This is a genomic window from Palleronia salina, from assembly GCF_900141995.1.
GTDB lineage: Bacteria > Pseudomonadota > Alphaproteobacteria > Rhodobacterales > Rhodobacteraceae > Palleronia > Palleronia salina.
Window position 1 is genome coordinate 1 of sequence record NZ_FQZA01000016.1, and the last position, 57,671, is coordinate 57,671.

Consider the following 57,671-nt stretch of genomic DNA (forward strand, 5'->3'; position numbering starts at 1 on the left):
GGCTTCTCTCGCTTCCCAGCCATTCTCTGGTCCTCTCCATGACGGGATCATTCTATCCCAGTGGGCGGACCACTTCAGAGGGGGCATTTCAGAGAGGCATCGAGCCGCTATCGAAAAGGCGGTCCGTGACTACGGACCCCGAGCCCGCGTCGAAAACCCGATGACACCTGAGAGGGCAAGGATGTCGATCGAGTTCTCGCGGCGCGACGCATTGGATTGGATATTTTTTCGGCGATGGAGAATGGAGGATGGTTGGCTCTCAAAAGAGCAAGCCGGACGAGCGCTCGAAGTGTTTCACGATCGCCTCGCCATCTCTATGCGCAAAATTGTGATCTCAAAACTCTATCCAACGCAGGGAGTCTTTTCAGAATGACCGGTTCGCCGAAAAAAAAACGACATTGGCGCGTGCCGCAGCGAAGGTCAGCAATCCGCCCTTCGTGACCGAGATCAAAGGCCTCGCGGCCTACTGACCCGATGGTCCGTTTCCAATTCACCGGAGAAGATACGATTGCCTTCGGACAGGTGCTGATGATCTCGCCATCCCCAATCATCTCGCCACGATCGGTCGGCTCACGGCCGCGGCCGTGCTGCTGGCGTGTATTTCGCGAGCGTATTGCCGAGGCGAGTAGCCAGTTTCGCGGCGGAATGCAGCGGAGAAAGCGGCCTGAGAGGCGTAGCCAACCTCCGCGGCGATTTGGCCAAGCGCGGCGTTGGACCCGGTAAGGCGGTCCATGGCGAGCGCCATGCGCCACCGGGTTAGATAGCCCAGAGGCGTCTGGTCGGTCACCTTCCGAAAGCGCTCGGCAAAGGTCGTGCGGGACAGACCGGCCTCGGCGGCCAGCCCAGCCAGGGTCCAGCGGCGCGCTGGGTTGGCGTGGATTGCCGCCACCGCACGGGCGACGGAAGCATCCGTCAAAGCGGCGAACCAGCCGCCCAGGCCGGTCTGCTCTTGCAAGAGACAGGCGCGAAGAGCCTGCATCAGAACGAGATGGGACAGATGTGCGATGGCCAATGAACTACCGGGCTGCGGAGTGCGCAACTCTCGAGCGATCCGCTCGACCGACCAACGCAGGACCTCACCCTCCGCGCCGGCCCTGACGATCAAGAAAGGCGGCAACGATGGCAACAGCATCTCCGTGGCGGGCCCGGACAGCAGAAACCGACTGCCAGCCATGAAGAAATCTCCACCGCCGCCATAGGTTGCCGTCCCGCCATGGGGCAAGGGGCTGTAGATCTCGGCGGCATCAACGCCGAACCGTCCAGGTCGCGCCGACAGGACGAACGGCAAGCCGTGAGGTAGTATCGCGCAATCCCCCGCGTCCAGTCGCACCGGCTTGCCCCCGTCCACCGACAGCCAGCATCCCCCTTTGACCAAGGCATTGCACTTGAGGCCCGCGTGACGCTCGAACTGGATCGACCAATCGCCCGCCGCGTCAAACCCGGCAGCGACACACTCGTGCGGCTTGAGGAGTGCAACGATATCAGAAAGCGGGTCCATGCGGGCTTCCGGACGATGGCAACAAGAATCCGAACTCTGCAACATAGATCGTCCGCATTGGGTGGCTAGATGACCCTGCGAAAGCGACAAAGGAAAATCTGCCATGATCCTCATCACCACCCCCGCCGGCGATATCGGCACCCGCGTCCTGTCCCATGTTCTTGAGGCGGGCGAGGCCGTCCGCGTGATCCTGCGCGACGCCTCGAAACTTGACAGGAACACACGCGCCAGCGTCGACGTCATCGAAGGCTCGCACGCCGACGCAGTGACGATTTCCGCCGCCCTCGATGATGTCTCGGCGGTATTCTGGCTCCCGCCTGGGCCGCCGACAGCGGAAAGCCCCGAGGCGGCCTATGTCGCGTTTTCCCGCGCATTCTGCGACGCTCTACCCGGATCGACGGTGAGCCATGTTGTCGGCGTCTCGGCCCTCGGGCGGGGCTGGCCATCCCCGGCTGGCCACGCCGCTGCGAGCGTCGCTATGGACGATAGGATCGGGGCGACCGGCGTCGCCTATCGGTCGCTCGCTTGTGCCTCGCTCATGGACAACCTCGCGCGCCAGGCCGAACCGATCCGGGAGCAAGGCGTCTTCTATCAGCCGACCCCAAGCGACATGAAGCTGCCCCATGTCGCAAAGTCCGATGTCGCACGCGTCGCCGCCGGGCTGCTGTCCAAGCGCGACTGGGACGGTGTCGCGGATCTGCCTCTCTGCGGCCCGGAGAATCTGAGCTTTGAGGAGATGGCTTTGGTCATGTCGGAGGTGCTCGGGCGCGAGATCGCTGTGCACGAGATAACACCGGAGGATTTCGGAGGTATGATGCGCAGAATGGGCGCAACCGAAAAAATGGCGCAGGGCTATGTTGAGATGATGACCGCCAAGAACGAGGGTATGGATACCGCGGCCTGCCCGACCGATCGCTCCGCCACGCCGACGACCTTCCGCACCTGGTGCAAGACAGAGCTGCGTCCGCTCGTGCAGGGGTAACTCGACCGGCTCTCGGGGTCGTCCGGTCCGTCTTGTGCCCTCGACGTGAGGTGTTCGACAGCCACCGCGGGCGTGATGCGCCCCAGCGCTCGGCAGATCTGACAGAGTTTGAAGTCCCGGGCGAGGATGTTGACGCGCGACTTCTGCCAGCGCGATACGTAGCCGCGCCGGGAGTCTTACCTCCGCTGTCCTCCGAGCCCGCCTGTCTGTCTTTCTCATGCGGGGAAATAGGGCCCTCAGTCGGCTGATGCGCGGTGGCAGAGCCATTGGTTTCTTCAGAGGCGGAGCCTGTCCTCAGGCTTCAGGGCTTATGACGGATGCTCACCATTGTCCTCGCACCAGTGGCCGACACATCGTTGATCTGTCTCAAAGGTGGCGTCGCCGTGAAGGCAGTTCGCGGCCGATTGATCGGCGACCTCGTGACCGGTGATCACGGAACGCTCGGGGAGCGGTCCATCTGCCAGTTCAATACCGCAAGCCGGCACTGATTTGCGCTGGAACACAGATAGCGTCACGAACAGCGCTTCTCCAAATTTTCAGTTGACACCATATCCTTCTATTTCTTATAAAATATATACAAATCAATATCTTAGCAAAGAATCCTACCACCCCAGCCATTTCCCTGAATTCACGGTCCTCTGGTCTGCCATAGACCCGCGGTTCACGATCCGCAGTGTCAGAGGCGGTCCCCCGGCTGTGGCGGTGAACCGGCGTCGCGCGGGACGCCGCGGCGACGCTCCGTCCTGCGCTGTTGGCCGCCGCCGTGCAGACGCGGACGACACGCGCCCGACGCGTCACTCCGGATGGCCCACCGCGCCTGTGCGGGCCGGGTCAGGCGTTGCCAATGTCCTCGATACGGTCGCAAAGCACCTGCGCCGCGGTGACGGACCGCCCGGTCGCCAGCGCCATCTGCGGCATCAGCGCCCATTCCAGCATCCACGCCGCGCCCGAGCGTTCCTGCTCGTGGATCAGCGCGTTCTGCACGCCCGCCAGGTGACCCGCGTTGAGCCGCGCCAGCGTCACCAAAAGCTCGGCCAGCACCGGATTCGACTTGTGCGGCATCGCCGAGGACCCGCCGCCACCGGCGATGCGGATTTCGTCCAACCCCTGCTGCGCCATCAGCGCGATGTCCTGGCCCATCTTGCCCAGCGTGCCCGAGAGGCCCGACAGGCAGGCCGCATAATGGGCGACGCCGCCCCGGTCGCTGTGCCAGGCGTGATCGGGGCTGGCGAGACCCAGGCGCTCCGCCATCGCATCGGCAATGACCTGCCCGTCGGCGCCGAACCCGTGGCGCGTGCCAACGGCGCCACCCAGTTGCAAACGCTCCACATCGGCGCGCGCGGCGTCGAGACGCCCGGCCTGCGCGGCGAGCGGCGCGCGCCAGTCACGCAGCCGGTCGGCCACCGTGATCGGCAGCGCCGCCTGCATCCGTGTCCGCCCCATGAGCGGGCGATCCCCGAAGCGGTCCATAAGATCGCCCAGCGCCCTGTCCAGCGCGCCCAGCCGCCGCAGGAGCAGGTCCGACACCGCCCGCAACGTCAGCGCCAACGCGGTATCCATGACGTCCTGCGACGTGGCCCCGGTGTGGATCGCGTCGGCGTGGTCGGTATCGGCCGCGCGCCAGCGGCGCACCAGCGCCGGGATCGGCAGGCCGTCGCGGGCCACGTCCCCGGCCAATGAAACGGGGTCGATCGCGTGGGCGGCCAGCGACGCGGCCGCACCGGCGCCATGGCCCGGCGGAACCCGGCCCGCCGTCTCGAGCGCGTGGGCCAGCGCCACCTTGAAGGCCGTGTAATGCGCGAGCTGCGTCTCGGCGGACCAGAGTTCCGCCATCTCGGGATCGCCGAAAAGCCCGCCGAGCCAGGGGTGAGAGAACACGTCGCTCAAGACAGCCGCCCGCGCATGCCGGCCACCAGTTCGGCCACCCGGTCGGGCAATTCGAGACAGGGCAGATGCCCGACCCCCTCAAGCTCGACCATCGCCGCGCCCGGGATCCGTTCGGCCAGGTCGGCGACGACACGGGGCGGGGTGGTGACATCTTCGGACCCGGCGATGCACAGCACGGGGCAAGACAGGCGCGGCAGAACGGCCGACAGGTCCGCGTCGTGGATCGCCGCGAAGGCGGCGCGATAGCCGGGCTGCGGTGTCCGCGCCAGCATCATGCGCCAGCCCTCGGTCGCCACCGGGTGGGCGGCCCGGAACCCGGGCGACAGCCACCTTTCGATCACGCCGGCGGACATGGCGGGCAGACCAAGGGCGTCGAGGTCGTCCATGCGGGCCTGCCACATCTCGTCGGTGCCGATCCTGTAGGACGTGTTGCTCAGGACGAGGCCGCCGACCAGGTCGGGCCGGTCCTGCGCCAGTTGCAGCGCGATCAGCCCGCCGATGGACAGGCCGACGACCAGCGCGCCCGCCATGGCGACCTGGTCCATGGCGTCGGCCAGGTCCCGCGCGAAACCGGCGATGCTGTCGGTTCCGCCCGACGACAGGCCGTGCCCGCACTTGTCGTGGCGCAGCACCGGCGCTTCGGCGGGCAAGCCCGGCAGAACCGCATCCCAGATCCGCAGGTCGCTGCCCAGCGAGTTGATGAAGACGATGGGCCGCCCGCCGTCGCCCGGGCGCAGCTCCGCGTGCAGGGTCTTGCCGCCCACGTTCAGGAAACGGCGCATGGGACCCCCGAAGGCTCGGTGTGGCGGTCCATCACGCCGGGACGGCCCGAAGGCCCAGCATGCGGCGCGCCTCGGCGGGCGTGGCCACGGGCCGGTCGTTCGCGGCGCAGATCTCGGCCGTGCGCCGGACCAGTGCTGCGTTCGACGGCGCCAGCCGGTCCTTGTCGATCCGCACGTTGTCCTCGAGCCCGGTGCGCGCGTGACCGCCCGCCGCGATGGCCCATTCGTTCAACGTCACCTGGTGCCGCCCGATCCCGGCCGCGCACCACGGCGCATCGTCGCCGAACAGCCGCTTGACCGTCTGGACGTAGAAATCGAACACCAGGCCGTCGACGGGCATGGCATTCTGCACGCCCATGACGAACTGCACGTAGGGTGTCGCGGCGATCTTGCCCTCGGCATGCAGCTTGGCCGCCTGGAAGATATGCGACAGGTCGAAGGCCTCGATCTCGGGCTTGATGTCGTATTCCACCATTTCCGAGGCCAGCCAGTCCACCAGGTCGGGCGGGTTCTCGTAGACGCGCGTGGGGAAGTTGTTCGACCCCACCGACAGCGACGCCATGTCGGGCCGCAGCGGCAGCATCCCGCCGCGCGCCTGCCCCGCGCCGGAGCGCCCGCCGGTCGAGAACTGGATGATCATGCCGGGACAGTGCTTTTCCACGCCTTCCTTCAGCCGTGCGAATTTCTCGGGGTCCGAGGACGGCGTCTCGTCGTCGTTGCGCACATGGGCGTGCATGATGCTGGCCCCGGCCTCGAACGCCTCGTCGGTGCTTTCCACCTGTTCGCTGACGGTGATGGGCACCGCGGGGTTGTTGGCCTTCCTGGGCAGCGATCCGGTGATGGCGACGCAGATGATGCAGGGTTGGGTCATGGCAGTCTCAGATGTCGAAGAACACGGTTTCGCCATCGCCCTGGAGGCGGATGTCGAAGCGATAGACGGGCATCGCGCCGCTGTCGTCGCGGGTGGCGATCAGCGTGTCGCGGCGATGGGGCGGGTCCACGCGGCCGAGGACCGGGTCGGCCGCGTTGGCCGTCCCCTCGTCGTCGAAGTAAAGCCGCGTGTTCAGGCCGATATTGATGCCACGCGCCACGATCCAGAGGTTGATATGAGGCGCCTGCCGGCTGCCGGACCGGCCCGGCACACCGCCGGGCTTCACCGTCTCGAAAGACCATTCACCGCTGTCGAAATCGGCGATCACGCGGCCCCAGCCGCGAAAGCCGTCCTCGACCGTGCCCGAGTTTTCGGGGTGGGCATAGACGCCCTCGGCATTGGCCTGCCAGACCTCGATCAGCACATCCTTTAGCGCGGCGCCGTTGCCGTCCAGCACGCGCCCCTCGACGCGGATCCGCTCGCCCGTGGCATTGGGGCCCGTGATGTCGCGCCCTAGCTCGTGGTCGTAGATCTCTATACCGGTGTCGCTGGGCACAAGGCCGATATGGACATAGGGCCCGGCGGTCTGCGACGCGGTTTCCTTGAGGTAGTCCAGTGGGTTCGCCATGGTTCAGTTCCCCTCCAGCCGGTTTTCGAACAGGGTCGAGCGACGACCGCGCAGCACGATGTCGAAGCGGTAGGCGATGGCGTCGAAGGGGATCGTCGCGTTCATGTCCAGCCGTGCGGTCAGCCGGTCGATCGCGGCCGGGTCGGGGATCGTCTGCACGATGGGGCAGATCGGGATCAGCGGGTCGCCCTCGAAATAGCACTGGGTGATAAGGCGCTGCGCGAAGGCCGTCCCGAACACCGAGAAATGCACATGCGCGGGGCGCCAGTTGTTCACCTGGTTCGGCCAGGGGTAGGCGCCGGGCTTCACGGTGCGGAAGAAATAGTACCCCTCGTCGTCGGTCAGGGTGCGCCCGCAGCCGCCGAAATTGGGATCCATCGGCGCGAGATACGTGTCCTTCTTGTGGCGATACCGCCCGCCCGCGTTGGCCTGCCAGACCTCGACCAGCGTATTGCGCACAGGCTTGGCGTTCTCGTCCAGAACGCGTCCGTGCAGGATGATGCGCTCGCCGATGGCGCTCTCGCCCGCAGCGGCGTAATTCGTCAGAAGGTCGTTGTCGCCCTCGGCGATATCACCGTGGCCGAAGCGCGGGCCGGTGATCTCCGACACCGTGTTCTCCAGCGAGATCAGCGCCTGGTTCGGGCTGCGCGCGACGGATGTCTTGTAGGCGGGCGCGTATGCCGGCGGGTGGATCGACCTGTCGCGCATGTAGAATTCGGCGGGGGTCTTCATGGGGTTTCGCCCTCCATCTCGGCAAAGGTGGCCTTGGCCAGCTTGATCGCGTGGTTGGCCTTCGGCACGCCCGCGTAGACCGCCACGTGCAGGAAGGCCTGCATCACGTCATCCTTGCTGGCGCCCGTGTTGACCGTGGCGCGGATGTGCATCGGGATCTCGTCGAAATTTCCGCAAGCCGCCAGCAGCGCAAGCGTCAGCATCGACCGCTCGCGGTGGGGGATCGTCGGGTCGGACCACACGGTACCCCACGCGCCCTCGGTGATCATGGTCTGGAACGGCTGGTCGAACGGTGTCTTGCCCGCCTCGGCGCGGTCCACGTGGGCGTCGCCCAGCACGGCGCGCCGGGTTGCCATCCCGTCGTCGTATCGTTGGCTCATCCCTGCTCCTCCGCTGCGATGCCCGCCTGACCATATGATAATCCACGGGACGATTATATTGAAAAGGTCCACTCTTCGTATAACCATAAGATTATGAATTGGCCTGCCCGCCTTCACCTGCGCCACATCCGCTCGTTCCTCGAGATCGCGCGCGCCGAAAGCATCTCGAAGGCCGCTGAGACCCTGAACGTCACGCAGCCGGCGGTGTCGAAGGGCCTGAAAGAGCTCGAGGAGATCCTGGGCACACGGCTGTTCGACCGGGTGGGCCGGGGCCTTCGGCTGAACGAGGCGGGCCGCATTTTCCAGGCCCATGCCGCGGCGTCCATGTCCGAGCTCATGCGCGCGCAGGAAAGGCTCGCGCGCGACGGCGGCGCGCCCGCGCGGCTGTCGGTGGGGGTCTTGCCCACGGCCGCCGGGGATCTGCTGCCGCGCGCGGCGCTGGCCTTCGGTGATGCCCTGCCGAAGGCCACGCTGCACGTGCTGACGGGGCCGAACTGGCTGCTGTTCAACCACCTGCGCGACGGCACGGTGGACCTTGTCGTGGGGCGCATGCCCGAGCAGGACTCGGCCACCGGGGTCACCTTCGAGCAGCTCTACCTCGAGGATATCGTGCTGGTCTGCCGCCCCGGTCACCCGTTGCTGACGGCCCCCGCCCCCGAGGCGGGCCTGCCCGCCTATCCGCTGATCCTGCCGCCGCGCGGCGCGGTGATCTCGGCCACGGTCGAGCGGTACCTGGCCAGCATCGGACTGCCGGGCCTGCGTGCCGCAATCGAGACGGTGGCGCTGCCGATCGGGCGCAAGGTCGTGCGCATGTCCGACGCGGTATGGTTCATTTCGCGCGGGGTGGTCGCCGACGATATAGACGACGGCAAGCTTCGAACCGTGGCGCTGCAATCGCCGCTACTGTCGGGGCCGGTGGGCATCAGCGTGTCGCGCGCGGCCCCGATCAGCGTGGCCCGCGATGTCTTCGCCGACTGCCTGCGCGCGGCGGTGCGTGGCTGACGGACCGGCAACGGGTGCGCGGCCGGGCCAGGCACCATCGATTCCGACACCGACCGGAATCACTTCCGCGGCGGAAGCGTGATGACCCGTGCCTCCGGGATGCGCGTCCGGGCCATCTCGACGAGGTGGACGTGGTGGGTGAACAGGATCGCCTGGCCGCGACGGCCCAGTTCGGCCGTCAGTTCCAGCGCGGCGGCGGCACGCGTGTCGTCGAAGGTTTCCAGGATGTCGTCGGTCACGAAGGGCAGCGGGCCGGCCTCGGCCACGAAGGCGGCGTGCCCCGCGATGCGCAAGGCGAGGTAAAGCTGCGCGCGGGTGCCGGTCGACATCCCGTCGGCGGGCACAGGCACGTCGTCGCTGATGCCCACCATCCGTTCGCCCTGCCCTTCCCGCCATGTCTCGAGCCTTTCCCACACGCCGCCGGTCAGGGTGGCGAAGGCCGCCTGTGTCTCGCGCAGCATCAGGCCGCGGCGGTCCTCGCCCAGGCGCCGCAGGGCGGCCCGTGCGGCGGCAAGACCGATCATGCGGGCGGCGGCGTCCCGTGCGCCGGACCGCAAGTCCTCCAGCAGCGCCGCCCGGTCCTGGTCGGCGGCCGCCGCGCCGCCGGCGTCCAGGGCACCGCGCAGAGCCTCCTCGGCCGCGCCGAGCGCCTGGTTCGCGGTGTCGGCCTCCGCCTCGGCCGTGGCGACGGCGTCTGCCAACAGCGGCAGGCGCGCGGGGTCGTCGACCGACTCTTCGCCGGCCAGGCGGGCGGCATCGAACCCCACGGCCGCCCGGGCGATATCGTCGTCGATCCGCGCGAGATCGGCGCGCAGGGCATCGCGCTGCGCCAGCCGACGGGCGAAGGCGGGCGGGTCCGCCGCCTCGGCCCCCTCCTGCCCCTCCAACAACGCGGATATCCGACCCCGCGCCGCGCGCGCGTCCATCTCGGCGGTCCGGATCGCCTCGTCGGCCTTCTCGTGCGCGGTGGACTGGGTGGCGATTTCACGCGCGGTCTCCTCGGCGGCGCGGAAACGGGACTCGGCGGCCCGGATCAGCGCGTCCGCGCCCTCGGCGTCACCGATGATCCGGCGCGGCAGGGCCGCGGCGGCCCCGAAGGCGGCAAGCGCGCGCTCCATGGCATCGATCCGGCGGTCGAGGTCGCGCAGATCCCCCATCAGCCCGGCCAGGTCGCGCGCGTCGGGCAGGGCCGCACGGATCGCCTGCGGGGCCATCCCCTCGGCCCAGCTGCCGGCCGCGACATCCTCGACAACCGCGAGACGAGCCCGCGCATCGCGCTCGGCACGCTCGGCCAGCTTGGCTAGCTTGTCGATCCGCGCCGCCTGATCCTCCCAAGCCGTGCGCGCGGCCTGCGCGCCGCGCAGCGTCTCGAGATGGCGGCGCGCGGCGGGAACCAACGCGCCCGCCCCGAGGTCTCCGCCGCTGTCGGCAAGGGCCGAGGCCAGCGTTTCGGTCAGCGCGGCGTGCCGCGTCTCGGCGCGGGTCAGCCGGGACCGCGCCGTCTCGGCGGCTGCCGCGCGGTCCAGAGCCGTGGCAAGCATCGTCCGCCTTGCGCGGACCGCCGTCCCCGGCGCGTCGGGTGGCAGCAGGAGCCGCGCGGCCATTTCGGCCAGAGCCTTCATCGCTTTGTCGTTCCGCGCCTTGGCGGACTCGACCAGTTCAAGCGCCGTGCGCGCCTCGACCTCGGCGGCTGCCAGCTCTTCTTGGCGGGCCAGCAATGCGGCCCGGGCATCGGCACCCGCCGCGTGCGCCGCAATGGCGGCATCGTCGGCACGAAGGGCGGCTTCGAACCGGTCGGCGGTTACCGCGTCAAGTGCGGCGCGGTGGGCGGACCACGCGGCCTCGCGCTCACCGCGCAGGCGCTGCAAGGCCGCCGCGTCCACGCTGCCCGGGTTCCGCTCGGCCGCGTCCAGCCGGGCCCGCGCCGTTTCAAGCGCGGCACGGGCGTCCGAGGCGTGCGTATCGGCTTCGGCCAGCCGGGTGGCAGCGTGCTCGGCTTCGGACAGAACGGCAGCGACGGTGTCGTCCCCCGGCAATTCGCCGGTGTCGGACAGCCGCGCGCGCCAATCCTGCGCCAAGCCTTCCGCCGCGCTGTCGGCGGCGGCGTCGCTGTCGGCCGCGGTCTCGCGCAGGGCATCGAGGTCCGGCGCGTCCTCCTGCATGGCCGCCAGCGCATCGGACAGGGCATCCTCGCCCTTTGGCACCGGGGGCGGCGCTCCGTGATCCTCGCGCGCATCGTCCATCGTGGTTCGGGCCGCGCGCGCCTCGACCTCGGCCTCCGCGAGGCGCTGCACCGCCGCGTCCAGCCGGTCGTGGATCTCTCGCCGCAACCCCGGCGGCGGATCGTCGAGGCCCCGGCCCGTGATCTTGCGGCACAGCCGGTCCGCATCCCGGGCCACCGCCGCGCGCTCGTCCCGTCGCCGGTCGAGATCGGCCTCGGCCCCGCCGACCCGCATCAGCAGCGGCTGTCCGTCGAAGGTCATTTCGCGGATCTCGGCGATCACGGGACCCAGGTCCAGCCCGTCCGGATCGGGCACGAGGCCGTGCAACCGATCGGCGGCGGCATCACGCGCCGCGATGGACCGTGCGCGTCGGGCGTCGGCCTCGCGCGCGTTCTCGACAAGGGCGGCGATCTCGGGCACGGCATCGGGCGGCAGGTCCGGTCCGTCCGGGAAGTCGTCGAGCTGCCGGGCCACGCGGTCCCGCTCGGCCCGCAGCGCGGCGCGTCGGGCGGCGGCCTCGGCATGGGCCAGCGCGCGCCTGGCCTCGGAAAGCCGGTCGCGCGCCGCACCGGCTTCGGCCCGCCGCGCGTCGCGGGTCCGCAAAAGGTCGTCGTGGCGCAGCGGCGCCAGCCGGCCGTCATGGATCGTCGCGTCCAGCGCCTTCAGCTGGCGCTTGGCCTCGGGGACGGCCTGTTTGCTGCCGCCTTTCTGGTAGAACGCGTCCACGTCGGACTGCACGTCGTCCAGCGCCTGCGACAGACCGGACAGGCCGCTCGTCCCCGCATGAAGCAGGCGGCCGAGATCGCCTTTCGCAGCCGCGATCTCCTCGCCGCCCGACCGCAGAACCGCGTCGTTCAGGGAAAACCGCGTGCGGTAGGCGTCACGGTCGAGCCCGTGCAGGTGGGTGGCCAGCACGTGTTCGGGCAGACCGCGGCCATCGCCATCGGTCAGCGATCCGGTCTTCTTCGGCGTACGCTGAAGCGTCAGGGTGCCGCCATCGACCTCGATCTCGGCGCCCACCAGCAGGTCCTTCCGGTCGAAGCGGAAGGCATAGGGCGTGTTGCGGGGCGGAAAGCCGTAAAGCAGGTCCAGCCACGCGGTGAAGGCCGTGCTTTTTCCGGCCTCGTTGGGGCCGTAGACGACCGTGACATCGCAGTCGCCGGTGGCCGCGCCGAAATCGAGGCTCTGCCCCTCGAAGTGCCCATAGCGGACCAGGTCGAGCCGGCGCAGCCTCATTCCGACCGCGCCATTGACAGGCGGGCCGCGACGGCCGCGAGGCCATCGGCCATCAGTCCCTCGAGCGTGTCGTCGTCGATCGCATCGCGCGCCTCGGGCGGCAGGGCATCGCGCAGGTCCGACAGCATCCGCGCAGCTTCTTCCCGGAAGCCCGCCGTACCGGCCTCGAGGCGCATCAGCGCGACCAGGTCGCCGGCGGCCGCGTCGTCGGGCACCGACAGGTCGGGGGCGACGCGCACGCGATCCAGGTAAAGCTCGCCGATCTCGGCCGCCAGTTCCGACAGCGCGTGCCGCGCGTCCCCCGCCCCGGCGGCGAATGGCTGCGCGCCCGGCCCCGCGAGGGTGACGCGCAGGACGGTGGGCCCCTCGGCGGCACCGCGCAAACCATCGGCAATCCGGTGCAGCCGGGCGGTCTGCGTGTCGTCGCCGGGCAGATCGATCGACACTTCGCGGAAGCCCACGAGGCCGACCGGCAGTTCCTCGGCTTGCGGTCCCTCCCCGTCGATCCGCACCAGCGTGACCGAGCCACCGCGGGATTCGCGGATGTGGCGGCCCTGCGGGATACCGGGCATCACCACCAGCGCGCGGTCGCCCCGCCATTCCTGCCGCGCGTGGATGTGGCCTAGCGCCCAGTAGTCATAGCCGTGCTCAAGCAGGTCCGAGACGGCGCAGGGCGCATAGGGGTCGTGCCCGCGCGTGCCGTCGGGCGAGCAATGCATCAGGCCGAGGTTGATCCGGCCCGGAACCGGCGCGGGGTACCGGGGCAGCAGGCTGCGCGTCTCGGGACCGCCCGAATGCGACGTGCCGTGGATCGTGGCTGCGCCGATCTCGACGCTGGGCCGATCGGCATCGAGCAGGAAGACGCTATCGCCCAGCGCGCCGTAACGCGCCGGGTCCAGCAGCCCGTCATGGTTGCCGCGGATCAGGACGGTCGGGATGCCGGCGGCGCCCAGCCGCCCCAGCGCGCGGGCCAGAACCGTGCGCGTGGCCACGTCCGGCACGCCGTTGTCGAACACGTCCCCCGCGAGCAGCAGCGCATCGACCCTTCGCTCGATCGCGAGGTCGACGATCCGCGCCAAGACCTGCCGCGACGCGTCGTGAAGGCGACCCGCCAGGTCCGGGTCGCGCAGCGCGACCGAGCGCAGCGGAGAATCGAGGTGGAGGTCGGCGGCGTGCAGGAACCGCATTTCAGGACCGCGCCGCCGCGGAACCGGTGCCCGGCGACACGCCGCTTTCGGTCACCAGTCGCTTCGGATCATCCGGCGCGCGGGTCGCGACCGGGCGTGCCACCCTGACGGCTGGGTCCAGATCATCCGCCAAGCCACACCACCCTCACGACCAACCTGTTCCCGCGTTATCCATTCCATCTCGTGAACCGGAAAAGACCAGAGGCTCTGGCGAATTCCAAATCAAATCTGACCCGGCTCCGACGGGGCCCGTGGCCTGCGGATATAAAGGCCGCGGCCCGCACGATGTCGCGGGTGGCACCCGCGGGATACGGGCGGCCGTGATGACCCGCGACCGCCCGAGCCTGCGCCGACCACTCCCGCGGGCACTTGGAAAGACCGATGAACGCGATGGACGACGCCCGCGCGGGGGCGCCGTCCCTGCCTTTCGGTGTCAGGCGATGTTGCGCAGCCGGTCGATCAGGCGGGCAACGCGCGACCCCCGGGGCTTGGCCGTCGTCTGAGCCGGGGTCGAGGTCACGCCCGCGGGCCGCTTCCCGATCTGCGACAGCGCCACGGCCGTCGCGGCGCCGGCCGCCAGCTCGGCCCCGGACTGCCGCAGACCGAAGAGTTGCTCGGCCTCGGCCGCGGCGATCATCGTGCCACTTTCGGGATCGAAGACCATGTGATGGTCGGCCGCCGCGTGCTTCTTGCCCTTTCCTTTCGCCTTCTCGTTCGGGGCGGGCGCCGGCTCGGGCGCCGGATCCTCGACCGGGACAGGTTCCGGCTCTGGCTCAGGCGCGGGCGGCGTCACGGATGCCGCCTCGGTCGAGACCTCGACGCGCTGACCGGACTCGAGCTCTTCGGCCATGATCGCCAGCGATTCGTGTTCGAGCCCGAGAAGGTGCCCGATCTCGTGGCGCATGACAGTCAGCAGATCGACCGCCCGGATCGGCGTGCCCTGAACCTCGGGCGCCGTTGCGTCGAGATACCAGCCCGCACCGGCCGCCGTCGTATCGATCAGGATCGTGTCACCATCGATCGTGCGGGCGAGCGTATCGCCCTCGAGATCGGCGATGACGATCGTGACCTCGCCCAGGGCCGCGATGTCCGCATCGTCCAGGAGACCCGTAGCCACCCAGTCCGCGACCGCCTGTTCGTAGATCGGCTGGGCGACGGCGATGTCGAGCTCGGGTCCCACGATGTAGCTGTCGCCACTGACATGGACCGCCGAACGAGAGGCCAGGCGAAGCGCATCCTCGAATTGCGGGTCGTCGGTGGCCAGGCGGAAGTCGTCGAAGCTCGCCGCGCCCTCGAGAACCATCAGGCCGAACGCCCCGTCCGACAGGACGGCGTTGAACCCGACCGAGCCGACCTCGCCACCGTTGAGCGACACGGCAAGGCCCGCGCCCTGCGTCGTGAGCTTGAGACGGTCCGTCCCCTTGGGCGACAGGCCGACGGCGAAGCTTGCGTCGACCACCTGGCCGTCCTCGTCGGTGGCGTGGCCGACCAGGATCCGGCCCCCATCCGCGTCGAGGGCAACGAACTTGTAGTTCAGCGCGTCGTAGCGATCGAAGACGAAGCCGGCCATGCCGTCGGTCTCGATGTCGACTTCCATCTCGAGAACCGCGTTGGCCTGCAGGCCGACCCCGAGGTCGACCGTCTGCACCGACGGCGCGGTGCCGTTGACGGTCCCCACCAGGCGACCCGATGTCTCGACCCAGCCCGCGCTTTGCGACACGCGCGGCAGCTCGGCCACGGGCGGCGAGAAGTCGTCGGTCTCGTCCAGCGTCCAGTCGGGCGGAAGCGTCTGGACCCGGAAGTTGTCGACCCGGCCCTTCGACCCGTCCATCCCGATCCCGACCATGCCGCCATTCAGCGGCACGGGCATGCCGTAGGCATCGATGCGCGGCGTGTAATCGTGGCTGAACCAGTTCACGCCCGCGACCTGCAAGGTCACGTTGTTGCCGTTCACCGCGACCAGCAGGTCGTAGTTCTGGCCGGGCTTGATGCGCACGGGCTTGTTCGACTGCACCGTATAGTGCCAGCCGCTCGCATCCACGTAACCCATCTCGATCTTGTTCGTGGACACGTTGATGCCCGCGAACTTGAAATCGACGTCCGAGTGATAGTCGAAGATGATATACGCGTTCGCCTTCCAGCCGCCCGTGGGCTTGTCGAGGTTCACCGTGGCCGCCAGCTCGTAATAGGTGGGCAGGAAATCATCCAGCAGAAAGACGCCTGACGCTTTCTGACCCTCGATCTCGGACGTCACGTTCATGATGCCCGCTTCGGCGGTGAAGCTGCCGGTGTCGGCGGCGAAGCCCTGGGTGGTCCGGTCGTTGAAGTCGGCCGTGCGCAGGATGTCCCGGCGCCCGCCCGGGATGTTTCCGGCCTGCGGATCGGTCGGCGGGCCGGATTGGTCCTGCCAGAAGCCACGGTCGCGCTGGGTCACCAGGCCAAGCTCGCCATAGGGGTCGCCCTGTTCCTGGATGACGTTGGAATAGCGGCTTTCATGGTTCGGGCCGATATCCGCCGTCCGGGTCATGTCGACCCCGTCCGAGAAGGCCTGTGCCGCCAGGAAATCCCATAGCTGCGGCGGCACCTGCCGGCTGACCGTCGCGATCCCGAAGGGCGCGAAGGGCACGATGTACGAGTTGAACTCGCCCAGGTGGTCGATCAGGCGATCGCCGCCGGTGTTGCCGATCAGGATATCCAGCCCCGCGCCGCCGAAGATCCTATCTTCCCACACGCGGTGCGTCTCGGGCGCGTCGTTCAGCGCGCCGGTCGTGTCGCGGCTGGCCCCGCCGTCGCCGGGGACGCCGACCACGTCGTCGCCGTTCATCAGGTCATTGCCGAAGCCGCCGTAGATATGGTCACGGCCCGTGCCGCCGACGATCCAGTCATTGCCCATGTCACCGAACAGGCGGTCGTCGCCGTCGGAATGAACCTCGATCCAGGAGCTTTCGATGGGTGTGCCGTTCGGCGCGAACTCGGTATAGCCGCCGATCAGTTCGCCCTCGGTGTCGGGCGCGTTCAGGAAGTACTGCTTCTTCCCGTCCGGCGCGCCGTCCTTCCAGAGCGTTCCGTCCTCCTCGAAGAGGATCGTGCGGCGCGGATCGTACTCGTCGTAGAGATAGAACTCGCCCGTGCGCTGCAGCGTCGGCGTCGGCTCGTTCCAGTGGGCGTCGCCCGAGTTGAAGACCAGGATGTTCGACGGGTTCCAGGGCCGCGTGAAGTCGGTCCTTGCCAGGCCGATGACCCCCGTCTGGTCGATATCGACGCTGACGTCGGGCAGCGTGCCGTAACGCTGGACATAGGCTTCGGACAGAACCTCGTGGCCGCCGATCGCGTCGTCGCCGGATCCGCCGTGGATGAAATCCTGGCCCAGGCCGCCGAACAGGACGTCGTCGGCGAAGATCGGATCATGCTCGTTCGGGTCGGCCGCGTAGACAGGCGCGAAGATCGAGCTGGCATCGCTGTCGAAGGGCGTCAGGTCCACCGACTTCACGATCTCGAACGCGATGTTGATTGTTTCCTGCTGCACCTTGCCCGGGGTGTAGATCGCCTCGTTCAGGACGTTGCCCTGGCTGGTGCGGCGATCCGGATCGTTCGTCAGCAGGCTGTAGATGCCGAACAGGCCCTCCGCATATTGCTCGCCGTAGGCCGCGTTCCCGACGATGCCGGTGTTGCGGCTGGTGAAGATGCGTCCGTCATCGCCCAGGATCCCGTCGACACCGGTGCCGCCCGAAATCCAGTCGGCGCCCCAGCCGCCGATGATGTCGTCGTGGCCCGCATCGCCATAGGCGATGTCCGCACCACCGCCGAGATAGACGATGTCGTCGCCCGTCTCGCCGTGCACCTCGTCCGCGCCGCCGATATCGGTCCGCGACCAGAAGCCGAAGGTGTTCCGCCACAGATCGTCCTGGCCAACCGTGAGACCCGCGTTCTTGTCGGCATCGACGGGGGTGTCGAGGTCGAAGAGATCGGGGCGGAAGTCAGGCCCGCCCGCGGTGTAATCCAGTAGCGTCACGCCGCGCACGACCACGCGCTCGCCATCCTCGGCGGCGTAATCGGCCACCGTTTCGCCATCGGCCACCTGGAAGCGGTCGTAGACGAAGCTCAGGAACAGACCGTTGCGGCTGTGGTAGAGCGCCTCGTATTGCGGGGCGAAGATGGCCGGATCGCTGGCGTCGAGCGCCTCGTCCGCGATGAGGTCGATGCCGTCGACGCCGACCAGCCGGATGATGTCGCCGTTGTCGCCGACAATGGCATCGGCGTCGCGGGCATGGGCGCCCAGGGCGTCGGTGCCGTCGCCGGGCAGATCGGCGTCATTGCGCGAGATCTCGACGCCGGAGCCGCCAAAGATCTTGTCCTGGCCGTCGGGACGTTCGTCCGCGGACAGACCGAAGAAGCTGGACGAGCCGCCCACGAGATCGTCCTGGCCGAGACCGCCGAAGATGACGTCGCATCCGCCGCCGCCCTCGATGTAGTCGGTGCCGTCTGTGGCGGGATCGTCGCTGAGGCTCGCCACCACCTTGAGCGCGCCGACGGGATCCTCGGGCCCAAGGGGGTTGCGGGCGGCGCCGACGCGCCGCTCGGGCGCTGTGATGCCGTCGATCGTTCCGTCGCCGCGTCCGGTGACCGCACCGTCGATGGTCCCGTCGCCCTGGATGACGTCGTTGCCCAATTGGCCGAAGATCTGGTCGTTGCCCGCGCCGCCGGCGATATAGTCGTTGCCGGCCGCGCCTTGCCCTTCGAGCCCGTCCGCGACGGCGAAGGTGTGATACCGCGCGTAGTCGATATCGTATTCGGCCCACCAGGACGGTCCGTTCGGGTCGCGGTAGTCACGCGCGATGGGCTTGCCATCTTCATCGAGCGACACCATCAGAACACCGCTGTTCGGGCCCGAGACGTCGTTCAGATCGTAGCCCGCCGAAGCCGGGCGGTCCGAGCGCGAATACATCAGGGACCCGGCCAGCGTCTGGAACCGCAGGCTCGCGATGTCGTCGTAGAGGCTGCCGTCGTCGCCACCGCGGCGCGACAGGTCGACATTGTCGCCGAAGATCAGGTCGTCGCCCTCACCGCCGTCGATCGCATCGGCACCGGCGCCGCCGATCAGGATATCGTCGATCTCGGAGCCGAATATCACGTCATCGCCACCGGTCTGGGGTTCGACCGACACGATCGCCACGACACTCGAAAGCAGCGTGGTCTGGATCTTCTGCGGCAGGTCGAACGGCTCGTTCGGATCGATCACCAGCTGATCCACACGGCCGTGGTCACCGAAGATGATGTCGGGCGTGCCGTCCGAAATGCCCGAGCCGTTGCCTTCGATCATGTCCTGCCCGGCCCCGGCCGCGCCCATCGGGTCGCGGACCGGGCTGGGCACCGGTGCGAAGGTGCTGTCGGCCGCCGTCTGCGTCGGGTCGAGCGACGGTGCCGGGCTGGCGTCGAGCGTCGAGACCGTCAGCGCGCGCGTCAGGATGTCGACGTTGATGCCGCTGTCGCCGTAAATGTGATCGGTGCCGCGCTGGCCGATGATCGTGTCATCGCCGGACCCGCCCGCCAGGTGATCGCCCGTCTGCGACCCGATGATCAGGTCGTTGCCGCGCCCACCGTAGGCGGTGATGCCGACCGACGGGAACAGGCCCTGGTCGGCGAGATCTGCGAACAGCGCCGAGGCGTCGATGATGTCGTTGCCGTGATAGTCGAAGGGATTGGCCAGCGGGAAAATCCACTCGTCATCCTCGTTCTCGGCATCGGGCAGGTTGGGGAACGGATCGAACGGCTTCTCGCCGAATTCGAGCCCGAGCCGATCGCTCGGACGGCCCGAGTACCAGATGCCGTCCTGGCTGGTGTCACCGTAGATGACCAGGGGGCTGTCGGGGCCCGCGCCGCCGGTGACGACGAAGTGGTCGCCACCGATGCGCTGACCGCCCGAGCGGGTGATGTCCACCACGGTCAGGATCAGCGTCCCGGTCAGCGGCCCGTAATCGCAATCGGCCAGCGCGGTGTCGCGCAGCACGATGGTGTCGGCATCCAGCACCCGGTCGACGGTGAAACCGCCGGCCTGGCCTTCGATGAAGATCGTCGAGCCCGCGGCGATGCCGTCGAATGTGTCACCGTCGGTGCGGCGGACGATGGTTTCCAGGGTCCCGTCGATCTCTTCGACCTCGATGGCGATCGTCGAGGTCAGGGTCTCGGTATAGGCGTCGGCCACGTAGACGGTCGTGTCGAGCGTGCCCGCGCCAAGCGTCGCGCCACCGACCGCCAGGGGGTCGCCGAGCACGAGGACCGAGCCGGTGCCCCAGGTGTCGAACGAGTCCTCTTCGCCGAAATCGGCCGGGTCCGCATCGCCGATGGCCAGGATCTCGCGGGTGAAATCCTCGCCCTCGAGCTGGATCACCTGCCCGACCTCGAAACGGCTTTCCGCGAAGTCGCGCCCGTCCAGACGGGTCAGGCTGTTGCCGTCGAAATCGAACGTGCCGGTCGTCGTGACCTGCAGGTTTCCGCCACCATGAAGCACCGTGAGGCCGCCGTGACGCCCCTGCACCCAGAACAGCGCATCGAGCGGACCGTCATCCAGGCCCTCGCCCTCGACGGTCAACGTGCGTCCGTCCTCCGAGATCTCGACCACGCGGACCTGCAGGCGCGTGCCCTCGGCGGTGTCGATACCCAGAAGGTGCCCCTCGAGAACCCCGTCCTCGGACCAATCGCCCGAGGCCCGGGACAGCGTCGCGCCGCCCGCGGTGGTGGCAACGGTCGCGACCAGCTGCACCGCCACGTCGGCGTCGCGGGCCACCAGCTTGGTGCTGCCCGAGAAATCCACGCCGGCGGGCAAGGCGCTTGCGCCCAGGACCAACAGCGAGTTGTCGTTCGGATCGCGCAGCGGCTCGCCCGTGATCGGGTCGGTCTCGCCCGGGCCGTAGGCCAGGTCGTCCTCGATGCCGACGATCCGGCCCAGAGACACCAGCGTGCCGTTCGCGGTTTCGGCGAAGACTTCCTGGCCGACGAGGAAGCCCTCGGCCTTCCAGTCGAAGCCCTCGCGCGAGATCATCAGCTTGCCGCCGAAATCGGTGCGGTCGAACAGGAACTGGAAGTCCGGATCGGACCAGCCCTCGGTGGCGGTGAACGCGTTCTCGGCCGACGTGGCGGGGGCCGGGTTCAGCGTGCCCTCGACATCCAGTCGGTCGTTGCCCTGCCCCAGCATCACGTTGACGACTTCGACGGTGCTTTCGACCCCGTCATTGGTCACGCCCGAGGCGCCGAAATTGACCTTGCCGAAGCTGATGCCGCCCGGGAAGGACAGCGTCTGCGGCCCCTGCCCTTCGGGCCCTTCGCCGAAGATCGGGCCGCTGACATCCGGGAACACCAGGTCGGGGCCCATGCCGAAGCCGGTCAGCGTGGTCTCGGTCAGCGTGCCGGTGGTGTCGGCCAGCGAACCGTCGTTGAAGACGTTCAGAACGTCGATCTGCTGGCTTTCCGGCGCCTGCGTGCCGATGGCGATGAGGAAATCGTCGGCCTCGCCCGGCAGCTTCACCCCGGGGCTGAGCGACCGGTCGGCGCCGGCGGGCCCGCCTTCCACGGCCAACGGGCCACGGATGTCGGACAGGCGGTGTGCCTTGACCGGGAAGACCTTCACACCCTCGCGGGTTGTCGGAACCTCGTAGAACGGGTCGGCCTCGAGCTCGATTTCGCGCAGGTTGAAATAGTCCGCCGCCGTGAAGGTGGTGACGGCGGCGATGCGCTCGACCGTGAAGGTGGCGGTCGCCCCCTCGGTGAAGGTCGCGGCCAAAGCCGCGTCGCTGGGCGACGTGAACTGCAGAACCGCGTCCTGCGTGTCGTTGAAGCCGCGGATGATGGCGATCTTGGCATCGACCGACAGCCCGCCCGCGCTTACGCGGACCCGCTGCCCTTCGACGAAGCCTTCGCCCAGCCAGCCGGCGGTCGCGCCCGTGGACTCGATCCGCTCAAGCCGCGCGGTGCCGTCCACCACGTCGTAGCGTGCGGCGCCGGTCCAGGTCTCGGCTTCGATCAGCTCGGACAGGATCACGTCGTCGGTCGTCGCAGCGGCGAAACCCGCTGCGGTCAGTGTCAGGGACTGGTCGCTGACGGCCAGGACCTCGTAATCGCCGTCGACGCCGCTGCCGCCGACGCGGATCAGGTCGCCGGCTTCCCAGCCTTCCTTCTCGAAACTGCCGAGATCGGCGCCTTCACCACGCGTGATCGTGGCCTGCCCGCCGTCCGAGCCGAAGATGAGCTGGCCGGTGTAAAGCTGCACGGGGCGCAGCCCGCCGATCACCTGGTAGCTCGGCGCGACGCCGTCGACGCTGGCCACATCGGCCAGGCCATCGGTGAGGATCGCCACCTGCACCGGCGCGTCGGGTTCCTTGGTCAGACGCAGGCGATAGAGGTCGGTGACGCTCTCATCGGCCACTGTATTCGGGTCGTCGGGGGTGAGGACCGTATCGGCCCCGTCCTCGAGCACGACCGACCCCGGGGTTTCGTTGTCGATGACCTCGATGTCCAGCAGGCCCGTGCCCGAGCGCAGGTTGGGGAACGCGAAGTCGCCGTTGGGATCCACGGTCGCGGCGTCGAGGTTGAAGCCGATCACGGCGATTTCGGGATCCTCGCGCACGAAGTCGTCGCGCGCATCGATATCCAGGATCACCGGCGCGTCCCAGTTCGAGGCGTCGAAGGTCAGCGTCAGGGCGTCGGCGTCGAACCGGGCGTCACCCGATCCGATCTCGATGGCCTTGTCGGTGAGATCGGCCAGCGCCGCGTCCCCGGTCAGCCCGCCGAAGTTCAGCTTGACCACGAGGGTGTCGCCCGGCTCGGGCGCGCGGGTGAGCTGCACCGAGACCTTGTCGGACAGGCCCGTGCCGTCGCCCTCGACGACCAGGGTGCGCCCATCCTCTTGCAGGGTGGTCGGGTCGAGCTCGGTCACCAGAACGCCCGGCGTGTCGTTGTCGCGCAGCTGCACCTCGACATTGCGGACGTCGATGGCGTCGTAATCCGCGCTGGTGCGCGAGATGACCGAGTGCTGGACCGCGACCACCCGGTCGCCTTCGGCCCGGGTGTCGTCGGGCGCCCAGAGATAGACGTTCTGGGCCAGGTCCCAGTTGTCCTTGTCGAAGCGCAGCACGACGCCGCGGTTCGGGGCCCACTCGGTCTGACCATCGACGACGACTTCGCGCAGGAAGCTGTCATCGGCGGCGGTTTCCAGACCGGCGAAGGTGTTGTTGGTCGTTCCCGACAGCGGGTCGGTGGACAGCCAGATCGACTCGCCCGCGCCATTCGGCAGCGGTGCCGGGTTGTCGAAGGCCTCGTCCCGTTCTTCCTGCGGCGACCGCGACGCGGAGACGGTGACATAGACCACTTCCGACCCGGTCAGCGCCCGCGCCAGTCGCACGGAATAGCTGTCGGAGGGGTTCGGCCCGCCCTCGCGCACCGCCGTGAAGCCGTCTGCGCCCTCGTCGACCACCACGAGGCCTTCGCCGTCGGTCGTGACGTTGTAATCCAGTCCGTCGACCACCAGGCCGTTGTAAAGCGCGTCACCCGAGCTCAGGCGGTGATCCACCGCCCCCGAGATGCCCTCGAGCTCGCGGGTGACGATATCCTCGACCACGTCGCCGGCCACGTTGATCGTGTCCGAGCCCAGCCCGCCGATGACGCGGTAGGCCACGCCGAACGCGGTGGACTGCACGAAGAACTCGTCATCGCCTTCCAGCCCGTCGACCTCGACCACTTCGACGGTCGAGTAGCGGACATTCAGGCCGGCCCCGAAGATGCCACCCTCGGTGATGACGATGTCGTCGGCGAACTCGGTGCCGAGGATCACCAGCTTGTCGAAGCCGGTGCCGCCGTCGACGGACACGGGCGCGTTGACGTTGTAGCGCACTTCGTCCTGGCCGCCGCCGGCGCGGATGTCGGGGGCCTGCGCGACCGAGAATCCGAGCCCGATCTGCGGACGGGCCACGCCGTCTTCGTCCAGGACGATGACGTCATCGGTGGTGTCGTTCAGGGTCTTGTAGACATCGAGGTAGTTGATCCCGCCATCGCCGTTCGTGTCGGTGTTGCTGGCGATCAGCTGGACCAGTCCGGCCTCGAGATCGTCCTGGTCGATGTCACCGTCGCCGTCCCAGTCGAAATCGGTGGTCGCCGCGATGGCGAAGGCGCGCACGATGAACAGGTCATTGTCGTCGTCGCCCTCCAGTCGCAGCTCGGACTGGTTCGAATAGACGCGGAAGGTGTCGTTCCCCGTTCCGCCCTGCGCCAGCACGGGGGCCGACGAGCCCTGGCTCAGCCAGCCACGCGTGGTCGGCACCAGCGCCGGGAACACGTCCTGTGGCAACAGGTTGCCATCGGCCTCGTTGCGATTCGCGCCGAAGATCTGGCCGATCTGGAATGTGTCGTCGCCCGCGCCGCCGTCCATCGTGGCGGTCACGGTCACGTCGTCCGAGTAGAAGCCGTCGTCGCCGCCGCGGCCTTCGACCGTGAGACGGCCGTTAATGCCGTCGTCATAGGCGATGCGCTGAACCTCGACCGAGGTCTCGTTGCCCTGGAGCGTGTCGGCGTATTCGTCCACCTGGCCGTGCAGCAGCGCCACGAAACCGGCCTTTTCCGCCGTCTCGTTGGGCAGGAAGGCCGCACCGCGCAGAAGGAACAGGTCGTCATCCTCGCCACCGAAGATGTCGAGCGTATCGGCGCCGTCATCCTCGGCGCCCGTGTCCAGCACGTTGATCACGTAGTTGCGGAAATCGCCCTGCGAACCGAGCGTGAAGACCTCGTAGCTGTCCGTATCGGCCTGCCCGTCCAGGGTCAGCGTGTGCTGCGCCCCCACGTCGAGCGTCGTGGCATAGGCGTTGCCGCCGGTCTGGCTCTCGTAGCCTTCGGTCGCGAAACCGATGGCCGAGATCGCCGGCGCGGTTTCGGCTGCCATGTCCTGCAGATAGTAGATGCGGAAGCGATCCTCGCCGTCGTCGCCGGTGGTGGCCGTCGCGTCGGCCGAGCCGAAGGCGCGGGTGCGCGAGCCCAGGTAGATGTAGCCGTCATCGCCCCACTGCGTGCCGCCCGCGACGCCGGATTCGTCGCCGAACTGGATCGTGTCCACGTCCGTGTTGCCGAAGATCCGGGTGGTGCGATCCGCCGCCGTGGTGTCCGTGGTGCTGTCGTCGGGGCGCCAGGTGCCGATCGGTGCCGCGCGCGTGGTGCCGGACGGTGTGCTCGGCGCACGGTTGCCGCCAACGACCATGATCGCGCCGGCGATGATCTGGCCGCGCAGCACGACCGTGGCCCCGAAGCCCGCGTCGTTGTCGGTATGGTCGGCGAACAGGTCGATGGCGCCCGCCGCGACGATGGCCGCGTTCTCGTGCACGTCCACGTCATCGCCCACGTTCAGCGTGACCTCGCCCGCTTCCGCCAGGATCAGGCCATGGGGCAGCGGACGCGGCGCATCGTCGTGGGTGCCGGGCAGCACGTCGTCGGATTCCGCGAAGCGCGCGTCGCCCGAGCGGATGAGCTGAAGGTCTTCGCCGGTCGAGGTCGCGCCCGCGGCCTCGCGCACGGTCAGGGTGATGTTGCCCAGGTAGGCATGGGCCAGCGCCAGGCGCAGTTCGCCATCGGTCTCGGTCAGCCAGATGCTGCTCTCGGCCTCGAGCGCCACGTCGTCGGTATTCGCCTCCAGCGAGACCTCCTGGCCGAGGCCCGCGCGGCTGTCGATCTCGAGATCGTCGCCCGCCTCGCCGATCGATCCGCCATTGGCGTCGAGATCCACGGTCAGGCCGATGATGTTGGCCAGGTCATCGTTGCGCGCGTCGATGATCGATCCCGAGGTCGTCCGCAGCGCAACATCGCCAAGCGTCTCGACCGAGTGGATGCGCAGGTCGTTCGCGACCTCGTCCACGAAGATGCCGTCGGTCAGCGTGGCCGTGATGTCATAGGCGCGCAGAACGCCCGAGGACAGGTCGCGGTTGTCGATGTCGGTCTCGATGAAGTTGTTCGCGCGCCCGATTCCGCCCGCCAGCCCGCTGGGGGAAACGGTCGGGTTGGTGATCTCGCCCGCCACGTCCACCGCATCGGGGTTCACGAACGAGGACGCGGCCACCAGCGTGATGTTGGTGCCCGAGATATCGGCAGCGGCGGCGTTGCTGTCGCCTTGGGCGTCCACGAAGCTCATGGGCGAATAGAGCAGAACGTCGTCGCCGGTCGAATTGATGGTCCCCACGCGGAAGTCGCCGGCAATCTCGGTCACGGCGATCCAGCCATTGGTGTCCACCGAGACGTGGCCGTCGCCGACGGTCGCGCCGGTCGTGTCGATCTCGGTCAGGGCCAGCACGTTGGTGGTCGTGTCGGCCGGGTCGTTCTCGGCGGAGACGACGTTGACATTGCCCACGCCAGACACGGCGCCGGCCTGGAGACCGGCGATCGTGCGGTCGCCGTCCGGGTCCAGCCCACGGAAATCGTAGGTCGTGTCCCGCTCGGTCGTGCCGCTGCCATACGCACCGGGGCTGACGCCCTGGGCCACGTTGCCCGGGGCCGGATCGCCGGAAACGAATTCCTGGTAGTAGACGAATCTCGCGGGGTCGATGTTGCCCAGGCGGTGCTTGACGATCACGCCGCCGGACAGTCCCGCGCCCGTCTGCTCGTAGGTCGGGCGCAAGAGCACGTCGGCGTCGTTGCCGGCCGCGATCCGGTCGACTTCGACAAGGTAATCGCCGGCCACATCGTCGCGCAGGAGCGCGCGCACGTCGAGCGCGATATCGTTGCCGGCATCGACCGTGAAGCTTTCGACCCCGGTCAGGCCATGGGTCTCGGACAGTTGGGCCGTCTGCGAGATGGCGACGGCATCGCCGGTCAGGTCGGCGTTGTCGTAGAGCTTCACCGCGATCATGGGCGTCTCTTCGGTGAACGCGTCGCCATCGAACGAGAGATAATAGAAATTCCCGTCGACCAGGCCGCCCAGCGGGGTGGAGCCATTGGCGTCATAGCGGACCATCTGGCCTTCGTGGAAACGGTTGGCGAGGCCCAGGAAGATCGTGTCGCTCAGCCCGTTGACCTGGCTGGTGCGGAACGAGAACGTCTCGGGCGTCCCCGCGCTTTCGACGATGTCCACGACGACCCTGTCGGCGAGGGTGCCCGCATCCTCGGCCGCGTCGATGTTGATCGTCTGCGTGCGGACGACGCCCGAGCCGCGCGACTGGGTGCCGATCACCGACCCGCCCTGCGCGACGATATTCGTCACGCCGATGGGGTTCTCGATGATGCCGTTCAGCTCGATATCCGTGTCGCCGGTCGAGGCGATCTGGACGAAGGTCGGCGACACGTCCGCTTCGATGTCGAAGGTCAGCGTCATCGTCTCGCTGGTGATGAGCGGGTTCAGCGTCACGATGGGCTGGCGGTCGGCCAGGACGTTGATGTCGTTGATCTGGATGTCCAGCGCCGAGAGGTTCAGGATTTCCACCCGCTGCAGGGTCTCGCGGAAGGTCCAGGTGCCGCCGGCGCCGACGATCGCGCTCGAGTCGAACGCCACGTCGCCGGGGCCCGGGTTGACGATGTCGTTCACGTAGATCTTGTCGCGCTGGATCGTCCCGGACGAGATCGCCTCGCGGCCCGCGCCGTCGTTGATGGTGACGTTCACCGCCTTCTCGATCCGGCCGCCGGCCCCGACGGTGAGCTCCTTCGTCACGAGATCGGGCGACCGGCCCGAGAGGATCAGCACGTCCGAGTTGAAGTTGATGATGTCGCTCTGGCTGGTCGAGCCGTTCTCGTCGGCATCCCCCGCGGCCAGGGACCGACGGGACACGTCGGCGTCCTGGGGGTTGGAATTGCCGGTCGCGACGGTGGTCACGAGGAAGGCCAGACGCTGTTCCCCGAACGGGGCCTGGTCATAGTCGTAGCCGGCCAGGTCGCCCGACCCGCTTTCGTCACGCGGCCCGGCGGTGACCAGGGCGCCCCCGGCGCCGACCACCTGCGCGGACACGTCCACGTTCGGACCCGAGAGATCGCGGTTCGTATCCGCCCGGACATAACCGAAAAGACCGGTCGACCGCGCGAAGGCGTCGGTCTCGATCTCGTTGCCGGTCACGATGGCGCGGAAATCGACACCCTCCCAGCCGGTGATTTCCGCACCGCTGGCGATCGACACGTCGCTGACGACCTTGTAGGTCGCCTTGGCGTCCGATGTGCCCTCGGCATAGAAACCGGCGCCGCGGCCATCCGCGTCCGCCTGCACGTCGGTCCCGGTCGCGTTGGACACGAGGCTGACCTCGTTGCCTTCGACGATCGCGTTGGCGCCGACGCTGACGCCCATATCCACGTTCGACATGAAGAAGTCGGCGTCCGCGTCGCCGTCGCCGCCGAAGCCGATGCCGGTGCCCCGCGCCTTCGCACGGCCCGTCATGGCGCCGTCCGACGTGGCCGAGATCAGATCGCCCGCAAGGATCACGGCATTGTCCGAAACCGCGACCGCCGAGGTGAAATCGCCGTCGATCTTGGCTTTCGCCCGGGCGATACCGATCCCGCCGCCGGTCGTCGTCTTGCTGTCCGCAACCAGGTCGCCGTTCACGTTCGTCGAGAGAAGCACGTCCTCCTTCGCGACGATCTGGGTGCCGTTGCCGATGGACAGGTTCGCTGTGATCGGATCGGCGCCCTGGTTGATGAGCGTGTCCGCCAGGCCGACGGCGATCAGGCCGCCATTGCCGTTGCGTCCATTGGTCGACCCCTCGACATCCGCCGTGGCCGAGACCGATACGGTTTCATCCGAGGACACCAGCGCGGCCGAGACGGTCGCGTCCACGTCCGGCGTGACATTCAGCGACGCGAACTGGACCTTGGCGCTGATCAGGCCGCCGCCCGACCCGGTGACCACCGAAGACGACACGCCGTCGCCCGATTGCGGGGCGACCTCGTTCAACTCCAGCCCCCCCTCGCCGAATACCTTCTGACCGACGAAGTCGCCCGTATCGAGATCCACGCGCAGCTCGTAGGTGTCGTCGCCGCTCACGCTGTCCAGGTCGATGCCGAATTCGCCCAGCAGGTGCACCTGGTTGGTGGCGCTCGAGAAGCTCAGGTTGATGGCGGGGCCGTTCTCGGACTCGCTCAGCTTGACGTCATTGCCGTTGGCCGCGACCACGTAATAGGCCTGCCCGTCGACCAGCCCGTCGATGGGCAGGTCGCCCACATGCGTCAGCGTATGGACGGAGGTGTTGCCGTCATTGCTCTGCGACGGCTTGTCGGGGCTCAGCTCGACCGTGTTGGAGCGGAACGTGTCGACCTGGGCCACGCCGGAGAGCGTCGTCAGGGGCTCGGTCCCCGAAAGCGTCAGGGTCGCGCCGCTGAGCGAGGCGATCGTGTACGTTCCGTTATTGTCCACCGAGCCGGAGATCGTGATGGATTGCCCCGTGCGGAACCCGGCGGAGAACCAAGTGCCGTTCTGCAGAACGATGGAGTCGGTCGTGCCGTTGCGCACGTAGGTCACCGCGTCCGAAAGCGCGGCCTTCAGGCGCAGGGACGAGGACGTGCGGTCGGCGACCTCGTAGGTGGCCCCGACGCTCAGTCCGCCCAGGGCCTGTCCGGAATCGGGCACGCGCGGCGGGTTCAGGTTTTCGTCCACCTCGGTCGCCTCGGCCGTGTAGACCACGAGATCGCCATTCGAGAAGCCATGGCTGCGGAAGGAGAAATCCTCGTCGCCGTCTTCGTCGATGAAGACGATCCGGTCGTTGTCGTTCGCCGTCAATTCGCTGTCGGTATTGACATCGACCGTGGCGGTGCCGAAGTCCTGGCCGCCCGGGGCCCGGTAGGTCAGCACGTCGCCGACGCTGTAGCTCTTGCTCAGCGTGATCTCGTCGGTGACGCTGTCGATGTTGTTGGGCCGGAAGGTGCCGGCGTTGGACTCGTACCAGCCGGGCCCGGCCTTGGTCGCATCGTCCACGAGCTTGATGGTGGTGCTGTCGATGACGGCAACGAAGAAGGTCGTGCCGGCCGCGCTTTCGAAATCGGCGCTCGTGCCGTTCGTCTTGACGATCCGCACCTCGTCGCCGTTCTGGAAGTTGTGCCCGCGCGCGAAGGTGATCTCGTCCCGAGCCGCGTCGATGTTGCCGCCGCTCAGCGCGTTGCCCAGAGCGATCGTGCCGGCGTCGATGACCAGCGCGTTGTAGGCTCGCGTGGCGCTCGAGCCCAGCTCGACCGCGATCCCCTCGGTCAGGCCGTGGCGCGCCACGCTCAGCGTCTCGGCGCCGCCATTGGTCGACTGCACAATGTAGGTCGGACGCTCGCTGTCGTCCGGCAGCGTCGCGGCGGCGCTGATCGTGACCGCGCCGGTCGCCGTCAGCGCCGTGCCGCTGGCGATATCCGCCAGGATCGTCGGGTCGAGCGTGGCGCTCGCCTGCGAGGCGGCCACGTCGATCCCGCCGCCCGAGACGCCCTTGGTGTCCGCGTCGACCTCGGGCAGACCCTTTGCCGAGACTTTCACGGCCCCGATCGCCGAGATGCCGCGATCCTCGCCGATGCGTGCCGTGATCGTGCTGGCCGAGGTTGCGGTGGACGTGTTGAAGGACGCCGAGATGATGCCGCCGCCCGCGGCGTTGACCCGCGCCGAGGCGCGGTCCGCGGCTTCGGCCTCGACCGTCAGGGCGCCCGAGGCGATGTCCACGGTCGACCCGTCCGTGCCGTCCTCGATCTCGGCACGGGTGGTTCCGCTGGCGGTGGCGGTCGCCTGGGTGGTGCCCACCGCGGCCAAGATCCCGACATTCAGCCCATCGGTGAACCCGCGTGCGATGTTGGCGGCCCGTGCCGCCACGGTGACGTTCCCGCCGGACGCGCCATCGTCGCCCTGCGTATCGATTTCCGCGCCGCCACCGATCGTGGCGACCGTCGTGCCGTTGGCCACGGCATGCGCCTCGTTCACGGTGACGCCGCCGGCGGTGACGCTCGCGGCCTCCGCCTTGGCGTAGGCGCGGTAGATGTTCGTGTCGATATTGCCGAAGTTGTGCTGCGCGCGCACCAGAACGCTGCCGGCACTGATCGTACCGCTGGCGATGGTCGCGGTGACGTTGGGCGACAGGGTCGCGTTGGCGATACCCACGCCGGCCCCGGCGATCCCGCCCGAGACAGAATTGTTCTCGGCCCGCGCCTGCCCCAGCGAGTCGGCCAGCACCTGCACGAATCCGGTGACGGTGACGTCACCGGCCTGCTTGGCGCGGATGGTCGGCGTCGTGGTCGCGGTCGCGGTATGTGCGAAGATCGCGACGAGCCCGCCGCCCGACGCCTCGGCGAAGACATCGGCCGAATTGTTGGCGTCGGCCTCGATCTGGAGCGATGCGCCCCCGGTGATGGTGCCGAAGGACTCGGCCACGGACGAGCCGTTCGCCTCGGCCGTCGCGACGCTCGCACCGACCGCCACGGCCCCGACCGAGACGGCCAGAGCGTCGGCATCCGCACGATTGCGCAGGTCCGAGCGGATCATGATCGCGCCGCCATTGGCGTCGATGTTGCCCCCCGTTCCGATCAGGGCCGCCACATCGGCATTGGCGCGGGCCGTGGGGGTGGCCCCGGCCCCGCCGACGATACCGCCCGAGCCGGCTTGTGCCTCGGCCTTGGCGCCCCGGTCGCCCGCCACGTCGGTGTTGTGCGTCGCGGTGATGGACAGACCCTGGATATCCGCCGTGATCGAGCTGCCCAGCGCCGCGGTGACGTCGGGGCTGACGATCGCGCGGGCATAGGACGAGCCGATACCGACAGCGCCGACCGATACGCTCAGAAGGAAGGCGTCGGCATCCATCTCGGAGGATGCGGTGACCGAAACGGCCCCCGTCGCGCCCAGTTTGGCGCCGTTGCCGATCTCGGCCAGCACCTGCGGGGTCACGTCGATATAGGCGAAGTTGATCCCGACACCGACAAGACCGGCCGTGACGCCGTAGGTCGTGCTGTCGGCATCCACGATCGAATTGGCCAGGATCGAAACGGCGCCGACCTGTTCGGTCTGGCCGATCTCGGCCCCCGTACCGATCCGCGCGATCGTTTCATCCGTGCTCGCGTCGCCGTCGTCGAGGTTGAGGCGCGAGAAGTTCACGCCGACCGCCGCGGCCCCGGCCACCACGCTGTAGGTGGCGGTGTCCCAATCCTGGTCGTTGGTCGCGGTCACCGACAGCAGGCTCGCCCCGTCGACGGACCCGCCGTCGGTCACCTCGGCCAGTTGCTGACCGCGATCGTTCACGACGTTGACCGTCGCGCCGACCGCGACCGCGCCGGCCTGCACGCCAACGGCCAGAAGGTCACCCTTGCGTTCGCCATTGGCGGAGACCGACACCGTGTCGCCAGCCGTGGTCGCACCGCCAAGGCGCGCGCGGACCGCGCTGTTGACGGTCACGACGGTCACACCCGCGCCGACGCCGACGAAGCCGCCCGCCGCCGACCCGGTGATGATGTCCAACGTCACGATTTCCTCGGCCGAGACGCTGACATTTCCCGCCGTCTCGATCGTCGCGCCGGACAGCACGACCGCCGAGGTCCCGTCTTCGGGCTGCACTGAATACGCCAGCTTGTTCGACAAGTCGAAGCTCGCGCGGTTCTGCTTGGCCGAGACGGCGGCGGCGCCCGCGCGGCCATCGGCCGAGGCGCTGTCCTGTCCCGCGCCGCTGTCGCCCATCGCCTGGAGCGAGTCGTCGCTTTGCTGCGCGACCTTGTCGGTGACGGAGGTGGCCTGGCCGACCTGATCGGTTCCACCGGTCGTGGTCGCGTCCTCGGTGTTGCCCTGGTCGTCGGTATAGCTCGAGTCGAAGGACGACCCGATGGCCAGGACGTTGATCGCCCCCGAAACGCCGACCACGCCGGCTCCACCGGCGGCGACATAGCCTTTGACGACCTTGTCCGAGACCGAGATGACGTTGACGCTGCCCTTCGCCGTCAGGTCCGCGCCGGCGCCGACGGTCGCGCCGGTGTCGTTGCGCGCGCTGGTATAATTCACCGAGGCGCCCACGCCCACGAAGCCGCCCGCGATCCCCAGCGCGCCGGCCACGAGCGTCAGCTCGTTCGCGGCGCCGATCCAGATGCCCTGGTTGGCGTCAACTTCCGGCTTGGTGTAAAGGCCGGCGTTGCGGTTGATCTGCGCGTCGTCGCCCACGGTGGCGAAGGTATCGCTGTCGACCACGGTCACGTTCACCGCACCGGCGACGCCCACCGTTCCGGCACCGGCCGCGAAGGCCAGGTGCAAAAGGTCCTCGCTGGACCGGGCGAGCACGATCACACCGTGACCTTCGGTGGTGTCGATCTTGCCGTTGGAGTCCCGCGTTCCGTCCAGCGCGCCGTCGATGCCCGTGCCAGCGCCCAGCGCGTCCACTTGCGCGCGGTCGCCGATATAGGCGTTCGTATCCTTTTCCAGGATGACGACATCGACCGACAGACCGATACCGGCAACGCCGCTGAACCCGGCGCCGCCCACGATCAGGGTGTGCTCGGTGTTGTCCGTCGCGCTGACCGCCACATCGCCGCCGGCGACAACGATCGCGTCGGCCCCGATGCCGGCATCCACCTCGTTGTCGATGGAGACCACGGCGATCCCGCCGCCGATGCCCACGGTTCCGCCCACGGCCGCGCCGACGCCGAGGATGAAGAAATCTTCCTTCGCATCGGCCGAAACGACGACGTCGTTCTCGGCTTCGACCGCGGCCCCGAGCCCGATCGTCGCGTCCACGTCCAGGACGAGCGTCGAGATATCGACGCCCGGTGCGACCGCGGCCGTGCCGCCGATGCCAACGCCGGTCCCGACACCCACATGGCTGAAATCGGTCACCGCGTTGACGACCACCGATTGCGCATCCGCGCCGTCATCGCCGGTCCGGTTGACCTGCGCACCGGCCCCGATGGCCGCATTGACGGTGGTATCCACGACGTTGATCGCCGCGCCGATGCCGATCCCGAAGGTGCCCCCGGCGGCGAAACCGATGGCATAGCTTTCCAGGTCTTCCTTGCCTGACGCCGAAACGACGACACCCGATACGGCATCCTCGTCCAGCGTGGCTTCACGCTCGGCCGTCAGGCCAGGGTCCGAGATCTCGGGGGCCGGGTTGCTTTCGGTCTCGGGGTCGTCGCCGCTATCCGCCCGCGACACGAGGTCGGTATCCACGTCCGTTTCCGGCAGGCCGATCTCGAAATCGTCGGCGTCGGGGCGCGCGCCGTCGAACTCGAACGCGTCCGTGCTGACACCGGTGCCCGACGCGACGGTGCCCACGTCGTAGTCGCCGATGCGCGCGGTGGTCGCTGTTTCCCCCAGGCCGGAGACATCGGCATTGGCGCCGATCATCGCCTCGGTCGTCTTGGTGATGACGGCCACGCCCACGCCCGCGCCGACACCGCCGGACCCGCCGGCCGAAGCGCCGACGACGATGGCATCGACCTCGGTCTCGTCCACGGCCTGGACCTTGACGCTGCCGCGGGTCAGGACCGACGCGTTCGCGCCGATGGCCGCCGTGGTGGTCAGGGTCATCACCATCACATCGGCGCCCACGCCGACGCCGACGCTGGACCCCGCCGCCGCGGCGACCGCGAAGGTGGCCACGCGCTCGGTGCTGTCGGCGGTGATCTCGATATTGCCATCGGCGAAGCTGTCGGGCCCGTCGCCGCGCACGGACACTCCGTCGCCCAGGGTCGCCTCGGTGGTCTTGGTGATCGTGTGGACGTTGACGCCCGCACCGATTCCCGCCGACCCCGCCGACAGGCCAAGTGCGCCTGCGACCGACAGGACCTCGGTATGGGAATCCACGTCGAGCGCGACGCCCGGATCGGAAGCACCGGCCGAGACAGCCTCGACGACCGCGTCGTCCGCGATCGTGGCGCGCGTGGTCTCGTTCATCACGGTGACCAGGACCGAGCCGCCCACCGCGACGCTTCCGCCCGAGACACCGGCGCCAACCACGATATCGAGGATATTTTCACTGGACTGCGCGCTCAGCGTGAGACCCGCGGCACCTGCCGTGTCGATGCGGGCACTTTCGCCGATACGGGCCTCGACGGTGTCGGTGTGCACCAGCACGGTCGAGCCGATGCCGATACCCGCGCTGCTGAGCGACGCCGCGGCCCCGCCCGAGATGAACAGCATGTCGAGATGGCCCGACGCCGCGACGGTGACATCGCCCCCGGCCGAGACCTCCGAGACGTTCGACGCGCCCGCCGCGCTCTGGATATCCGCCTTCGCGTTGGTCAGCACGACCGCCACGCCGATCGAGAAGGCCGCCGCGACACTGTCGCTGGAGGCACCGAAGGTCGCCGCGACCGAGGTCAGGTTGTCGACGGCATGGGCGGTGACCGACACGTCGCCCTCGCTGGAATAGACATCGGCCCCGGCTTCGATGGTGGCCAGCGTATCGCGGCGCACCACGTCGACATTGATGGCGACGCCAACGCCCGAACCGCCGATCGACAGCCCGATGGACCCCGCCCCGGTAAAGAGCGTGAGGATATCCTGCGCCGAGACCGTCACGCCCTCCTCGCCCGCAACGTCGGCGCCGGTTCCGATGGTGGCATTCGTGTCGATGTCGATCACGTTGACGCTGGCCGAGCCGCCGACCGCGGTGCCGCCATTCGCCGCCGCGATACCGGCCGCGAAGTTGGTGACCGAGACCTCCTGCGAGATCGTGTTGGTATCGTCGGTCGGATCCTCGAGCTCGAGCGTATCGGTATAGGGCGTGAAGCTGGCCGTGGCGGAAACGGTCGTCGCCCCGCCTTCGGCCGAGACCTCGGCCCCCGCGCCGATCTCGGCATCGGTGTCGAGATCTTCGACGATGTTGACCGAGACGGCGATGCCGACGCCGGTGCCCGACCCCTTTGCCGACAGCGCCGCACCGCCGGCGAGGTTCTGAACCTCGACACGGTTGGTCGCGATCACGTCCAGGTCGCCGTTGGTCGCCGAAACGCTGGCGTTGTCGCCGATCGAGGCATCGCTCGACAGGTCGATGAAGTTGATCGAGATCGATCCGCCGACCCCGGTGCCCGAGGACACCGCCCCCGCGAGCGCGCGAACGTTGAAGACATGCGCCGTGTCGTCGGGCTGTACCGCGGCGACCTCGACCGACCCGCCCGAGACATCGGCCGTGCCGATCTTCGCCGCGCTGTCGAACAGCGTGATGTTCAGCCCGACCGCCGCAGCGACGCCGGTATTGCTCTGGATGTCGGTGGAGGTCGCGGTCGCGATGGCCTTCGCTGTCAGCTGGCTGGTGGTCTTGACCGACACCGCGCCCGTCGCCGCCAGGTCCGCGCCGTCGGCGATCTCGGCCGTCGCGCTGCCGTCGAGGAAGTTCACCGACACGGTCGCGGCCACCGACGTGCCGCCGCTGGAATTGGACCCACCCGCCTGGCTTTTCAGTCCGGTCCCGGATTCGTCCGTGGCATTCGTGTTCGCGGTATTGAACATGCCGTCGCCGGTCTGGCTCGACGCGTTACTGCCGCCGCCCTGGTTCTGGGCGAAGCTGGTATTCTCGGTCACCTCTTCGTCCGAGGTGTTGCTGTCGCCGCCGCCCGACTTGGTCTTCGACTGCCCCTTCGCGCTGGCCTTGGATTCGGTGATCGACGCGACCGTGGCCGTGGTCGCGACCGTGGCGCTGGCCGCGGTGTTGGTTCCGGTGGTCATCGCCCGCGACACGGTGGCGTCGGTATCGTCCTGCCCGATGTTCAGCGCGACCGACGCGCCGACCCCCACATTGCCACCCGCAGCTTCGCCGTCGGCGCGGGTGGTGTAGTGCGCCGCGCGGTTCGCCGTCACGCTGAGCGCGCCGCCGGTCATCGAGAAATCGCCCGTCCCGGTGCCGATCCGGGCGTCCGTGTCGGCCTCGATGTACGTGACGGCCACGCCGCCACCCACGGCGGTGTTGCCTGCCGCGCCGGCCTGCGCCTCGGTGATGGCGCCATCGTCCTCGGTCGGCAGCAGGCTGGACGTCACGTCGACCGCGACGCCGTTCGCCGTGCCGGTCATCACGGTGCCGGTCTCGATCCCCGCATCGGTGGTGTCGAAGGTCACGGTCAGCGCTATACCGGCGCCGACGCCGGTCGAGCTCTTGCCCTTCGACAAGCCCTTGGCCGAGGCTAGGGTCTGTTGCGTCGTGTCGCTGCGCGCGTCGATGTCCACCGCCCCGCCGGTCAGGGTGAGCGTCGAATTCGCGCCGCCCATGATCGCGACGGTGTCCGAATTCACGACCGCGACCGCGAACGAGCCCGCGATGCCGGTATCTCCGCCCGAGGCGCCAGACGACGCCTTCGTCACGTGGCTGTGGGTCAGGTTGCCGCCCACGTCCTTCATGGTCGCGCCGAGGGTCAGGCCGTTGGCCGAGACGTCGGTGCCGGCCATGATCCGGGCTTCGTTGTCCATGTCGACGACGTTGACCGCGACGCCCACGCCGACCGCGTCGCTCTGGCTGGTGGTGCTGGCCGAGCCGTCGCCCTGCGCGGCGCTGTCCGTGTTGTTGGAACTGCGCACCGCCACGGTGCCGGTGGCATCGACCATGAGCGCGCCGTCGATGGTGGCCGTCGCCGCCGAGGTCTGAACGTTGACGGCGATGGCCGCCGCGACGCTGACATCCGAGCCGCCCTTCGACGCCTTGCCGGTGGCCGTCTTGCCCGAGCTGCCCGTGCCGCCCGCAGCCTGGTTCCCGCGCGAGGTGGCCGCGCTTTCCTGCGAATTCGCGCTGGATCCGGCGGATTTCTTGACGCCCGTGGCAGACGCGGTGGCATTGGTCAGGCTCGCCCCGTCCCCGTGGGCGTCCAGGCTCACGTCGCCCGCCACGTCCAGGTCGCGCGACAGGCTGGATCGCGCGGCATCGGTCACGATCCCGACGGCGACCGATGCGCCCACGGCCGTGGACCCGGTGCTCTTGCCGGTGGCCGTCGTCTCGGTCTTGCCGTGATGGATGGCGCTGAGCGACAGCGATCCGGTGGTCTCGAGCGTATCGCCGATGCCGATGGCCGCCTCGGTGCTTTGATCCACGACGGCGATCGCGACCCCGCCGCCCACGGCCGTCGATCCGCTTTTCTTCGACTCGGCGCCGCCTTCGGCAAGGATCGTGTTCTCGCCGCTGCCCGTCGCGGACAGCGTCACCGCGTCTGCCCCGGTCACGGACGCGGCGTCGGCGATGGTCGCGTCCACGTCCATGTTGGACACACCGATGGCGATCGAGGCCCCGACGCCCGTCTCGCCCGCCTGTTCGGCCGCGGCCGTCGCGCTGGCCGTGGTCGTCTGTGTCGAGGCCGCGCCCAGCGTGACATCGGCGCCCGCGGCGCTGACATCGCCGGCAAGGGTGGCCGCGATATCGGTCTCGGCGATCGACAGGGCAAAACTGCCGGCAACGGACAGATTCCCCCCCGTGGCCCCCGAAATCGCGGTCGCGCCGAGCGTGTGGGCCCCGTCATCGCTGGGCGCCATCAACGCCTCGGCCGAGAAGCCGCCCGTCACGCTGGCCGAAGCGGCCAGGCCGGCGGCGTTGTTCAGGGTGGCCACGTTGATGGCCACGGCCACACCGACGAGATCGTCATCGGCCGTGCCCGACGTTTCGGCCTTGGCGGCCGAGCCATCGGCGCTTGCCGTGGCATCCATGCGGGCGCGGGCGTCCAGCTCGGTCTGGGCCGAGACGGCCACGTTCTCCAGGACGGCGGTCGCATCCAGTGTCGCGACGTTCAGCGACAGGGCCGCGCCGACGGCAACGGCACCGCCCCCGGTCCCCGAGGCCGAGGTATCGCGACCGTTGGCGTTGGGGTCGTTGGTCTTGCCCGACCGGGCGTTGGCCGTGCTGACGGCGCTGTCGCGCTGGTCGTTGGCGCTGGAGTTCCCGTCCGAGGATTCCTGCGACTTCGACGTCCCCTTGGCCGACGCCTTCGACGTGGCAGCCGACGAGGCCACGCCGGTCGCCGACATGGCAAGGGCGGTCGCCGTCAGGTCGCGGTCCAGGTCCGCCTCGGCGGTGTCGGAGACGAAGCTCAACGCGATGGCGGCCCCGACGGCGGTATTCCCCGACGCGTCGGCGTTCATCGTCGCCGCGCTGGTGCCCGAGTGGTCAGCGGTCAGCGTCGCGGCGCCGGTCAGCACCGTTTCGGCCCCCGCGCCGATCCGGGCGCGCGTGGTGCGGTCATGCACGTCGATGGCCAGGCCGCCGCCGATCCCCGTGCCGGTTTCGGAGCCCTGCGCTCCGGCCTCGGCCTCGGTGGTCGCGGTATGGGCCCCGGTGGCGGTCAGGCTCAGGTCGTCCGCGCCCAGCACGTCGCCGGTCACTTCGGCGACGGTCAGATGGTCGGCGACGCTGATGGCGATCGAGGCGCCGACGCCGGTTGCGGTCTCGGCGCCCGATTGGGCGGCCGTCGCCTTGACCGTGTTCGTCGTGGTCGCGGCGGCGTCAAGCGACACATCGCCCCCGCCCGCCGACACGCTACCGTCCTGCAACGCCCGCGTCGTGCCGTTGGCAATCAGCAGGGCGAAGCTGCCGGCCACGCCCGTTTCGCCCCCCGACGCACCGGATTTCGCCTCGGCCCGCATGAGGTGGGCGCCGCCGGCCGCCATAGTCGCGCTGGCCGAGAAGGCCCCGATCACGGCGCCCGAGAGCAGGCCGGCCTCGTTCGTGAGCGTGCCCACGTTGATCGCCACGGCAACACCGACGCGGTCACCGCTGCCCGGGTTCTCATCATCCTCGCCGGTCGCGGCGGACCCGTCGGCCAGCGCCTCGGCATCCATGTCGGCGGCCGCGGCAAGGGTCGTGGCGCCGGTGACGTCGACGCCATCGAGCACGGCGGTCACGTCAAGCGACGAGACATTCACCGCAACGGCGGCACCGACGGCGACGCTACCGCCCGAGCTTGCGGCCGAGGCCTGGCCGCCGGTCGTATCGCCGTCGCCCGACCGGTCGTTTGCGGTCTGGGTGGCGCCGCCGATCTGGTCGTCGGCGCTGGTGTTGCCATCGCCGGACTCCGCGCTCTTCGACGTTCCCTCGGCCGAGGCGGTGGCGTCGGCCAAGGACGCACCGGTGCCGGTTGCGGTCATGGCAAGGCTGGTGGCGGACAGGTCGCGGTCGAGATCCGTGGTCGCGGCATCGTCGACGAAGGCCAGCGCCAGGGAAACGCCGACGGCCGTGTTGCCCGAGGCGCTGCCGGTCGCCGTGGCCTGGCTGGAGCCGGCATGCGTGGCCGATAGCGTGGCCGCGCCGGTCAGTGTCAGCGGCGTGAGGGCCGCGCCGATCCGGGCCGTCGTCGCGCGGTCATGGACATCGATGGCAAGCGCACCGCCGATCCCGGTGCCGTCGCCCGCGGCGGCCCCGCCCTCGGCGGTGGTGGTCGCGTCATGGGCGCCGGATGCCATCAGCGACAGCGATTCGGCCCCGCTCAGGATGGCGTTGTCTCCAAGCTCGGCGACGGTCAGATGGTCAGCCACGCTGATCGCGACCGAGGCGCCGACGCCGGTCGCGCTGGCGCCGGACTGGGCGGCGGTGGCCGCGACGGTGTCGGTGGTCGCGGCCTCGGCCGAGGCGCTGACATCGCCGCCGTTTGCGGTCACGTCACCGTCCATGTCCGCGCGCGTCGTCGCGCCCGAGATCGACAGCGCGAAGCTGCCCGCGACGCCCGTGTCGCCGCCAGACGCGCCCGACGTGGCCTCGGCCCCGACGACATGGGTGCCGCCCGCGGCCATGCCCGCGGTGGCGGACAGATCGCCACCCGCCCCCAGCAGGACCGTGGCGGGCGCATCGACGGACGCGCTGTTGGCGACATCGGCCACCGTGATCGCCACGGCAACGCCCACCTGCGTGGCGCCTTCGCTGCCGTCGCTGGCCGAGCCGTCCGCGGTCGAGGTCGCGTCCATGTCGGCGCCGCTCGCCAGCGTCAGGTCGGCCGCATCCATGGCCCCGGACTCCACCGCCGACACGACGTCGAGCGAGGAGACGTTCAAGGCCAGCGCCGCGGCTATGCCCACGCCGCCACCCGAGGTTTCGGCGGACGCCTCGGATCCTGTGGAGAGCGCACCGGCGCTCTGACCCGAACGCTCCTCGGCGAAGCCGGTCTGCTCGGCGGTCTGGCCGTCGGCGTCCGCGGCGCTTTCCTCGTCGTCCGAGGTGCCCGTGGTCGCGGCGCGGGCCGTCACGGACGCGGCACCGGTTCCGGTGGCCGACAGGCTGACGCCGCCTGTGGTGGTGACATCGCGCCGGGCGGTGGCACCGGCACGATTGTCGACGAAGCCCAGCGCCAGCGCGGCGCCTACCGCCGTCGAGCCGCCCAGCGCGGCCCCATCAGCCATCAGCGTCGCATCGCCGGCATGGGTCGCCACGAGGTCGATATCGCCGCTCGCCTGCAGGCTGCCCGTGGCGCCCAGATCCGTTTCGGTCGTGTCGTCGATCACCGCGATGGCTATGGCCCCGCCGATGACCGTTCCGTCGCCCGCGGCGCCCCCCTCGGCCGTGATGGCGTCGGTGCGCGACCCGTTCGCCGTAAGCGCAAGCGTCCCGAGGCCCGAGGCCGCGCCGTCGCCCAGCGCATCGCCCTCGAGCGCGGCCCGCACATCGTTGTTGCCCACGTAAAGCGCGACGGACGCGCCGATGCCCAGGTCGGTTCCGCTGGCGCCGCCGGCCTCGGTCGGGGTGGCTTCCGTCGTGGTTTCCGTGGTCGCGCTGGCGTTCAGGACCAGCGCCGCGCCGTTCAGCGACAGCCTGGCCCCGTCGGCGACGGTGGCCAGCGTATCGGTGGTGACCACGTTGATCGCCAGCGCCCCGGCGACGCCGGTCTGCGCGGACGACCCCGCCCCCGCTTCGGCATCGGCGGTATAGCCGCCCGCAACATCGAGCGTCGCGCTGACGGAAACGGTGGGTGCCCCCTGGTAGGTGGTCGTGCCGCCCAGCGTGGCGGTCACGTCGGACTCGACGACGCCCAACGCCACGCCGACCCCGACACCCGTGGCCGCGTCCGAGGTGTTGGCCCCGCTTGCCGTGGCCGAGATCGTATCGGTCTGAAGCGCGGCCAGCGTCACGTCGCCGCCGGTGGTCGAGATGGTCCCCGAGCTGTCGACCCGCACTTCTGTCGTGGGAAGGTAGATCGAGACGGACACGGCCCCGGCGAAATCGACGCTGCCCTCCTGGGTCTCGGCCCGGTCATCGGTGGACCCGTCCTGGTTGGGGTCTTCCAGCCGTTCCTCGGATTCGTTGTCGCCGCCGGCACTGGCCGTGGCGCCGCCTGCCGTCGAGGTGGCGGAGGTGGTGACCGTCGCGGTCGAGGTCGAGGCCAGCGCGACCGATGCCCCGCTGATCGAGGCCGCGTCCGAGACGATGACAGACGTGTCGGTGTCGATGACGCTGACGGCGACCGTGGCGCCCGCGCCGCCATCCGATCCGTCGGCCTCGGTGGTGACGTCCAGGCTCGTCTCGGCGTCCGCCGTGACCGCGCCGCCGGCCGACAGGGACGATCCCCCGTAAAGGGAAACGCCCGCGTCCGTCACCAGAGTCGTGATCGAGATCGCCGCGTCCGTGGCCGTGTCGGTGTCCGAGCTGTCCGCCGCATCGTCGGCCGTGACCGTGACCGACACTTCGGCGTCCAGGTCCACGGCACCCGCGGCCGTGATGGTCCCGCCCGAGCCGGCATCACCGTCGGCCCCGAGGATCACCCGGGCCTGCGGCAGCCCGACGACCAGCGCGCCCGACAGAGACGACACCGTCGCCTGCCCGGGCTCGAGCGTCGCCGTCGCCGAGGCGGTCATGGACACGTTGCCGGTCGAGGCCGTGACGGCACCGAGGATCTCGATCTCGGCCAGCGGTGCGGCCAGGTAGACGCCTTCGGTCAGTTCGACCGGGACCAGCCCGTTGCCCTCGGCGACGGCATCGAAATCGACGTCCGAGGCCGCGACCGAGCCGCCGGAGGTGACATCGATCTGCTCGGCCGTCACCGTGACCGCGCCGCTGGTCGTCAACGTGCCGTCGAACACGACCTGGTCGAGCCCCGCGCCGCCGTCGATGGTCAGGTTGGCCGCGCCCAGGTCGATGGGCCCGTCGAGCGTCAGGATATCACCCGCCGCGAAGGCGATGACGTCGGACAGGATCCCGTCGGTGACGAACTGGCCGAGGTCGGGGAACAGCCCGTTGTCGTCGCCCAGGTTGATGGTGAGGTTGCCCGTCGGCAGAGCGAAGGTCTGGAACTCGAAGGTCGGGACCGGGCTTTCGCTTTCGATCGTCAGGCTGCCGCCCGACTGGGACAGGCGCGCGTTGTCCGACACCGCCGACAGATCGATGACGACATCGGTCGCCGTGAGGGTCGAGGTGACAGGCTCGAGGCCGTCGTAGGTCAGGACCGAACCGTCGCGCGTGACCGTGCCCGATGTCGGGCCGGTCGCGACGAAGGACACCTGGTCGAACGCGCCGCCGTCCAGCTCCATCGAATCGAAGCCGGCGTCGCCGCCATCCATCACCCCGTCCAGCGCGCCGGACGCGCCGACGACGAAGGTATCATCGGTATCCGCCGCGCCCTGGAGGTTCTCCACGCTCTCGAAGCGCAGCCCTTTCACGGTTCCCGCGTTGTGCCCGTCGATCCGCCAATCGGTGTCTTCCGCCGGGGCGGCGAGCGTGTCCGTCCCGAGACCGCCGTCGAACACGATGGACACGCCCGCGGGGAAGGCGCCCGAAACGTCGAGCTGCAGGCGATCGTTGCCGTCGGTGCCCGCGATCCGAATTTCGGTCGTGTCGGCCAGCGCCCGCTGGTCAACGACCTGACCGGTATCGTCGTCGATCAGGCGGAAGGTTTCGGCGGTCGTGTCGAAATGCAGGGTGTATTCCGCGCCCGAACCGTCCAGATCGGCCATCGGCATGATATCGGCGGAAAGCAGGTAGCGCGGCTCGAGAGCGTCGATGCGAACCGCCGAGACCTGAACGGGCATCCGTCCCGACTGGATGGCGCGGACCTGGCGCAGGAACCTGTGACGCGACTCACCTCGGAACCAGGAATTGGGCGTTTGGGCGGCATCGGGGATCTTTGGCGTAACTTGCGTGGCGCCACGGAACGACTTGCTCAGAAACGGAAAAGCCATGATCGACCCACCCTATGGAATAAGAAATTCAATCAATTTTCGACCAATCGCCACGCAAAACGCAGGCCGAAACCGTCTTCGAACTTGAACTCGAGCGTACTGTGCGTGTGGTTATTCCGCTACATAAATGTGCAAAAATCATGGCGATCATCCCCGATCCGGCGGCCCGAGCGCCAGTCGGCAGCGATGTCCGGCGGGTAACTGCCCGGTCTCGTTGGGCAATTCCAGGACAACCACAAAAGTCGACGATGCGGCGTCGAAAACCCGGTCGATCGCGACGATCTTGGCCTCGTAGGCTCCGTCGAGCGGCGCCACCGGCCGCACGGTGGCCGAGTCGCCCAACGAAACCTCGCCATAGAGCGAGACCGGCAGGAACGCTTCGATCTTCAACGGGTCCAGCCGCACGATCCGCACCAGGTGATCGTCGCTGCCCACGTATTCGCCCGCGCTCAGAACGGCCTCGGCAACGATGCCGTCGACCGGGCTCCTGATTTCGCGCTGGTCGAGCGAGATACGCGCGCGCTCCAGCTCTTTCACCGCGATCTCGCGGTTCAACTCGGCCTGGAACAACAGGCTCTGGGATGCGATCCGCTCGGCCTCGACCGCGTCGAACTGCTCCTCGGTCGCGACCCCTCGTTCGCGCAGGGTGGCCACCCGCTCGTACCGACGCTCGATCATTTCGAGCTGGCGTCTCTGGGCGTCGATCACCGCGCTCGATTCCGCCCGGGTCTCGAGCAGTTCGACCGTGCTGCGCTCGATCTCGGACTTCAGCCGCGCGACGAGTTGACCCTTTTTCACGGTATCGCCCCGGTCGACCAGCCGTTCGAGCAACAGGCCGGTGGCCGATGATCCCAGCTCGATCTCCTCGGCGGGATCCATGAGACAATCGTAATCCTGCGCCGCGGCGGGCAGTGCCGCGACCAGGCAAAGCAGGCGCAAAAGGCCGGTCATTCCAATCCTCCCGTGAAGGCCAGGAGCTGGCCAAGTCTCTGATCCTGGCGCACGAGGTCGCGCCGCATTCGCGCGTGGCTGCGCTCGGCGCGCCTTTGGGCCTTCCGGAACAGCTTCTGGCGCGGCGCCAGGCCGATCAGCGGCAGGCGCGCGCAGACCTTCAGGGCGGGCGCCGCCACCACGTCGAGAAGGGGATCCTGCAGTGACAGGATCGCCTGGTGACTGCCCGCCTCGCCCCGACGCCCGGCGCGCCCGGCAAGTTGCCGGTCGATCCGGCCGGCATCGTGCCGTTCGGTCAGGATGACATGCAGTCCGCCCTTGGCGGCCACCCCGGGCCCCAGCGCGATATCGACCCCGCGACCCGCCATGTTGGTGGCGACGGTGATCCGCCCGGACTGGCCCGCCTCGGCAATGATCTCGGCGCTTTCGGCCTCGGTCTGGGCATTGAGGACCCGATGGGCCAGCCCCGCCCGATCGAGCGCGGCGGACACGGTCTGCGACGCGCTCACGGACCGGGTCCCGATGAGAACGGGGCGGCCCTTCGCCGCCTCGGCCGCGGCGGACGCCACCACGGCCTGCCACTTGGCCTTCTGCGTCCGCAGGTACCGGGTGCGCCGCGAGCGCAGGCGCGACCGACGATGAGGGCGGATCCGCACGGTGGCCAATCCGTAGACGTCGAACAGCTCGCCCGTGACCTCGCGGGCCGTACCGGTCATCCCGGCGAGCAGCCGGTAGCGACGGAAGAAGCGCTGATAGGTCATGCGCGCCACGGCGATGTTCTGGCCGGTGATCTCGACGCCCTCCTTCGCCTCGACAAGCTGGTGCATGCCATCGGACCACGAGCGGTCGGGCTGAAGGCGCCCGGTGTATTCGTCGACGATCTGGATCTTGCCGTCGGCGACGACGTAGTGTTCGCCCGCGTGGAACACGAGCAGGGCCGTGAGCGCCTGGCGGGCCAGTTCCTCGCGGCGAATGACGCTGGTCCAGGGCGCCGCGTCCCCCGCGGTCATCCGGCCGATCTCGGCGCGGCCCTCGGACGTCAGTCGGATCCGGCGTTCGTCCTCGATCAGGGTGAAGTGGCGGTGACGCTGCAGGGCCCGGGCGACCGCCAGCGCCCGGTGGGCCAGATCGGCCTCGGCCTCGGGATCGGAGCGGCGGGAGATGATCAGCGGCGTGCGGGCTTCGTCCACCAGGACGCTGTCCGCCTCGTCGACGATGGCAAAATGCAGACCGCGCATCACGGCGGGCGTTTCGGACATGTCGGGCGCGGTGACGCGGCGCAGGCGCTGCCGCAGGCCCTGGGGTCCCTCGGCGCCGAACCCGATGCGGTCGCGCAGGTAGTCGAAAGCGAATTCGTTATTCGCGCCGTAGACGATGTCGGATCGATAGATCGCGCGCCGCGTCGCGGGCTCCTGCCCTTCGAGAATCGCGGCGACCGACAGGCCGAGGCGGTTGTAGACGGGCCCCAGTGTCCGAGCGTCCCGTTCGGCGAGATAGTCGTTCACGGTGACCACATGGACCGGGATCCCGGCCAGCGCGGCGGCGGCGGCTGCCAGCGCAGCGGTCACCGTCTTCCCCTCGCCCGTGTCCATCTCGATCAGGCGGCCCCGCAACATCGCGAGCGCGCCCAGAAGCTGAACGCGGCGCGGGGCGAAGCCCAGTTCGCGTCGGACCGCGTCAGCCGCCAGCGCCAGCGCCTCGCGCGCCGCGCTGCGGTCGAGCCCGCGGCGCCGGATGCGCGCCCGCGCCGCGGGGGTGACCGGCGCATCGGGTGCAGCTTCCAGCCGCGCCATGGCGCGCAGGACCGCCCGAAGGTCGAGCCGATCGCGGAGCGGCGCAGCCAATCGGCGGCCTGCCCCCGTCACGATCCCGGACGCCGCCGCGCCCCAAGCGTCCAGCCCCGTCGGAAGCGCATCCTTGCGCTCGGGGTAGATCCAGACGTCGGGCGCGGCGGTCATCGGGTCAGGCTTCCTCGGGCTCGGGCTGCGGCGCGGCGGCCTCGGGCTCGGCCGGAGCGAACTGGCTGAGCATGCCCTGGAAGTGGCGCAGCGAGTGCAGATGGAGATAGGCGCATTCAAGCTCGTCCGTGTCGAACATCGCGCGCAGGTCGTCGCCGCCGATGCCCTTCAGCTTCTCGCGGTCGATCGCCATGAAGCCCGACAGCGACCGCTTTTCACCATCGGCCAGCTGGAACTGCGCCTGCATGGGCTGCAGCAGGCCAAGATCCTGGAGCCGCTTGCAGAAGGCCTCGGTGCGGCGGAACTGGCCCTGGTATTCCTGCAGGAACTTCAGGATGTTCTGGAGGTACGAGGTCTGCTTGCCGTCGCTGTCGAACAGGCGTTCGCCGCGTCCCTCGCGGTTCACGCCGTCGTAGTCCTCGTCGATGTTGAGGATGAAGTTCTTCTGCTCGGCATCCATCGAGAAGACGAAGGGATAGCGGCGCACGAAGGCGGGGATGTATGTGCCCGCGCGCCACTGGCCCGCGGCGTCGACGAAGAAGTTGTGACCGTCGCGCGCACCCAGCACCAGCGCGGGCATCACCCGGTCCCCGGTTCCTGCGAAGACGATGGGATAGTGGGCCGCCGCCGCCGCGAATTCGATCGCCGTGAGGGGGACCGAATTGGTCTTCGCGGCGAAGGAATAGTCGGTGCCGCGCACGCTGACATCGCCGTGCGTCTTCGCGGTGACGGGACGCGCATTTTCGTAGAACAGCAGTTGGGTAGCCATGGGGTATCCTCCGGGGGTTGGCTCAGGCGGCGCCTGAAGTGGCTGCGAAGTAGTTCAGGAAGACCCGCATCGCGGCGCGCGCGATACGGGAGGCGACGGGACTGTCGCCGTGATCGAAGCGGACATGGACCCGCTCGCCGTAGCGGGCGATCGGTGTCGGCACGGACAGCGCCAGTTCAAGCTGGGCGTGGGGCGTGAAGGTGCGCAATTCGCCCGGTCGGGCCGCCGGATCCAGCACCGCGCCGCCGCCACCCTGGGCGCTGAGAACCGCCGATGGCAGGACACGGCTCAGCCCCGGGGCCGCCCGCACGACGCGCGCGTCGAAGCTGGTCCCGGCGTCGGTCGCAAAGCGCAGGGCGATGGCGCGGGTGCGCGATCGCACCAGGTCGGCCGAGGTCTCGGGCACGGCAACCTGGATGCGCGGATCGGCGAAGGGGGCGACAACGGCCAGCATGTCGCCCCGCCGGGCGTACCGCCCCACCAAGTCCGCCTCGACCGGCAGGATCACCTCGCCGTCGAGACCCGCATGCACGACCTGGTTCGCGATCCGGGTTTCGGTTTCCGCCAGGTCGGCCCGGGCCGCCGCCAGTTCCTCGTCGATGATGCCGAGCCCCGTCTGGTCCGACGGATTCGCCCCCTCGCGCCGGCGCTGGACTTCGACCACGCGGGCGGCCAGGACGTCGCGCCGCGCCTCGAGCAGCGGATCGTAGAGCCGGACCAGCGGATCACCCGCCCGCACCCTGTCTCCGGACGCCACCATCAGCTCGACCACGGTGCCATCGGTCCGCGCGTTGGCATAGGCCGCGGGATCGGGCATCACGACACCGTCGACCACGGTGCGGTGCGGCACCGGGACGGCGACAAGGATGGCCACCACCGCGCCCACCGTCCCCGCGACAAGGCCCAGGGCCCGCATCCGGTGCCGCCTGAGGGCGGGGCTCGCGATGACGTACCAGAGCCCTTTCAGCATCGGCAGGATGAGCATCAGGAACAGCGCCCAGCCCGCGAGGATCAGCCCGATCACGAAGAAGCGCGTCGCCACCAGCCCGACGATCGCGGTGGTGATGACGATCCGGTACAGGTAGGCGGCGATCCCGTAGAACACGAACCAGGCCCGCTCGTTGCGCGCGGTGACCGGGCTTTCGGCATGGTCCAGTCCGAAGGCGTGGCGCTGCACAAGGTATCCCAGGTACTTGTTCGCGCGTTGCGCCAGGTTGGGGATCTCGATCAGGTCGCTCAGGACATAGTAGCCGTCGAAGCGCAGCAGCGGGTTGCCGTTGAACAGCAATGTCGAGATGCCGCCGATCAGCATGACGTTGAAGGCGAAGGCCCTGACCAGCCCCTCCTCCGCGCCGGCCCAGACGATCATGGCGACCGAGGCCAGGAAGATTTCCGCGAGGATCCCCGCCCCGCCCACCAGCGCGCGACGCCATTTGGAGGCGAAGGCGATACTGTCCGACGCGTCCACGTAGGGCACCGGCAGGAACACCAGGAACATGACCCCGATCTCGTGGACATGTCCGCCCCAGCGCTTGATCGTGTAGGCATGGCCCAGCTCGTGAACCGCCTTGATCGCGGGGTACGATATCAGCAGCAGGATGAGGTTCTGGGTGCTGAGAACCCGATCGACCACGTTCTCGGTCAGCGGGCCCCAGTTGATCGCGGCCAGCGCCAGCGCGTAGGCGAACACCCCGAAGAACAGGGCCCAGCCGATCCACCCGAACAGCGGCCGCACCAGCGGCATCGTCGCGGTCAGCAGGTCGTCGGGGTCGATCAGCGGCACCCTCAGCGCCAGCGGGTTCAGAACGCTCTTCACCAGCTTCTGCCGCCGTCCGCGCCGGCCGCGGTCGCTCAGTTCCGCGATGTCGGGCGGTACGTCGCCGACCAGCACGTCGGCCGAGTAGAGTTTGCCGACGACCCGGACCAGCTCATCCTGGGTGACCGCGTCGACGTCGAAATTGCGCATCGCGTGCGCCCAGAGATCCTCGAGCGACCGCTGACCGTCCATCATCGCGACCAGGCGGTGCGCCTCGGGCGACATGCGATGGAACCGGCCCGACGCGCGATCCTGTAGCACGTACCAGACCTGGCCGCGATAGGTATGGCGATGCAGGCGCGCATGGGCCCGCAGGCGGGGACGGAAGCCTGCGACGCGGTACCACGACGCGCTGGACCAGGACCGCCGCGTGCTCATGGCTGCCACCGCCACCAGGCCAGCCGCGCCCAGTCGATCAGATCGTGAAACAGGACCTCCCCGAGCCGGCGCTCGCCGATCAATGTGCGCGAGATGCCTTCCATCCCCGGGCGCAGGGTGTCGGCATCCTGAACCAGCGCGGCTTCGACCCGGAACCAGTTGCGCCCTTCGCCCTGGCGGGCCAGCGGCGTCAGCTTCTCGACCACGAAGGGAAACGGGGTCTCGGGGAAGGCCTGCAGGCGCAGCGCGCCCTCCTGTCCCGGGCGGATGGCGTCGATATCGGTCTCACCCACCTCGAGCACGACGCGGAACGCGTCGAGGGGCGCGATCCGGAACAGGGTCTGGCCCCGCTCGATCGACGCGCCGATCGACTGGCTGAGATCGCCCTCGACGATATACCCGTCGAAGGGCGCGACGATCCGGGTGCGGGCCAGCTGCTCGTCCACCAGCGCGATCTGCGCGTCGGTCTGATCCAGCTGCGCGCGGACCACGCTGGCCTCGGCCATGGCCCGCTCGGCGATGGCCCGGTCCAGCTCGCGCGATTGCTGGGCGCGGGTCGTGCCGAGACGCATCCGCTCCAGCGTCAGGTCCCGGTCGTCCAGCCGCGCGATGACGTCGCCCTGAGAAACCCGGTCGCCCGCGCGGGCCGCCTCGGAGGCGAGATACGAGTTGAAGGGCGCGACGACGCTGCGCTGGACGATGCCTTCAACCCGCGCCGGGGCCGAGACCTCGAACGCGCGGGGCACGAACCAAAGGGCGGCGGCGACCGCGATGACCGCCACTGTCGCGAGCTTGGCCGCGAAATGGCTGGGTCCCACCAGCGCCTTGCCGCCCGCCGCGACGCCGTCGAGCATGCGCCGCGGGAACCAGCGCGCGGCCCGACGGCGATCCTCGATCACCGGACCCGCGATGGCCGCCACCGCGTCGCAGATGTCGATATCGGCGGTGTCGAAGGGATGCCCCTCCCGCCGCTCGAAGGTCAGGGCACCGGTGATCTCGTCGCCGGCGGTCATCGGGATCGTCAGGACGCTGCCGACGCCGTGCGTCCGGGCAAGATCGGCGTGGGCCAGCGACACGCGGAAGTCCCAGCCCTGCGGCTCGGGCCACAGCACGACGGCCTCCTGGTCGACGGCCTCGTCCATGGCCAGGCCGACCTCGCGGATCAGGCTGGCGCGGCGCCCGAAGCTGGCCGCGCTCGACACGGCGCGGACCTTGATCCGGCGCCCCTTGCGCAGGCCGAGGCTGACCGTCTCGCAGTCCAGGCGCCGCGCCAGGTCGGTGACCAGCGCGATGGCGGCGTCGTCCAGCGCGGGCCGTTCCAGCAGCGACGCAAGAACGTCGAAGGCGATCGTCGTTCGTTCGCGCAGCTCGCCATCGCGCGCCTCGCGTTCGCGGCGCAGCATGAGCTCGACCCAGGCTTCGCCCCATTGTAGGCGCCTGAAGATCACGGGCGTCGTCGGTGCGCTGGCGGGCGCCGCCAGGGCGACCGCGCCGAAGCTTTCGCCGGATACCGAGATCGGATGCGCCAGCACCCGGCGCGCGCCGTCTTCGCCTTGCGCGATGGAATGCCCGCTTTCCAGGGCAGAGCGTGCGGCCGCCAGAAGCTCAGGCTCGGGTGCGCCACCGGTCGGCCACTGCGCAGCCACCACCGGTGCGCCGGACTCGTCCAGCGTCACCAGGATCGCCGTGGCGAGCCCGTCGACCTGCCTTGCCAGCAATCCCAGCCAATTGAGAAGGAAGTCGGGCACGGTGCCCGCGTCGCGAAACCGCGTCCAGAGTGTGCGATCGAGCATGGCGTAGGAGACGGGGCCCTCGGCCTCCTCGGTCACGCCGGCTGTCTCGGACTCGCTGCCAACCACGCTGGAAATGACACACTCCTCGGAAACGGTCTAAGCGAAAAATCGAACGTCAAATCCAAAGCACGCATAAATTGTGCCCAGGCTTCGTGATTACCGGGAACAACATCGCCTGTCTATCGTTTCGACCGGTTTGTATGTGCACATGATCCCGGCCTTTGCAGGGGAAAGCACTCGGGCGCGACGGGACAAATACCCCAATATCAATCGGCAAGAGACTGATTTGATTTGTTTATCCCTTAGCGCCGTGTGCAAGGGCGCGCGGCATGCCCCCATCCGGCCGGGCGGCGTGCGACCTTTGTCGCGACGCGCCGGGTCCGCCCACCAGGCGTCAAGAACGGCGGCGTAGGCTCCTCACTGTTTCGAAAATCCGTATTCCGGGGCGCGCCGAACCATTGGCATGCGGCCTGCCACCGCCACGAGTCGGGCCTGCGTCCGGGCCCGATGACGCGCGGTCAGTCGTCCTCTGCTTTCGGCGATCGCGCCCGGGATGGGCGCCCTGCCCCTGTTCGGCGGGTCGGCGGGCGACGGGCAGTCGTTCCGCAACTGCCGTTCGCGTCGCGGATAGCGAGGCGAAGTAGGCCGCGAGCGCCGCGATATCGGCGTCGGACAGATCCTGCGCCGACTTTGCCATCAGGTTCGCCCGCCCTGCGCCACCGCGGTCCCCGTCGCGCCACAGGCGCAGTTGCTGGGCGAGGTAGAGCTGGCTCTGGCCGGCGAGCCGGGGGAAGTCTTCGGCGCGTGGACCTGCTTTCGGCCCGTGACACGACGTGCAGGCGGGAACGTCCCGCGTGCCCCGCGACGCCAGGTCGGCGCCCTCCTCGACCAGCGCCGCGTCGAGGTTTCGCGTCGCCGGGTCGGCCAAGGGGTCGCGATCGGCGAACCATGCGGCCAGCTCCACGAGGTCGGCCTCGGGAAACCGGGACGCCGCCACGTGCATGATGCCGCTGCTGCGCGCGCCATCGGCATAGGCCAGCAACGTCCGTTCAAGGTAGGCCCGGGGCTGGATGTCCAGCCGGGGGATCCATTGATTGCCGCTCCGCCCGTCGAGCCCGTGGCACATCGCGCAATAGGCAAGGCCATCGGGCGCATCGTCGGGGACCTCGGGGCGCGCGGTGAGATCGTCGTATTCCGCGCCGGTCATGTCGCGAACCTCGACGAGAAACGCCACGACCGGCCAGACATCGTCCGTGCGCGGGGCGGGCCAGTGCGGCATGCCCGACATCTTCACGCCCTCGTCGACGATCCAGTGCAGCTCGTTCGGCTTCCACGACGGGTCTATCTCGGACACATGGGGCGGCCGCGGCACCATGGCGGCGGCGACCGCCGATTGCCGGTGTCCCGGTGCCGCGTGGCAGGTCCGGCAACCCTCGTCGAAATGCCCGGCGCCAAGGGCGACCATGCCGTCCCGCGACAGGTCGGGCACCTCGCTTTGCGCCGGCGCGCGCAGTTCGACCGAGTTGCGGAACGTGGTGTGCAACAGCCACGGCGTGATCGCCCAGTGCCCCGCGCGCGCCGAGACGTTGAACAGGCCGCCAAAGACGATCGCGGCTCCGGCAATGGCGGCCAGGACGGCCAGGGTCGCGAGGGTCTGGAGGACGCGTTTCATGCCATCTCGTCCTTCGTGTCTTCAAGGGATCGGGCGACCAGCCACAGCCCCGCGATCAGGTAGATCGGTGTGCCGATGGCCAGCATCAGCATCCCGCCAAGCTGTTGTTCCTGCAGCGCGCCGGCGTGGTCCAACGCATAGATCACGCGCGGCGACAGCGTCAGCAGCGCGCCCAGCAACGTCATGTGCATGGAGGTCAGAAGCAGCCCGCCCGCCCCGGCCAGCCCGCCGGTCCGCAGGCACCCCGCCCAGACGACGAGCCCGACGATCAGGAACAGCGCCTGTTCGATGATGAAGACAACAGAGCTCGCCATGGCGGCCTCGTGCAGGACGGGAAGGTGGAAGCCCCACACCACGAGAAATTCCAGCACGGCCCCCGCGAGCGGAGACAGGGCCAGCGGGTCCGCCAGCCGTGGAAACCCCAAAACGATCAGCGGGGCCACGACCGCGACAAGCCCCATGTGCCGGATCATGTGCGCCGGGAAATGGCCCAGCCAGTCGGACCATGGCAGGCCCCAAATCGCCAGCAGCAGCGCGCAGGAGAGGACCGCCGCGACATTCATCGGCACGACCCGGCCAGCAGCACCGGCAGGACGACGTAGACCACGCCGATGGCCGAGACGACCGCGAGAAGCACCGAGACATGCCCCAGGAAGCGGTCGCGGCTTTCCACGTCGTCGATGCCCGGGACCGCGCCGTCCTCGCCGTAGCCGCCCTTGGTCCAGTTGCGCCAGCCCAGCCAGCCGCTGAGCCCGATCCCGACCAGCGCAAGGACCGTGAGGGCGATCAGCGCGAGTTGCAGCGCGCGGGGATCGGCATCCGGCGCGATCTTCGCGCACCAAACCGTTGCCGCCCCGTACGAGATGACGAAGTGGAACGCCCAGATCCACGGCGCGATGGTGATCTTCAGCAGGATACCGACGCCGACGCCGAATTCGTTGGGCTCGGTCATGTCATCCACCCCGGCAGCAGGCCGATGACGGCCGAGGTGATGAGGGCCTGCACCACGATGAAGTGCCACAGCAGCGTCGTGTTCGTCAGGTCGGCGTCATAGATCGGCGTCGTGTGCCCCGCGAGGCTGCGCGCGAGAGAATAGCCCTGGGCGATCAGCCCGAGGCCGAGATGCGCGCCCAGCCAGACCGCGAGCGCACAGACGATCGCGGGGTAAGCGTGGCTGGTGGGCGCGAGGTCGGCCACGGCCAGATAGAGCCCCGCGCCCCCCGCGGCGGTGCAGGCCATCCCCACCGCGAGGAGGATCCGTGCCTGCCGCACGTTGCCGTGCCGGTTGGTGGCCTTCGCGCTGCGCGTCGCCAGCCACGACAGGCTCAGAAGCACGGCTGCAGCCACCAACGCCGCGCCGCCGGCGTGGTCCGCGCCCGTGGGCGGGAAGTCCGGGCTGGCCGTCCAGTAGAAGAAGAAGCCGAAGACGAGGCTGGTGAACGCCGTCGCATCGCCCAGCATGGTGATCCAGACCGCCCACCATCCCGGCGCGTTGGGCCCCGACGCATAGCGCGGCAGGCGCAGGCCGAGCCCCACATCGCTGGTCGGCTCTTCCGGAACCTGCGCGGTTGTGGTCCACAGCCAGTAGAGCACGCAGACGATGGCGAAGGCCCCCGAGATGATGGCGGGCACGTACATCGAGAAGGTGGGAAAGATGAACGCCCCGCCGGTGAACGCGGCCGCCATCATCGTGATCCAGGCGGGCCCGGTGATCCGCTGGACATGCTGGGGCCGGGCATCGAGCACCGATGTCACGATCGTTTCGCGATACCCGTATTTCGTGTCGCTCAGGTAGAAGCGGCCCGCATCCATCCGCTCGACGATCTGCGGCTGGTCCCACAGCGGGTAGCGCGAGGTGATGAACGGGATCGACCGCACGCCCCATTGCTCTTCCGGGACATTGTGCGACCACTCGAGCGTGCCGGCGTTCCACGGGTTGCGCCGGGATGCGCCCACCGGACGCGAGCTCTCTGCCTCGTCGCGGAAGGAGGCTCGAAGAGCCCGGACAGCGCCGTGCCATACTTCGGCATGCACGCCTCGCACCTCCTCGAAGACGGATGGCACTTCGTGCCATTCCCCATCGAAGTTGACTTCGATCGCGCCGATATCGTCGCGATGCCACCGCACTTCAACTTCTCGCTCGGGGGCGTGGACAAACCAGCGAGCCAGAGGTTCACTGTGATACCGCACACCAAAGACCCGAATACCCTTCGCCGTGACGGTCCGCGTTGTGCGTGTGCCGAAAACGAGCCTGCGGCGACGCATGTCCGGCGCCGGCTGAACGCCATAGGTTTCGACCAGACGGTTCCAGCAGTTCGCTGGCGTCTCTCCATCCAAGCCTTCGTGCGGGCGATTATGGTAGACGTCGACCACCCACCGAACCAAGGCCTCGGACAACTCCTCCGGCGTGAGCGCAGCACCGTCCTCCGGATCAGCGTCACCCTTGGTGATGACGTCGGAAAAGGTTCTCCCGCTCAGGAGCGGCATCAGCGAGCTCGACATCGTGCCGAACAGTCGCTCGATCCGTGCGCGCATCTGCGGAAATCCGGTTGGACAGCGCTCGGCTCGGATTCCGAGGTCCTGCATTGCTGTCCTCATCGCCACCGAGATGAAGCTGCTGCCGTTATCGGTCACGATGAGCTCAGGGGGCCCCCCCATGTTCCAGGGAGAAATCGCCCCGAAGGTATCCGCCCAGATTCCTTTGTCCTGTGTGATCATTTCGAGGGTCTGGACCGCACTATTCTTGGAGGCCGAGCGCGACAATCGCATGGCAACGATGCATCTCGTCGCGGCACAGATCGCCACGGTAAGTATCCAGCGGATCTTCTTCTTGTTCAGTCCGAGTAGCTCTTTTTCCTCCTTGGTCAGGTGTTCGAGAATGCCGCTCTTAGCGAATAAGGAAATCAGATCGATGGTCCATTCGTCGATCTCAACCCTTTCCAATGGGCGCTTTACCTGCAAACCGATTCCGACCGGCGCGAATTTCTTACGCGCTGCCTCCTGACCCATTCGGGCCAAGACCGTATGAAAAGGATCGAGTTTGCGAATTTCCTGCCGAATTGTCTCCCGCGACGGCATGACAAGCGGTGTGAGGCCTTGGGATTCGCGCGCCTTATTTGCATCCTCGAAAGCGCTCTCGACACGTTCGTAGATTATCTTCTGACTCGGACGTAAAGGATGCGCATATCCTTCGACGATCGGCCCGATGATCGCCAGTTCCTCGAGACCGATCCGCCTGGTCCGGTTACCTGATCGACTCTTCGCGTCGCAAAGACCAACCAGACCTTCCGCCTCATAGACCCGCACCCATCGAAGGAGAGTGCTCACATGCGGCATCTTGGGCAGGAGCAGATCCTTTCCGGTCTGCCCTGAGCGACCTTCGGCAAGACCTCAAATTTCGGCTGCCCTGTGCTGAATCCGGAGCCCTGCCCGGACGACAGAGCGATCCGTTCGCTTGACAGCCCCTTCAGCTTCCAGCTCGAGGAACGCCTCGACGAAGGCACAGCGAAACTCCATAGCCTCCGCAACACGGCCCCGGACCGCGGACATTATCGTCGTGCTCTGAAGCTGGTTCCGACGCACCTCAGCTGGCAAAAATGCGCCCTTGTTGTGGCGCAGCAGACCCTTCCGAACGAGATGGGCCAATTTCCCGTTGTCGAAGCTTTCGGCGACGCCGGTGGAGTCGGTTCGGGTGAAGACGTATCCCCAATCACGCCGCGCATGGGGGCGATAGGAAATGCCCGACACCACGATTTCATCGTGCTGATCGAATGCATACTTGGGAACTGGCGGACTGCACTGGATATCCAACATCAGATACCCTCCTCGTTCCGGGCGGTCGTGAAGGCCGAGGCGTTACCATCCGATTGTTCTGGTCTCAGGAGGCGACTTAGCATCGCCTCCACGGAGGAGTCGCGGCAGCCCGACACATCGACGTGAAGCGGCATGCCGAGAATAACCCAATCCCGCATGGTGGCGCTGGGCTTAACCTTATTTTTCGCCATAGTTTTTTCCTTGGCTTTGACGTTCTGCCGAGCTGTTGCGTCGGCAGGGCGCGTATTACGGCGTCAAGGTGGAGGCCGTCTCCTCCGGGATTCCCGCAAAACTGAATTTTCCTGATCGCTGGCTGCCGGGCGGCTCGGGAAGGCCTACCTCGTCAGCGTGTGGAAGGTGCGCGAGCTGCGAGGCAGAGCACCCTGTCGCAAGCCTACCCTGTCGCTCGACAGACGAGGGACTCCGGCGTGATCCTTTCGCGCTTTGCAAGAGCAAGCTCGCCTCTACGGAGAAGGCGGCCAACTGCACGGAACCCTCGGCCAGGAAGACCCACATCCCTCACGATGTCCGAGATCGCGCGCGCGCCCAGCGATCCTCGCGTGGCGCGCCTCACGGCGGCATCTGCCTCCGGGTCCGTCTCTTTGAGGCTGTCCAGGAACGCAGCGTTGTGAAGCTCGATTGGATCAACGTCGAGCTCGGTCATGACGACGACGTCGTCAGCGAAGCCCGAGGCCGCACCGACCAGTTCATGACCATGCTCGAAGAAGAGGCGGCGCGCCGCTTGAAGGGTTTCGTCTCGGGCGTCCGTCGGCAGATAATCGAACATCAGCTTCGTTCTTCTTGTTTGCGCTGCACCAGTGCGGCAGCTTCAAGTGACCCCATTCCTCCCGAGGGGCTTCCTTTGTTGCTTCGAAAACAAGATTGGCTGGTTTCGCAGGGACGAAGCGAAATTCTGAGTTTTTCTGGCCAACATCACCGTTTCGGAAATGCCATGGGACCCGGCGCCCCACGAAAGCGTTTCACTTGCCCCGAACGGCCGCCACGATGAAGATGAACGAGAGATCATCTATTGGTGCGCAAGTCGCACGTTCGGTGACAGCAGAAGCGAGGAAATTTGGCATGAGCATCAACGACCAGTTAGTCAGC

Annotated in this window: 25 protein-coding genes (1 of these 25 running past the window's edge); 4 read left to right on the forward strand and 21 right to left on the reverse strand. The window is 68.6% G+C overall.

Annotation, left to right across the window (positions count from 1 at the left end; genetic code table 11):
• The first annotated feature begins 181 nt into the window (after window positions 1–181).
• On the forward strand, window positions 182–373 hold the full coding sequence (locus BUB76_RS17735) for a hypothetical protein (RefSeq protein ID WP_139250903.1): 192 nt from the start codon (window positions 182–184) through the stop codon (window positions 371–373).
• Window positions 374–547: 174 nt separating this feature from the next.
• Here BUB76_RS17735 and BUB76_RS15925 read toward each other — a convergent pair whose 3' ends face one another.
• Window positions 548–1,498 (reverse strand): AraC family transcriptional regulator, encoded by a 951-nt coding sequence (locus tag BUB76_RS15925; RefSeq protein ID WP_073129968.1) that lies wholly within the window; start codon window positions 1,496–1,498, stop codon window positions 548–550.
• Window positions 1,499–1,601: 103 nt separating this feature from the next.
• Here BUB76_RS15925 and BUB76_RS15930 point away from each other — a divergent pair, with 103 nt between their 5' ends.
• A complete protein-coding gene (locus BUB76_RS15930; protein WP_073129972.1) occupies window positions 1,602–2,480 on the forward strand; it encodes an NAD(P)H-binding protein in 879 nt (292 codons plus the stop codon).
• An 831-nt stretch (window positions 2,481–3,311) separates the two neighbouring features.
• On the opposite strand, the gene BUB76_RS15935 is transcribed toward BUB76_RS15930, so the two are convergent.
• The 6 genes from BUB76_RS15935 to pcaC are packed head-to-tail and all read right to left on the reverse strand — an operon-like array spanning window position 3,312 to window position 7,760.
• The gene (locus tag BUB76_RS15935; RefSeq protein WP_236737941.1) at window positions 3,312–4,358 is read right to left on the reverse strand and encodes a 3-carboxy-cis,cis-muconate cycloisomerase; all 1,047 of its coding nucleotides are present in this window, start codon (window positions 4,356–4,358) and stop codon (window positions 3,312–3,314) included.
• A 5-nt stretch (window positions 4,359–4,363) separates the two neighbouring features.
• Window positions 4,364–5,149, reverse strand: coding sequence for an alpha/beta fold hydrolase (locus BUB76_RS15940; RefSeq protein ID WP_073129978.1), 786 nt, complete (start codon window positions 5,147–5,149; stop codon window positions 4,364–4,366).
• A gap of 31 nt (window positions 5,150–5,180) precedes the next feature.
• A complete protein-coding gene (locus BUB76_RS15945; RefSeq protein WP_073129981.1) occupies window positions 5,181–6,020 on the reverse strand; it encodes a 3-oxoadipate:acetyl-CoA acetyltransferase in 840 nt (279 codons plus the stop codon).
• A gap of 7 nt (window positions 6,021–6,027) precedes the next feature.
• The gene (gene pcaG, locus BUB76_RS15950; protein WP_073129984.1) at window positions 6,028–6,648 is read right to left on the reverse strand and encodes a protocatechuate 3,4-dioxygenase subunit alpha; all 621 of its coding nucleotides are present in this window, start codon (window positions 6,646–6,648) and stop codon (window positions 6,028–6,030) included.
• A 3-nt stretch (window positions 6,649–6,651) separates the two neighbouring features.
• Window positions 6,652–7,380 (reverse strand): protocatechuate 3,4-dioxygenase subunit beta, encoded by a 729-nt coding sequence (pcaH, locus tag BUB76_RS15955; RefSeq protein ID WP_073129988.1) that lies wholly within the window; start codon window positions 7,378–7,380, stop codon window positions 6,652–6,654.
• A complete protein-coding gene (gene pcaC / locus BUB76_RS15960; protein ID WP_073129991.1) occupies window positions 7,377–7,760 on the reverse strand; it encodes a 4-carboxymuconolactone decarboxylase in 384 nt (127 codons plus the stop codon). The genes pcaH and pcaC overlap by 4 nt, the downstream gene beginning before the upstream one ends.
• A 93-nt stretch (window positions 7,761–7,853) precedes the next feature.
• On the opposite strand from pcaC, the gene pcaQ reads away from it, so the two are divergent.
• The gene (gene pcaQ, locus BUB76_RS15965) at window positions 7,854–8,762 is read left to right on the forward strand and encodes a pca operon transcription factor PcaQ (RefSeq protein WP_073129994.1); all 909 of its coding nucleotides are present in this window, start codon (window positions 7,854–7,856) and stop codon (window positions 8,760–8,762) included.
• 59 nt (window positions 8,763–8,821) lie between these two features.
• Here the strand turns inward: pcaQ and BUB76_RS15970 are convergent, their stop codons facing one another.
• From BUB76_RS15970 to BUB76_RS16040, 14 genes are all read right to left on the reverse strand, one after another.
• Window positions 8,822–12,220 (reverse strand): YhaN family protein, encoded by a 3,399-nt coding sequence (locus BUB76_RS15970; protein WP_073129997.1) that lies wholly within the window; start codon window positions 12,218–12,220, stop codon window positions 8,822–8,824.
• Complete coding sequence (locus BUB76_RS15975; RefSeq protein ID WP_073130001.1) at window positions 12,217–13,407, reverse strand: metallophosphoesterase family protein; 1,191 nt, start codon at window positions 13,405–13,407, stop codon at window positions 12,217–12,219. The genes BUB76_RS15970 and BUB76_RS15975 overlap by 4 nt, the downstream gene beginning before the upstream one ends.
• A 433-nt stretch (window positions 13,408–13,840) precedes the next feature.
• Window positions 13,841–43,414, reverse strand: coding sequence for an LEPR-XLL domain-containing protein (locus BUB76_RS15980; protein ID WP_084140713.1), 29,574 nt, complete (start codon window positions 43,412–43,414; stop codon window positions 13,841–13,843).
• Between the two features lie 147 nt (window positions 43,415–43,561).
• Window positions 43,562–44,365 carry an efflux RND transporter periplasmic adaptor subunit gene (locus tag BUB76_RS15985; protein ID WP_073130007.1) on the reverse strand — a complete coding sequence of 268 codons (804 nt, stop codon included), beginning with the start codon at window positions 44,363–44,365 and terminating at the stop codon, window positions 43,562–43,564.
• On the reverse strand, window positions 44,362–46,323 hold the full coding sequence (locus BUB76_RS15990; RefSeq protein WP_073130011.1) for a preprotein translocase subunit SecA: 1,962 nt from the start codon (window positions 46,321–46,323) through the stop codon (window positions 44,362–44,364). The genes BUB76_RS15985 and BUB76_RS15990 overlap by 4 nt, the downstream gene beginning before the upstream one ends.
• A gap of 4 nt (window positions 46,324–46,327) precedes the next feature.
• Window positions 46,328–47,092: a SapC family protein gene (locus BUB76_RS15995; RefSeq protein WP_073130014.1), complete on the reverse strand. Its 765-nt coding sequence runs from the start codon at window positions 47,090–47,092 to the stop codon at window positions 46,328–46,330.
• A gap of 22 nt (window positions 47,093–47,114) precedes the next feature.
• On the reverse strand, window positions 47,115–49,286 hold the full coding sequence (locus tag BUB76_RS16000; RefSeq protein WP_073130016.1) for an efflux RND transporter periplasmic adaptor subunit: 2,172 nt from the start codon (window positions 49,284–49,286) through the stop codon (window positions 47,115–47,117).
• The gene (locus tag BUB76_RS16005; RefSeq protein ID WP_073130021.1) at window positions 49,283–51,145 is read right to left on the reverse strand and encodes a GAF domain-containing protein; all 1,863 of its coding nucleotides are present in this window, start codon (window positions 51,143–51,145) and stop codon (window positions 49,283–49,285) included. Before BUB76_RS16005 ends, BUB76_RS16000 begins: the two co-directional genes overlap by 4 nt.
• Before the next feature lie 328 nt (window positions 51,146–51,473).
• The gene (locus BUB76_RS16010) at window positions 51,474–52,751 is read right to left on the reverse strand and encodes a c-type cytochrome (RefSeq protein ID WP_073130025.1); all 1,278 of its coding nucleotides are present in this window, start codon (window positions 52,749–52,751) and stop codon (window positions 51,474–51,476) included.
• Window positions 52,748–53,314: a cytochrome c oxidase assembly protein gene (locus BUB76_RS16015; RefSeq protein ID WP_073130028.1), complete on the reverse strand. Its 567-nt coding sequence runs from the start codon at window positions 53,312–53,314 to the stop codon at window positions 52,748–52,750. Before BUB76_RS16015 ends, BUB76_RS16010 begins: the two co-directional genes overlap by 4 nt.
• The gene (locus BUB76_RS16020) at window positions 53,311–53,703 is read right to left on the reverse strand and encodes a hypothetical protein (RefSeq protein ID WP_073130032.1); all 393 of its coding nucleotides are present in this window, start codon (window positions 53,701–53,703) and stop codon (window positions 53,311–53,313) included. Before BUB76_RS16020 ends, BUB76_RS16015 begins: the two co-directional genes overlap by 4 nt.
• Window positions 53,700–56,057, reverse strand: coding sequence for a TnsB C-terminal domain-containing protein (locus tag BUB76_RS16025; protein ID WP_175550328.1), 2,358 nt, complete (start codon window positions 56,055–56,057; stop codon window positions 53,700–53,702). The genes BUB76_RS16020 and BUB76_RS16025 overlap by 4 nt, the downstream gene beginning before the upstream one ends.
• Before the next feature lie 84 nt (window positions 56,058–56,141).
• The gene (locus tag BUB76_RS16030; protein WP_073130038.1) at window positions 56,142–56,564 is read right to left on the reverse strand and encodes a hypothetical protein; all 423 of its coding nucleotides are present in this window, start codon (window positions 56,562–56,564) and stop codon (window positions 56,142–56,144) included.
• Window positions 56,565–56,958: 394 nt separating this feature from the next.
• Window positions 56,959–57,351 carry a hypothetical protein gene (locus BUB76_RS16040; protein ID WP_073130045.1) on the reverse strand — a complete coding sequence of 131 codons (393 nt, stop codon included), beginning with the start codon at window positions 57,349–57,351 and terminating at the stop codon, window positions 56,959–56,961.
• Between the two features lie 293 nt (window positions 57,352–57,644).
• On the opposite strand from BUB76_RS16040, the gene BUB76_RS16045 reads away from it, so the two are divergent.
• Window positions 57,645–57,671: the 5' portion of a hypothetical protein gene (locus tag BUB76_RS16045; RefSeq protein ID WP_073130048.1), read on the forward strand. It continues 189 nt past the right edge of the window; 27 of the gene's 216 nt are visible here — the first part of the coding sequence; it begins with the start codon at window positions 57,645–57,647; its stop codon lies beyond the right edge, outside the window.

Excerpts from the sequence above, each read along its gene's own strand:
- BUB76_RS17735 (WP_139250903.1), top strand. The coding sequence starts at position 182 with ATGTCGATCGAGTTCTCGCGGCGCGACGCATTGGATTGGATATTTTTT.
- BUB76_RS15925 (WP_073129968.1), bottom strand. The coding sequence starts at position 1,498 with ATGGACCCGCTTTCTGATATCGTTGCACTCCTCAAGCCGCACGAGTGT.
- BUB76_RS15930 (WP_073129972.1), top strand. The coding sequence starts at position 1,602 with ATGATCCTCATCACCACCCCCGCCGGCGATATCGGCACCCGCGTCCTG.
- BUB76_RS15940 (WP_073129978.1), bottom strand. The coding sequence starts at position 5,149 with ATGCGCCGTTTCCTGAACGTGGGCGGCAAGACCCTGCACGCGGAGCTG.
- BUB76_RS15945 (WP_073129981.1), bottom strand. The coding sequence starts at position 6,020 with ATGACCCAACCCTGCATCATCTGCGTCGCCATCACCGGATCGCTGCCC.
- pcaG (WP_073129984.1), bottom strand. The coding sequence starts at position 6,648 with ATGGCGAACCCACTGGACTACCTCAAGGAAACCGCGTCGCAGACCGCC.
- pcaH (WP_073129988.1), bottom strand. The coding sequence starts at position 7,380 with ATGAAGACCCCCGCCGAATTCTACATGCGCGACAGGTCGATCCACCCG.
- pcaC (WP_073129991.1), bottom strand. The coding sequence starts at position 7,760 with ATGAGCCAACGATACGACGACGGGATGGCAACCCGGCGCGCCGTGCTG.
- pcaQ (WP_073129994.1), top strand. The coding sequence starts at position 7,854 with ATGAATTGGCCTGCCCGCCTTCACCTGCGCCACATCCGCTCGTTCCTC.
- BUB76_RS15970 (WP_073129997.1), bottom strand. The coding sequence starts at position 12,220 with ATGAGGCTGCGCCGGCTCGACCTGGTCCGCTATGGGCACTTCGAGGGG.
- BUB76_RS15975 (WP_073130001.1), bottom strand. The coding sequence starts at position 13,407 with ATGCGGTTCCTGCACGCCGCCGACCTCCACCTCGATTCTCCGCTGCGC.
- BUB76_RS15980 (WP_084140713.1), bottom strand. The coding sequence starts at position 43,414 with ATGGCTTTTCCGTTTCTGAGCAAGTCGTTCCGTGGCGCCACGCAAGTT.
- BUB76_RS15985 (WP_073130007.1), bottom strand. The coding sequence starts at position 44,365 with ATGACCGGCCTTTTGCGCCTGCTTTGCCTGGTCGCGGCACTGCCCGCC.
- BUB76_RS15990 (WP_073130011.1), bottom strand. The coding sequence starts at position 46,323 with ATGACCGCCGCGCCCGACGTCTGGATCTACCCCGAGCGCAAGGATGCG.
- BUB76_RS15995 (WP_073130014.1), bottom strand. The coding sequence starts at position 47,092 with ATGGCTACCCAACTGCTGTTCTACGAAAATGCGCGTCCCGTCACCGCG.
- BUB76_RS16000 (WP_073130016.1), bottom strand. The coding sequence starts at position 49,286 with ATGAGCACGCGGCGGTCCTGGTCCAGCGCGTCGTGGTACCGCGTCGCA.
- BUB76_RS16010 (WP_073130025.1), bottom strand. The coding sequence starts at position 52,751 with ATGAAACGCGTCCTCCAGACCCTCGCGACCCTGGCCGTCCTGGCCGCC.
- BUB76_RS16015 (WP_073130028.1), bottom strand. The coding sequence starts at position 53,314 with ATGAATGTCGCGGCGGTCCTCTCCTGCGCGCTGCTGCTGGCGATTTGG.
- BUB76_RS16020 (WP_073130032.1), bottom strand. The coding sequence starts at position 53,703 with ATGACCGAGCCCAACGAATTCGGCGTCGGCGTCGGTATCCTGCTGAAG.
- BUB76_RS16030 (WP_073130038.1), bottom strand. The coding sequence starts at position 56,564 with ATGTTGGATATCCAGTGCAGTCCGCCAGTTCCCAAGTATGCATTCGAT.
- BUB76_RS16040 (WP_073130045.1), bottom strand. The coding sequence starts at position 57,351 with ATGTTCGATTATCTGCCGACGGACGCCCGAGACGAAACCCTTCAAGCG.